At 43.6% G+C, this 57,671-nt stretch carries 46 protein-coding genes (1 of these 46 only partly in view); 26 read left to right on the forward strand and 20 right to left on the reverse strand.

From position 1 onward, the window contains the following. Positions 1 to 292 precede the first annotated feature (292 nt). Positions 293 to 1,000 carry a methyltransferase domain-containing protein gene (locus L1D15_RS02085; RefSeq protein WP_239874508.1) on the forward strand — a complete coding sequence of 236 codons (708 nt, stop codon included), beginning with the start codon at positions 293 to 295 and terminating at the stop codon, positions 998 to 1,000. 318 nt (positions 1,001 to 1,318) lie between these two features. Then, positions 1,319 to 2,020: a response regulator transcription factor gene (locus tag L1D15_RS02090; protein WP_239874509.1), complete on the forward strand. Its 702-nt coding sequence runs from the start codon at positions 1,319 to 1,321 to the stop codon at positions 2,018 to 2,020. Positions 2,021 to 2,107: 87 nt separating this feature from the next. Here L1D15_RS02090 and L1D15_RS02095 read toward each other — a convergent pair whose 3' ends face one another. The 3 genes from L1D15_RS02095 to L1D15_RS02105 form a co-directional block, all read right to left on the reverse strand. Beyond that, positions 2,108 to 2,680, reverse strand: a complete 573-nt coding sequence (locus tag L1D15_RS02095) for a helix-turn-helix transcriptional regulator (protein ID WP_239874510.1) — start codon at positions 2,678 to 2,680, stop codon at positions 2,108 to 2,110. A 59-nt stretch (positions 2,681 to 2,739) separates the two neighbouring features. Next, entirely contained in the window at positions 2,740 to 3,606 is an 867-nt protein-coding gene (bla, locus tag L1D15_RS02100) for a class A beta-lactamase (protein WP_239874511.1), read from the reverse strand. A gap of 65 nt (positions 3,607 to 3,671) precedes the next feature. Continuing rightward, entirely contained in the window at positions 3,672 to 4,649 is a 978-nt protein-coding gene (locus L1D15_RS02105) for a hypothetical protein (protein WP_239874512.1), read from the reverse strand. A gap of 111 nt (positions 4,650 to 4,760) precedes the next feature. Between L1D15_RS02105 and L1D15_RS02110 the strand changes: the two genes are divergently transcribed. The 3 genes from L1D15_RS02110 to L1D15_RS02120 all read left to right on the forward strand — a co-directional run bounded on the left by L1D15_RS02110 (position 4,761) and on the right by L1D15_RS02120 (position 8,507). Next, positions 4,761 to 6,164 (forward strand): PLP-dependent aminotransferase family protein, encoded by a 1,404-nt coding sequence (locus L1D15_RS02110; RefSeq protein ID WP_239874513.1) that lies wholly within the window; start codon positions 4,761 to 4,763, stop codon positions 6,162 to 6,164. A gap of 352 nt (positions 6,165 to 6,516) precedes the next feature. Next, positions 6,517 to 7,668: a class C beta-lactamase gene (ampC, locus tag L1D15_RS02115; RefSeq protein ID WP_239874514.1), complete on the forward strand. Its 1,152-nt coding sequence runs from the start codon at positions 6,517 to 6,519 to the stop codon at positions 7,666 to 7,668. A gap of 200 nt (positions 7,669 to 7,868) precedes the next feature. Further along, positions 7,869 to 8,507 carry a CatB-related O-acetyltransferase gene (locus L1D15_RS02120; RefSeq protein WP_239863869.1) on the forward strand — a complete coding sequence of 213 codons (639 nt, stop codon included), beginning with the start codon at positions 7,869 to 7,871 and terminating at the stop codon, positions 8,505 to 8,507. Between the two features lie 131 nt (positions 8,508 to 8,638). Here the strand turns inward: L1D15_RS02120 and L1D15_RS02125 are convergent, their stop codons facing one another. After that, a complete protein-coding gene (locus L1D15_RS02125; protein ID WP_239874515.1) occupies positions 8,639 to 9,637 on the reverse strand; it encodes a 2-oxoacid:ferredoxin oxidoreductase subunit beta in 999 nt (332 codons plus the stop codon). Next, on the reverse strand, positions 9,627 to 11,468 hold the full coding sequence (locus L1D15_RS02130; protein ID WP_239874516.1) for a 2-oxoacid:acceptor oxidoreductase subunit alpha: 1,842 nt from the start codon (positions 11,466 to 11,468) through the stop codon (positions 9,627 to 9,629). The genes L1D15_RS02125 and L1D15_RS02130 overlap by 11 nt, the downstream gene beginning before the upstream one ends. A gap of 262 nt (positions 11,469 to 11,730) precedes the next feature. On the opposite strand from L1D15_RS02130, the gene L1D15_RS02135 reads away from it, so the two are divergent. Beyond that, complete coding sequence (locus L1D15_RS02135; RefSeq protein ID WP_239874517.1) at positions 11,731 to 12,663, forward strand: LysR family transcriptional regulator; 933 nt, start codon at positions 11,731 to 11,733, stop codon at positions 12,661 to 12,663. A 154-nt stretch (positions 12,664 to 12,817) separates the two neighbouring features. On the opposite strand, the gene L1D15_RS02140 is transcribed toward L1D15_RS02135, so the two are convergent. Next, entirely contained in the window at positions 12,818 to 13,870 is a 1,053-nt protein-coding gene (locus L1D15_RS02140; protein WP_239874518.1) for an alpha/beta hydrolase, read from the reverse strand. Between the two features lie 284 nt (positions 13,871 to 14,154). Between L1D15_RS02140 and L1D15_RS02145 the strand changes: the two genes are divergently transcribed. Both L1D15_RS02145 and L1D15_RS02150 read left to right on the forward strand, forming a co-directional pair. Further along, positions 14,155 to 14,574 carry a hypothetical protein gene (locus tag L1D15_RS02145; RefSeq protein ID WP_239874519.1) on the forward strand — a complete coding sequence of 140 codons (420 nt, stop codon included), beginning with the start codon at positions 14,155 to 14,157 and terminating at the stop codon, positions 14,572 to 14,574. Between the two features lie 159 nt (positions 14,575 to 14,733). Beyond that, positions 14,734 to 17,088, forward strand: coding sequence for an ATP-binding protein (locus L1D15_RS02150; protein ID WP_239874520.1), 2,355 nt, complete (start codon positions 14,734 to 14,736; stop codon positions 17,086 to 17,088). Positions 17,089 to 17,092: 4 nt separating this feature from the next. Here the strand turns inward: L1D15_RS02150 and L1D15_RS02155 are convergent, their stop codons facing one another. Beyond that, complete coding sequence (locus tag L1D15_RS02155; RefSeq protein ID WP_239874521.1) at positions 17,093 to 18,946, reverse strand: hybrid-cluster NAD(P)-dependent oxidoreductase; 1,854 nt, start codon at positions 18,944 to 18,946, stop codon at positions 17,093 to 17,095. Between the two features lie 149 nt (positions 18,947 to 19,095). After that, on the reverse strand, positions 19,096 to 19,866 hold the full coding sequence (locus L1D15_RS02160; RefSeq protein ID WP_239874522.1) for a carbohydrate deacetylase: 771 nt from the start codon (positions 19,864 to 19,866) through the stop codon (positions 19,096 to 19,098). A 202-nt stretch (positions 19,867 to 20,068) separates the two neighbouring features. On the opposite strand from L1D15_RS02160, the gene L1D15_RS02165 reads away from it, so the two are divergent. Then, on the forward strand, positions 20,069 to 20,977 hold the full coding sequence (locus L1D15_RS02165) for a LysR substrate-binding domain-containing protein (protein WP_239874523.1): 909 nt from the start codon (positions 20,069 to 20,071) through the stop codon (positions 20,975 to 20,977). 83 nt (positions 20,978 to 21,060) lie between these two features. On the opposite strand, the gene L1D15_RS02170 is transcribed toward L1D15_RS02165, so the two are convergent. Further along, entirely contained in the window at positions 21,061 to 22,194 is a 1,134-nt protein-coding gene (locus L1D15_RS02170) for a multidrug effflux MFS transporter (protein WP_239875103.1), read from the reverse strand. 97 nt (positions 22,195 to 22,291) lie between these two features. Between L1D15_RS02170 and L1D15_RS02175 the strand changes: the two genes are divergently transcribed. After that, complete coding sequence (locus tag L1D15_RS02175; RefSeq protein WP_239874524.1) at positions 22,292 to 23,065, forward strand: helix-turn-helix transcriptional regulator; 774 nt, start codon at positions 22,292 to 22,294, stop codon at positions 23,063 to 23,065. A gap of 42 nt (positions 23,066 to 23,107) precedes the next feature. Here L1D15_RS02175 and L1D15_RS02180 read toward each other — a convergent pair whose 3' ends face one another. The 3 genes from L1D15_RS02180 to L1D15_RS02190 all read right to left on the reverse strand — a co-directional run bounded on the left by L1D15_RS02180 (position 23,108) and on the right by L1D15_RS02190 (position 27,914). After that, the gene (locus tag L1D15_RS02180) at positions 23,108 to 24,631 is read right to left on the reverse strand and encodes an EAL domain-containing protein (RefSeq protein WP_239874525.1); all 1,524 of its coding nucleotides are present in this window, start codon (positions 24,629 to 24,631) and stop codon (positions 23,108 to 23,110) included. 243 nt (positions 24,632 to 24,874) lie between these two features. Beyond that, positions 24,875 to 26,335, reverse strand: a complete 1,461-nt coding sequence (locus L1D15_RS02185; RefSeq protein ID WP_239874526.1) for a PhoPQ-activated protein PqaA family protein — start codon at positions 26,333 to 26,335, stop codon at positions 24,875 to 24,877. A 214-nt stretch (positions 26,336 to 26,549) separates the two neighbouring features. Beyond that, a complete protein-coding gene (locus L1D15_RS02190) occupies positions 26,550 to 27,914 on the reverse strand; it encodes a PLP-dependent aminotransferase family protein (protein ID WP_239874527.1) in 1,365 nt (454 codons plus the stop codon). Between the two features lie 111 nt (positions 27,915 to 28,025). Between L1D15_RS02190 and L1D15_RS02195 the strand changes: the two genes are divergently transcribed. Next, complete coding sequence (locus tag L1D15_RS02195; RefSeq protein ID WP_239874528.1) at positions 28,026 to 28,658, forward strand: NAD(P)H-dependent oxidoreductase; 633 nt, start codon at positions 28,026 to 28,028, stop codon at positions 28,656 to 28,658. 330 nt (positions 28,659 to 28,988) lie between these two features. Continuing rightward, complete coding sequence (locus L1D15_RS02200) at positions 28,989 to 29,441, forward strand: carboxymuconolactone decarboxylase family protein (RefSeq protein ID WP_239874529.1); 453 nt, start codon at positions 28,989 to 28,991, stop codon at positions 29,439 to 29,441. Between the two features lie 165 nt (positions 29,442 to 29,606). On the opposite strand, the gene L1D15_RS02205 is transcribed toward L1D15_RS02200, so the two are convergent. Next, on the reverse strand, positions 29,607 to 30,338 hold the full coding sequence (locus L1D15_RS02205; RefSeq protein ID WP_239874530.1) for an SDR family NAD(P)-dependent oxidoreductase: 732 nt from the start codon (positions 30,336 to 30,338) through the stop codon (positions 29,607 to 29,609). Between the two features lie 663 nt (positions 30,339 to 31,001). On the opposite strand from L1D15_RS02205, the gene betI reads away from it, so the two are divergent. The 6 genes from betI to choV are packed head-to-tail and all read left to right on the forward strand — an operon-like array spanning position 31,002 to position 37,847. After that, complete coding sequence (gene betI, locus L1D15_RS02210; protein WP_239874531.1) at positions 31,002 to 31,598, forward strand: transcriptional regulator BetI; 597 nt, start codon at positions 31,002 to 31,004, stop codon at positions 31,596 to 31,598. Between the two features lie 20 nt (positions 31,599 to 31,618). Then, positions 31,619 to 33,079, forward strand: a complete 1,461-nt coding sequence (gene betB, locus L1D15_RS02215) for a betaine-aldehyde dehydrogenase (protein WP_239874532.1) — start codon at positions 31,619 to 31,621, stop codon at positions 33,077 to 33,079. A 19-nt stretch (positions 33,080 to 33,098) separates the two neighbouring features. Continuing rightward, positions 33,099 to 34,799: a choline dehydrogenase gene (betA, locus tag L1D15_RS02220; protein ID WP_239874533.1), complete on the forward strand. Its 1,701-nt coding sequence runs from the start codon at positions 33,099 to 33,101 to the stop codon at positions 34,797 to 34,799. A gap of 28 nt (positions 34,800 to 34,827) precedes the next feature. Next, entirely contained in the window at positions 34,828 to 35,766 is a 939-nt protein-coding gene (locus L1D15_RS02225) for a choline ABC transporter substrate-binding protein (RefSeq protein ID WP_239835283.1), read from the forward strand. A gap of 48 nt (positions 35,767 to 35,814) precedes the next feature. Next, positions 35,815 to 36,657, forward strand: coding sequence for a choline ABC transporter permease subunit (gene choW / locus L1D15_RS02230; RefSeq protein WP_239835282.1), 843 nt, complete (start codon positions 35,815 to 35,817; stop codon positions 36,655 to 36,657). Between the two features lie 2 nt (positions 36,658 to 36,659). Then, positions 36,660 to 37,847 (forward strand): choline ABC transporter ATP-binding protein, encoded by a 1,188-nt coding sequence (gene choV / locus L1D15_RS02235; protein WP_239835281.1) that lies wholly within the window; start codon positions 36,660 to 36,662, stop codon positions 37,845 to 37,847. 117 nt (positions 37,848 to 37,964) lie between these two features. Here choV and L1D15_RS02240 read toward each other — a convergent pair whose 3' ends face one another. From L1D15_RS02240 to L1D15_RS02255, 4 genes are all read right to left on the reverse strand, one after another. Next, positions 37,965 to 38,582: an alpha/beta fold hydrolase gene (locus L1D15_RS02240; RefSeq protein ID WP_239874534.1), complete on the reverse strand. Its 618-nt coding sequence runs from the start codon at positions 38,580 to 38,582 to the stop codon at positions 37,965 to 37,967. 200 nt (positions 38,583 to 38,782) lie between these two features. Then, complete coding sequence (locus tag L1D15_RS02245; RefSeq protein ID WP_239874535.1) at positions 38,783 to 39,571, reverse strand: PhzF family phenazine biosynthesis protein; 789 nt, start codon at positions 39,569 to 39,571, stop codon at positions 38,783 to 38,785. Positions 39,572 to 39,777: 206 nt separating this feature from the next. Further along, the gene (gene lldD / locus L1D15_RS02250; protein WP_239874536.1) at positions 39,778 to 40,917 is read right to left on the reverse strand and encodes an FMN-dependent L-lactate dehydrogenase LldD; all 1,140 of its coding nucleotides are present in this window, start codon (positions 40,915 to 40,917) and stop codon (positions 39,778 to 39,780) included. Positions 40,918 to 41,058: 141 nt separating this feature from the next. After that, entirely contained in the window at positions 41,059 to 42,750 is a 1,692-nt protein-coding gene (locus L1D15_RS02255) for an L-lactate permease (protein ID WP_239874537.1), read from the reverse strand. 167 nt (positions 42,751 to 42,917) lie between these two features. On the opposite strand from L1D15_RS02255, the gene L1D15_RS02260 reads away from it, so the two are divergent. Continuing rightward, complete coding sequence (locus L1D15_RS02260; RefSeq protein WP_038161629.1) at positions 42,918 to 43,817, forward strand: LysR family transcriptional regulator; 900 nt, start codon at positions 42,918 to 42,920, stop codon at positions 43,815 to 43,817. A gap of 57 nt (positions 43,818 to 43,874) precedes the next feature. Here the strand turns inward: L1D15_RS02260 and L1D15_RS02265 are convergent, their stop codons facing one another. Both L1D15_RS02265 and L1D15_RS02270 read right to left on the reverse strand, forming a co-directional pair. Beyond that, entirely contained in the window at positions 43,875 to 45,500 is a 1,626-nt protein-coding gene (locus L1D15_RS02265; RefSeq protein WP_239874538.1) for an ABC transporter ATP-binding protein, read from the reverse strand. Positions 45,501 to 45,514: 14 nt separating this feature from the next. Continuing rightward, on the reverse strand, positions 45,515 to 46,009 hold the full coding sequence (locus tag L1D15_RS02270) for a hypothetical protein (protein ID WP_239863909.1): 495 nt from the start codon (positions 46,007 to 46,009) through the stop codon (positions 45,515 to 45,517). A 215-nt stretch (positions 46,010 to 46,224) separates the two neighbouring features. Here L1D15_RS02270 and L1D15_RS02275 point away from each other — a divergent pair, with 215 nt between their 5' ends. Continuing rightward, positions 46,225 to 48,585, forward strand: a complete 2,361-nt coding sequence (locus tag L1D15_RS02275; protein ID WP_239874539.1) for an ATP-binding protein — start codon at positions 46,225 to 46,227, stop codon at positions 48,583 to 48,585. Between the two features lie 38 nt (positions 48,586 to 48,623). On the opposite strand, the gene L1D15_RS02280 is transcribed toward L1D15_RS02275, so the two are convergent. Next, the gene (locus L1D15_RS02280; protein ID WP_239874540.1) at positions 48,624 to 49,622 is read right to left on the reverse strand and encodes a 2-hydroxyacid dehydrogenase; all 999 of its coding nucleotides are present in this window, start codon (positions 49,620 to 49,622) and stop codon (positions 48,624 to 48,626) included. A gap of 309 nt (positions 49,623 to 49,931) precedes the next feature. Here L1D15_RS02280 and L1D15_RS02285 point away from each other — a divergent pair, with 309 nt between their 5' ends. The 6 genes from L1D15_RS02285 to L1D15_RS02310 form a co-directional block, all read left to right on the forward strand. Continuing rightward, positions 49,932 to 51,569, forward strand: a complete 1,638-nt coding sequence (locus L1D15_RS02285; protein ID WP_239874541.1) for a methyl-accepting chemotaxis protein — start codon at positions 49,932 to 49,934, stop codon at positions 51,567 to 51,569. Between the two features lie 58 nt (positions 51,570 to 51,627). After that, positions 51,628 to 52,146: an NUDIX hydrolase gene (locus L1D15_RS02290; protein ID WP_239874542.1), complete on the forward strand. Its 519-nt coding sequence runs from the start codon at positions 51,628 to 51,630 to the stop codon at positions 52,144 to 52,146. Between the two features lie 206 nt (positions 52,147 to 52,352). Next, positions 52,353 to 54,170 (forward strand): extracellular solute-binding protein, encoded by a 1,818-nt coding sequence (locus L1D15_RS02295; protein WP_239874543.1) that lies wholly within the window; start codon positions 52,353 to 52,355, stop codon positions 54,168 to 54,170. Positions 54,171 to 54,180: 10 nt separating this feature from the next. Further along, positions 54,181 to 55,269 carry a microcin C ABC transporter permease YejB gene (locus L1D15_RS02300; protein ID WP_239835265.1) on the forward strand — a complete coding sequence of 363 codons (1,089 nt, stop codon included), beginning with the start codon at positions 54,181 to 54,183 and terminating at the stop codon, positions 55,267 to 55,269. Next, on the forward strand, positions 55,269 to 56,306 hold the full coding sequence (locus L1D15_RS02305) for an ABC transporter permease (protein ID WP_239835264.1): 1,038 nt from the start codon (positions 55,269 to 55,271) through the stop codon (positions 56,304 to 56,306). The genes L1D15_RS02300 and L1D15_RS02305 overlap by 1 nt, the downstream gene beginning before the upstream one ends. A 2-nt stretch (positions 56,307 to 56,308) precedes the next feature. Further along, positions 56,309 to 57,671, forward strand: the 5' portion of a protein-coding gene (locus L1D15_RS02310) for an ABC transporter ATP-binding protein (protein WP_239874544.1). Its footprint extends 230 nt past the window's final position; only the first 1,363 of its 1,593 coding nucleotides appear in the window; the start codon lies at positions 56,309 to 56,311; its stop codon lies off the right edge, out of view.

Here is a 57,671-nt window from a genome sequence, read left to right on the forward strand (position 1 = left end):
TAATTGAACTATAGTTATTAAAATATGAAACACTAACTGGTTAGGGCCGTTATTAGCGGCTCTTTTTATATATTGAAATTAATTTTTATATAACGGTTCTTTAATAAGAATTTTTTGTCAATTTATTACTGCAATTAAACTCATCTTCTATACAGAACAATCTAAAATTATGTTTATTTAAATGTTTTTCTAAAATGAATAAAAATAAGAATAATCTTATTTTAATCGTTTTCATGTTGGCTATTATCTTAAAGCTAGATTTTATGATGTTTCATATTGATAAGTGAGAATAATGAAAGAAAAAGAGCATATAGATGAAATTTTGAGTAAACACTCAGAGTTTGAATGCCAGAATCTATCTAGTAGCGTATCAAGTGAAGAGTTTATCAATACTCAAGCCTTATTTTTTGATAAAGAGTCTCACTGGTACGCATCAGAAGAATCTAGACCGGGGTTTACGGAACTAAGGCTGCAAGATATTGCTTTTAGCCCTCAAAAGTACTTGGAAGAAAAACACACTGAGGCTCTTAATATCTTAGATGTCGGGACAGGTTCAGGAGTGCTGATTAAATATATAGAAGATGCATTCCAAAATATCTGTCTGCATGCTTTGGACTTGTCCTACAATCAACTGAGAATCGTTCAGTCTCAATACCCACATGTCTATACTCATCAGGGAGATATATCTAGCTTTGTTAATCCAGTAGCATTTGATGTGATATATTGTAATGCTTGCTTTGGAAACTTTTTAAACCAAACGGCTGCGTTAAAGAACATGTCAAACATGTTGAGTAATCATGGCATTATTGTAATCAGTCATCCTCTTGGGTCCGACTTTGTTGAACACCTTCATCTGAGTAATAAGTTCATTGTGCCGAACACTTTACCCACTAGCATAACAGAAATTCAAGAGTTAATTTCAGACACCAAACTAATAGTATCTGACCTGATAGATACTAAAGATCTTTACATATGTGTTTTAAAAAAGACGGTTTGTTGAGAGTAATGCTATTAATTTATCCACAGTTGGCAGTTAATAAAGATAGCCCTTTGTGATTAAAAACATGAGGTGGTCACTACAATAGAAAGTGACACTTAAAACCAATATTTGATCAGCACTTCTTAATTATGACAAGTATGCAGTTGTAATCTTTTGTTAAGTACACTGACACTCACAGGGAAGGATAAACAACCTACTTGATTTTAAAGAAATTTCTTTGTCCTTGTTCAACTTAGATACTATTATTTCTTTAGTAAAGTGTTAAAATTGCTTATAATTTCAGATAATTAACCATTGCTTTTGTAGGGGAAGCTGAGCGTGGCAAGTGTCGCTTCAAAGATAAAAATAGCAATACTGGATGATCATGAACTCGTATTACAGGGTATCAAGTCCTACTTAACTAATGAAGAAAGCTTCACTATCCTTGGTACCTATACAAAAAGTAGTGAATTGCTTAAAAGCTTTATCCATAACTTACCAGATGTGCTTGTTGCTGATTATGAGCTGACACCCGATGAGAACGATGGTGCTAATTTAGTTCGTTCTATTCACGCGAAATTTCCAAGTGTCAAAATCATAGTCATGTCCAGTCATTTTAATACAGGTATCGTTTCGTTAGCGTTACGTGCTGGGGCAAAAGGATTTGTTGGGAAACATCAAAGCCAAGAAGAACTGATTAAAGCAGTCAAAATGGTGTGTAAGGGAAAGCTGTATTTAGAACGAAATATGGCAGAACAAATCTCTGAAAATAGGGGTGTTTCTCTAAGTCTCAATAATGGCTCTTCTCATACATCATTGCAGATGACCCCGCTGATTAAACAAGGTGAGCTCACCACCCGCGAGAGAGAAGTAGTTCGATGCTTAATTTCCGGTATGACTGTGTCTGAAATCGCTGCTAAGTTTTCTCGGAGCATTAAAACAATCAGCACACAAAAGGTAAATGCTATGAAAAAACTCGGTGTGAGTAGTGATAAAGAGCTTTACCAAATAGAATTTAAAGAGATAGATAGACAAGAATAAACCTACTATCCTGTACTAATTTAGCTCTGAACTAGCAGAGTAAAGCGGAAGTTTAGATCGAATCTGAATTAGCACACTTTAGGTAACTTACTCTTCTATCTCATTTTTGGTCGGTAAAGGATGGGCTAATAGGTCGCTATAAAATCTAGATTCCGAAAATTGGAAATTTATAATGGATTCATCGGATTGAAATGTAGAACTCTTAAATTCTAACTCAGTGTTTTTACCAGTCACCATATAATCATTATGGACAACTATGGAATCAGAGGAAATGGTGCTTAATTCACTGTTCTTAAAGCTTAATTCTACACCTCCAGACATAATATGGTTACCATAGTTGTCTAAGAATTGATTTTTCGTATAAATGATTTTTGGATACAGGTTATATGAGTCGCAATCTAAAGCTAGAGTGAAGAATAATATTGTTACTATTTTTAGAGCTCGATGGGTTTCAATATTATTTTTTGATTTCGGTAATAGTGTAAGAGTGTTAATGTCTAAAGTGGCTTGTAGAGATTGAATAGTTTCTTTTGATGCTATACCTGTTTTCTCTACTCTTTGGATAGTACGAATACTCAAGCCACTCATCATAGCAAGACTCTCTTGAGTCAATAATCGCTTTTCTCGAATCTCTTTAAGTTTATTACCATCAACTTTCATAACGATTACTGTATGTAAGTAAGCCCAGAGAGAATATTCGATTCCGGGCTATTTAAGAGTTATTGATACTTATTGAATATTACTTCTCCCAAATCCGCAACAACTTTGTCTCGCTCCTCAAGGGATGTTTCACCTTTTCTCACATACATCGAAATGAGCACCGGGGAGCGAGTATCAGACCACGCCATGGAAATGATTCCTCGGACACCATAACTGCTTGCACCGGAGCGATCCGCGATTTGCCATCCTTGAGGCAAAGAGGCTCTAAGTAGTCCATCTGCGACTTTGTTTCCTTCCATCCAAGTTAATAACTGCTGCTTTGATGTGTCAGAAAGCGTGTCACCAAGCAAGAGCTCTTGTAAGCTTTTTGTCATTGCATTGGTAGTGGTTGTGTCCCTGTCATCACCAGCCACATTGAGAGTCAAATCCGGTTCGTATCGATCGGAGCGGAATGTCTCGTCCCCTATTGAACGCATAAACTTTGTTAAGCTCAGTGGGCCACCAACGGCTGATATTGCATAGTTAGCCGCTGTGTTATCACTATATGCTGTTGTGGCATCACAGGCTTGTTTCAAAGAAAAGTCTTTCCCTACATAATCTTGAGTGATTGGAGAGTACTCTACGATATCTTCTTTACTCAACTTGATGCTATCATCAAGCGACAATTGCTGATGATCGACTTTATATAATACATTTGCGCACGCTAAGGCTTTGATAGTGCTGTTGAAATGAAATCGCGTGTCACCATTTATAGACTCCATTTCGTTTGAGCTTGTATCTAAAACCGTGACCCCGACTTCCCATCCTTTTTGCTCATAATATTGAACTCTCTCCTCCAAATCAGACGCTAGTGCGTTTGTTGACATCAAGAAACAAGTTGATAGAACGGCTAAGCGCGCCGATGTATAGCTGTAAGGTTTTTTCATAATTAGTTATTTCGAGTGTTAATCAATCTATTTTATCTAATTTTTCAGTGGCTTAGGAACGGTCTTCATGCAAGAAGAAGGGGACGCATTATCAGGAACATCGCTACAAATGGGATGATCAAGATACTCCAGAAAGCCTTATTTGCTATTGGAATGCCTTTATGGGCAGAAATTACGACTCTTAACCCCAAAAGCACATGCACTAATAAAGCTAAAACACCTAAGCTATAGTGCACGACCAATCTAACATTCCATGGATCTTTCATTAGACCCGGAGCATAAACCAACCAATCCCAATTGGTGTCAAGTGACAGCACTCCTCTGCCTAAACCAAGAACGGCGGTGACGTGTGAAGCTAAAAAGACCATGACTAATAAGCCAGTAGCGAGTTGAGTGGTTCGGTATCCGTCACTGAACTCTGCCGCATGCCTAGAAAGTAAAACGAATCCAGAAGCCATTTGAAAAATAAACACACCAATTAAGAAGATTTCCACGATTGGGTGTCGATAATAGTGTCTGAGATTTTCCATCAATTGGATATGAGTTTCACCGCCCCAGTTTGCAGAAAGGTGATTGATAAGGTGTGCAGTAATGAAAACAAGCAGTACGAGTGCACTTATGCCATGAGCTACTCGTAGGCCGGCAGGTATAGGCTTACTCGGTGAAATGGACGTGCTAGAAGGCTTGAGTAATACTAGCGCAGCAATGAGCCAGAACGTATAGTAAACCACTAGTTCTGCCGTCATTCCTAGGCCAATCATATATAGAACAACCCCAATCAGCGTAAACAAAGAGGGGATGATGACGCCAAGTAGAGCAAAGTTTCGCTGTGCTTTTTCGGTATCATCCAAAGCTGGTTTCTGTCTGATCGAAATCGAGAGGTAAAGGGAGTACAACGGAGTTGTAAACGCCAGAATCAATCCAATATAAGAAAAAATGGAGCTTATCTCGCCTACATTCCCCAAGTAAAACAATTTAAGGAACCAAGGGTAGAAAATAATGAGTAAAATTAATTTATAGAAGGGGATAGGTAATGGGCGCATTTAGTGATCTCCTTGCAAATTGATCTGCATATTAGTGTCACATTTCTCCCCCAAACAGATCCAAATCCTTGCAATCATTTAGAACCACTTTGTGTATTTTCAGGAAAACCTATGCCACTTTCGTTGCACTTCCAAATGGGAAAAATTACCAGTAAACGTTTGTACTCCGCTTTACATCAAGCCATTGTTGAACACAGGCTAAGGCAGGGGGAAAAGTTACCCTCAACGCGAGTTCTAGCAAGGAAGTTAGGCATTGCCAGAAATACGGTGATTTCAGTTTACGAGCGGCTTGAGTTTGAAGGTTTGGTGATACAAAAGATCGGATCCGGTACGTACGTCAGTGCTGCTTCTCACGGCAGGAAAGAACCCTTTGAAGGGAAGCCTCGCGACTACTCGTTAGGCATGTTTGGTTACAATTTAGATGATGAGCCAACAATAATGGCAGCCAAACATCTTACCTACGACTTTACGCTTGGCATTCCTGATCATCAAAGAATAGCGAAACATATCTGGCGGCATTCTCGCCTAAGCCGCTTAGATACATTGACGCCGGAGTTTGCCTATGGTGGAGATATCCAAGGGTTGGCATGTCTAAGAGAGTCTATTTGCGAATATGTCAGGCATTCGCGCGGCGTGATTTGTGAACCAGATGACATTATTATTACTCAAGGGGGACAGCAAGCTTTAATGACCACGTTAATGACGCTTTTGTCCCCGGGAGATCAGGTTGCAATGGAAGACCCTGGCTACCCCGTTTTTAGGAAGCAAGCTCAACTGCTTGGCGCTAAAGTTGGATTTGTGCCGATGGATGGAGAGGGCGTTGTCGTAAATGCACTCCCTTCCAATGCAAAGTTATTGTACACAACGCCAAGCCATCAGTTTCCGCTTGGTTTCGGTTATTCTATGGAGAGAAAGCAAGCGTTACTTAAATGGGCAGAAACGGCAAATAGCCTAATTGTTGAGGATGACTATGACGCAGAATATCATTACCTGAATACCAATAAGCAGGCACTCAAAGCACAAGACAGCAAGGGCAGTGTCATATTTATAGGTAGTTTCTCAAAAATACTGTTTACAGGTATACGTATAGGTTACTTAATTCCTCCGAAGCCTTTACTTGAACCAATCAAGAAAATGTTGTGGCACCTTGGTCGAAGCACGTCTGTTGTCTCTCAAATTCTTCTTGATGAATTTATGCGTGATGGTCACTTTAGTTATCACTTACGGAGTATGAATAAGTTGTATGAGGAAAAATATCATCAGCTGACACAGTTAATTGATGGTGTTGACGGCTTTAGCCGGATTCCAAGTCAAGGTGGATTGCACGTAGCGGCAAATGTTACGACGTGTGCTGTGGAGCTATCCCGCAAATTAGAATCCTTAGACGTGGCGGTATATCCAGCTGCTCATTTTTCAGTAGAAAACCAATCCAATGCTGTCTTGTTTGGATTCGGCAAGATAAGCCCACAGTCAATGGATAAAGCATTTTCAATCATTAGATCATTAGTAAACTAGCTTTGCTTGTATCAATAATCAGCACCCTGCGTAAATGATTGACAAGGCAAATCACGATCAATATGAAGTGAGAGCAAGAAAAGTACACCACTGACATCACATGCTCTGCCTGCGGTCTTAGTGAGGTGATTTTGTAAAATTAGGATTATTCCTATTTTTTTTATGTGAAGGGAGATCTAAGTTTAGCAAACTTTATTGAATAGATGGCTTGTCAGGCCGACCAAGGATGTAAATTAGTCGTGCATACTTGTCCTTCTGGTAACGACTTAAAATAATTTTTCCGAAGTAACCCTTAGTTGTCTGATCACGCTGCAGATAACATTTAAAAATTGAGAAGATGATGAAGAAAAGAATGAAATTGCACATCACGTTAGCCACTATTTGTTCGTTCAGTACTTTTATGGCTTTTGCGAGCTCTGAAGCGACCATAGATAGCAAATTAAAAAATATCGTAGATGAAAATGCGGCAGAGCTGATGAAGGAGTATGCTATCCCAGGCTTAGCTGTGGCAGTCACGGTAGATGGTGAACGTTACTATTACGATTATGGCGTTGCCGATAAAGAAACCAACAGCCCGATAACCAATGAAACCATCTTTGAGCTGGGTTCAGTGAGTAAGACTTTCGCGGCAACTTTGGCTGGCTATGCCGAGCAAAAGGGTAAGTTGAATATGGGGGATAAAGTTTCGGCTTACATACCGGAGCTGAATGGTAGCCCTCTAGGAGAGGCTAAGTTACTACACATCGCCACCTATACTGCGGGTGGGCTACCTCTTCAATTTCCTAGTGAAGTGACCGATCATCAGGGCATGATCAATTATTACCAATCTTGGCAGCCTGAGTTTGAAGCAGGTGAACAGCGGAGGTATTCAAACCCTAGCATCGGTTTGTATGGTTATATCGGTGCCTTGAGTATGAAGTCTGACTACGCTGAAATGATGGAAAAGGTTATTCTCCCTAAACTTGGAATGGCCAATACGTTCGTAAATGTTCCTAGCAATTTAACGCACAAATATGCCTTTGGATATAATGCAAAGAATGAAGCAGTGCGAGTAAGCCCAGGAGTGCTTGACGCTGAAGCTTATGGTATTAAATCGACTAGTGCGGATATGCTTCACTTTATCGAAGCGAATATGGGAAAAATATCTCTAAGTGATGATATCGAGAAGGCGATAGAAAGCACACATAAAGGGTATTTTGATGTTGGCCCATTCACCCAAGCCGTTGGTTGGGAGAGTTATGACTACCCGGTTTCACTTCAAGATTTATTAAAGGGGAACTCAAGAGAGATTATGTTCGCTTCTAATCCAGTTACTGAAAGCCAATCTAGTAAACTAGGAGGTGCTGCTTGGGTCAATAAGACAGGCTCAACAGGTGGTTTTGGCGCGTATGTGGCGTATGTACCCTCTGAAAAAATTGGAGTAGTGATTCTAGCCAATAAAAGCTATCCAATTAATGAAAGAGTGGAAGCGGCTTACGACATTATTAGTGCTATCACTCAATAGATAGAAAGCGCTCAACGTTAACAGCTCAAATTAACGTTGAGCTTGCTCACACACTCCCCGATATTGAACCGATAAAAGATCCATGAGGTGTTGAGTAACATATAAATTCACTGACAAGTCGATATACGCTTTGGTAGGATTGATGCTATATCTACGGTGATTAGAAAAGTTCAAAATCTCTATTTTTATCTGGAGTTAAAATGAAAAACAAGCACTGGTCGAAGACCACTTTGCTGCATGAAGTCGTGACGAACCCTAATATCACTATTAAGGGTAAACATAGCTATTACAGCGACTGCTGGGACGCAGGGTTTGAAGAGTCTGTCGTCAGATATTTACAAGGTGATGAGGGCAGCCGAGATTGGGAATTAAAATGGAAGGTTGATAAGTTACATATCGGTGACTTCGTGTGTATTGCGCCTGAGGTTGTGATCGTGATGGGTGGTAATAGTACCCACAGAGCAGACTGGCTATGTTTATATCCGTTTATGGACTTTATCGAAGAGGCGTATGTCGGAAAAGGCGATACACATATTGGTGATGGAGTATGGATCGGCATGAGAGCCATGATCATGCCTGGTGTCAATATTGGAGAAGGGGCGGTTATTGCTGCAAATAGTGTAGTTACTAAGGATGTAGAACCTTATAGTATGGTGGCAGGTTCACCTGCTCAGCATGTAAGATATCGTTTCACCAAAGAAACCATTGATGATTTAATGGCGTTGAAAGTATATGACTGGCCGGCAGATAAAATTGAAAGCCTAAAAAGGTTACTATGTTCAGATGACATTGAAGGTTTGAAAAAAGCCAGCGCAGAATATGATAGCAGAGCAAGCTGAACACAAGACCACCATTATTTTTTGATCAAACAAAGGAGGCTGAATATATTCGCCTCCTTTGTTTATTTTTGAGCTTTAAATATGATTATCAAACAAGCCAGTTAGGACTGGCTTGCCGATTTTCAATAGGGTCAACACACACGTTGGTAACTGTTGTGTTTGAGCAGAGTGAGCAGATCACCTTGGCCATGTTTCTCAACGGCTGCTCGTTGTTGATGACGAATCACTTGGTCATAGGTTGGGCGGTTAACTGACCGCAAAACACCGACTGGAACAGGAAATTCAGGATAACTCAAGTTAGCCAGAGCATAAGCATAGTTTGGGTTATCACTATTGGGTAAGTGCATCAGAAGATTAGTAGTATCGGATTCCACAACCTCAAACCCAAACCCTTTGTTGGCCAGTGCTTTGGAGTGGTGTCTGCCATACAATAAGGGTTCATTTTCCTTGAGGTAAAGCAAATGTTCATTCCTATTTGCTGGCCCGTTATAGGGCTCATGGACTTTGTCATTGAAAATAACGCAGTTCTGTAATATTTCAACAACCGCTGTTCCAGTATGGGCGGCAGCGGCTTCTAGAACCATGGTCATATGGGTAGGATCATTGTCAGAGGTTCGTGCAAGGAAAGTGGCACCTGCAGACGCTGCTACGGCCAATGGTTTTAGTGTTTGGTCAGGCGAGCCCTCTGGGCTTGATTTGGAAACAAACCCTTGCTCACTGGTTGGAGAGTATTGACCTTTCGTTAACCCATAAACCGCGTTATTAAATAGCAAGATCTTAATATCTTGGTTGCGTCTAATTGCGTGGATAAAGTGATTACCTCCAATACTTAACGCATCACCGTCACCGGTCACGACCCACACATCCAGCTCTGGATTGGTCGCCTTAACACCTGTCGCTATCGCTGGCGCTCTGCCGTGAATAGTGTGAAACCCATAAGTTTCCAAATAGTAAGGAAAGCGAGAAGAACACCCGATACCAGAAATGAAGACGGTATTCTCTCTGGACCGTCCCGATTTTGCGAGTACTGACTGCATGGTTTTTAGAACATTGAAGTCGCCGCACCCACGACACCACTTCACTTCAACATCAGACACGAAATCTTTGCGGTTGAGTTCATTAGTCTTCATGTTTGATTTCCTCTTGGTAATGCTGAATCGAATCTATGACATCTTGAACCTTAAATGGCAGCCCCTTAACTTGAGTGATGCTGTGTGCGTCAGTGGAAAATTGAGCTCGAATGACATTAACTAACTGCTGATTATTAAGTTCGAAGACGATTATGTGCTCATACTGACTGATGATGTCCGCGAGGTTTGCAGGAAAAGGGTTGAGGTATTGGATATGGGCATGAGCCACTGAGGCGCCTTGCTTTCTTAGTTGTGATATTGCGGTTGCTATTGTGCCCTGAGTGCCTCCCCAACTAATGACTAAAACAGAATCTTGAAGATGCCCGACTAATGACTGCTCTGGTATGAAATGTTGGATATTACTAATTTTGTGGGCTCTTTCCTCGGTCATACGTTGATGATTTTCGGGATCGTGAGAAGGCTCACCTGTGATTGATTGTTTTTCTAACCCTCCAATGCGGTGCATTTTATTTTGGGTTCCTGGAGTCACCCATTCGCGGCTGAGGTAGACCTCATCACGCATATAGGGCTGAAATGGTGTTGAGTCTGAATGTGACGGTTTCGGACTTAAAGTGATGTCGTCATGGTTAGGGATGAGCCATGACTCTGAACCATTAGCTAGATAACCATCACTTAATAAAATTACAGGTGTCATAAAGGTTGTAGCAATACGACTTGCTTCTAAGGCCATTTCAAAACAATCCGCAGGTGACGCGGCAGACAGAACGGGCAGTGGAGAATCTCCGTTCCTGCCATATAAAGAAAGTAATAAATCGGATTGCTCGGTTTTGGTTGGCAACCCTGTTGAAGGGCCACCGCGCTGAACATTAACAACCACAAGCGGTAATTCAGCCATGACAGCAAGGTTAATGGTTTCTGCTTTTAAGCATAACCCGGGGCCAGATGTTGATGTCACGCCAAGACCTCCGGCATAAGATGCGCCTAAAGCTGAGCAAGCGGCAGCAATTTCATCTTCGGCTTGGAAAGTTGTAACACCAAAATGCGCGTAGCGAGACAAGGTATGGAGAATATCTGATGCTGGTGTTATGGGGTATGAACCCAAGAACAATGGACGTTTTAGCTTTTCGGCGGCGCATATCAAGCCTAATGATAAAGCCTCATTGCCAGATACAGTGCGGTAGAGACCATGCTTTTCAGCCACGGGGGCAACCTGATAGCATTCACTGAATATTTCTGTGGTATCGGCGTAATTGAATCCGGATTTTAGTGCCAGGATGTTCGCATCACGAGCTTGTGGTTTATCAGAGAACTTATCATTCAACCACTGGATGGTTGGCGCCATTGGGCGATTATAAATCCAGCACACAATACCAAGCATAAAGAAATTCTTACTGCGCTTAACTATTTTTGGCGCAATATTCAGCTCAGCAAGCGATTGCACTGTCAAGCGGGTAAAGCTGTCGGCAATGACCCGGTAGTTTGCCAAACTGTCATCGGTTAATGGATCAGATTGGTATCCGGCAAGTTCAAGGTTCTTGTTATTAAAGCCATCCACATCAATAAGGACGAGTCCGCCACAGGCTAACTGTGAAATCTTGCTTTTCAGTGCCGCTGCGTTTAAAGCAATCAAGACGGAAAATTCATCGCCCGGTGTAAATATCTCGGAAGAAGCGAACTGCATTTGGAAAGCTGACACACCCGATGTGGTACCGGCCGGAGCGCGTATTTCTGCTGGGTAGTCAGGTAATGTCATTACATCATTACCTTGCTTTGATGAGTTATCTGAAAAGCGCTCTCCTAGCAACTGGATACCATCCCCTGAGTCTCCGGCAAAACAAATGACTTCGCGTTCGAGTTGAATTATCGTCATAAAACCTCTGACTTTCATTGTTCAATATAGGTATAGGTGTTGCGATTTTTTGACCAGAAAATCAATAAGCGGCAAGGACGAATACAACTCTGAATTTTCAAGGTGTAGTGCAGTGCTGACTTATGAGATATCTAGCCTAAAAGCAAAAATGTTAAGGTGTGGAATTGAGCCTTGTCACGGTATACTAGGAAAGATTACGGGGCACAGAAATACATTTTTCATCACATTAGATGTGAACTTATTTCACTAATTATTGGTCGGTATGGATAAATTAAATTTATTAAAACTGTTTATATCAGTCGTTGATTTAGGCAACTTCACCTCGGCTGCGAATCAGCTCGGGCAGTCACCTTCGACCATCAGTAAAGCCATTGCCAGGTTAGAGCAAAACTTGGGTGTTCGCTTGATTCACCGCACAACGCGTCAGGTTAAGCTCACTGAAGCTGGTTTTAATTACCTAAACACGGCAAGAGAAGTGGTCGATATTCTTAAAAACAGTGAGGAACAATTAGCTCAGAGTACGAGTTCACCTTCGGGGACACTTCGAGTGAATCTCCCTCTTTCATTCGGTCAGCACTATATTGCTCCTCTGATGCCCGAGTTTTGTCGCCTCTATCCAGAGGTGAAGCTGGATCTTAGCTTTTCGGATGAATATACCGACATACTGGAAAGTGGCATGGACATCGCCGTACGAAGCGGAAAGCTGAATGACAGCAACCTCATTGCTAGACGTTTATGTCCTATTGATTTAGGCATGTTTGCCAGCCCAGAGTACTTACGGGAAAAAGGGCGGCCTGATAGCGTTGAACAGCTAAATGAACACAAATGGATCATGTATCGCTTTAAACAATCTGGGCGTTTACTGACCATGGTGATGACGTTCAACGGGCAACAGATAGAAATCAATCCAGAATACCAAATCACTGTAGATAACGGATATGCGATGGCCACATTGGCTAGCCTTGGAGCGGGTATCGCTTATATGCCTCATTACCTTGCGCGAGATTTAGTCCAAGAAGGAAAGCTGGTATTAGTGTCGCAACCACAAAGAAACCCAGAACAGGCTGTATACCTATACTATCCGTGTCGTGACTTTGTGCCCGCTAAAGTGAAAGTGTTTATTGACTATGTGGTTGAAAAGCTAGAAGAGCAGGGAGAGTCTATGAACAGTAGTTGGATGTATCGAAGTGGTTAAGCGCAATAAGTGAATATCCCAGCTTTCAATTCGTTGTCATGCGCTCAATGCATGACTGTACTTAATTTCAAACTCTGACGATTTCAAAATACCCGTTATGCTTGTGAAAACATAACGGGTATGGGTTTCACTCTACGTTCTTGAAGTCAGGGGGTCACTTAAGATTCGATTTTAAGAACTTGGCGAGGCCTTGATACACTTGCTGCCCTTCAGGGGAGTTGGGAATCATTGTGTATTCAACATGTGAAAGCCCTTCTAAGATGTGTAGCTCCACCGGGATTTCTTTTTCCAGCAGTTTTCGGTGTGTTCTTAGTGTGTCACTTAACAGTAGGTCTCGTGTGCCACTGACTAAGTAAGTGGGCGGGTAGTTTTCAAAGCTACCATATATTGGTGACAGGTATGGTGTCTTTAGATCTGTGCCATTTGCATACAACAAAGCGGAAGCTTCTAGCCACCCATCGTAAGTGTTTAATACGCGGTCAATCCCATCTAAAGTATGGAGCGTGTCGCTGCTGTCAGAGAGATCTGACCAAGGTGAACCTGCATATAAGGCTCCAGGCATTGGCAGCCCCATTACTTGGAATTTTTGTAGTGCCGCCATACTTAGCCCGGCACCGGCAGAGGAGCCGCCAATTGCGATTTTGTTAGCCGGGTATTGGTTCAACAGGCTTTTATATACCTGAATAGCGTCATTGAGTGCAGCAGGGTAAGGGTGGCTTGGTGGCATTCTGTAATCCACAGCAATAACCTTTATATTGGCTGATGCAGCAATGAGTGCGCCTTCATACGCGCCAAGAGGGCCTGAATTAAACACATAAGCACCGCCATGCAGATATAAGAAAACAGATTGCGGTTCTGTCTTGTCTGCTTGTGGTGGGGAGAGCTCATAGGTCAGTACGCCTCCCACATTACGCTCTGTTGCTTCAATTCCGAACCAGTCTTCTAAATTTTCTAACGTGATCCCTGCTCCATCAATAGTTTCAATTAGCTCCTGCCATTCTTGCTCATTGGTTGGTTTGCTCGCCGTAACTTCTTCAGGGTAAACGTAACCTTGCTTTATGGCGTTTTGTAGCTCTTCGCTAGCAGCACTTGGGATAGGGAATTTGTCTAAGCCTGTTGTGTCTGCAGCACAACCAGAAGCGTATAACAGTGCGGTTGTAGAAAGAAGTATGTTTCTCACTAATGAATACGAGATTAAACTTTGCATATAAATGGTTTCCAGATGGTTGAGTTAATATGCGGTGAATGAGGTTAGCATTACACGTAAATAGTAAAGGGTTGAAAATAAGAAGATTCTTAATTTTATGGCTTTTTAAGTTAAATGCTTTAAAAAACAAATGCATATATATAAATAAATATAAAAATAACGACTGTCATATAAAAGTCATAGGGTAATTCTAGATGTGAATAGATCGGGGGAATTAATATCGTAAAGCGACACAATATTTCATTTGTGTCCTTTAAAAACACAGAGTTCACCTTGGAGGAATCATGAAAAGAAATGTGATGATGAAAAGTATGCTAGTGTGCTTTTTGTTCTCGGCACCGTCATTCGCAGTGGAAATAAGCGCAAATAAAAACTATCAAGTGCGAAAGTATATTGGAAATGCCGAGATTTTATTTGGACCCGAAGAAAAGTTTGAAATAGAAGCAGACTCTATTTCTGAAATAGCGGGAAAAACCATTTATTCAGGTAGTGTATCCATCAAGATATTGCGTAGCGGTGAGGCTCTAGGAAAGATGGCTGAAGTGGCTTCGAGTCAAAATAATGAAGGTGCTGAGTACCTAGAAACCATCACAGTAGAGGATAAGTATCTGATCGCTGAATCGGATCGTGTCACACTATATCGATTGGCAAATGGGGGAAACTTGTTAAAATCAGATGAGTTTACTTTGGTTCGTCGTCATTGAATTGTATGACGTACTGATAGGATATTTTTAGGCCAAAACTGCAGTGAATGTAGTTTTGGCCTCGTTAATTTTAAGGTGATGACGCGGCAATAAGCTCAGTTGTTCCTGTTTACTATTGATTGCTCTTCCACTCGCTATGACTGGTACTGGCTCACTTCTATGATTGCACTTTTATTCAAAATCGCTCGACTCCGTCGTAACTTTGTTACGCTGTTAATAATGATACTTTGGGTGATGCCGACCCAGGCTCATGAGTTGTTCAGTCAAGAAGAAAAACAGTGGATAAGGGCTAACCCTGTTGTTTGGTACGCTTATCCTGATAGTTGGCCAGTCGACTTTGAGCAAGAAGGGCATCATGTTGGGTTGTCAAAAGATTATCTGGATATTATCTCTGAAATTTCTGGTTTAACGTTCCGCGCAGTGTCAGATGATACGGCCAATGGTAACAGCCAAACCGTTGATTTGATTTCGCTAGTTTCACAGCGTTTTGCAATGGAAGATAAACATTGGCTACTGACTATCCCCTATCTAAATGTTGGGGCCTTAGTGGTTTCGAAATCAGACAAAGCTACCGTTTATTCCCTTAAGCAACTCTATGGTAAAAAACTTGGTGTACTGAAAAATAATCGTTTCTTTAGTGATTGGTTAACTAAGCATCATCCCCAAATCATATTGGTTGAATTCGAGGATGCTCTTCATGCCATCGAAGCTATTGAAGAGGGCGATGTTTATGCCGTTCTAGATACAGAACTCACGATGCGTCCAATTGTGCAGCGATATGCTCCGATGAGCCTATCCATTACGGGTAGCCTACCTGAAGCTTCTATTAGTCTGAGTATGGCTGTAGGTAGTTCAAAGCCTGTGTTGCTCTCTATTTTGAACAAATCGCTTCAAGCATTGACCGCTGAGCAAACGGAGAAGATTTTTAATCAGTGGGGTAACACTCTCCAATTGGGAGTTCCTCCAGTAAAAACGGTGCTGTATTACTATCGCTATGAGGCTGTTACATACAGCATTTTAATCTGTGTGCTTTTGGTTGCCATGCGTCAGGTTTGGATAAGCCGACGACGAGCGCAAGCCAGTGAAAAGAGTAAAGCCCGTTTTCTTGCTGTCATGAGTCATGAGATTCGAACGCCATTGAATGCGGTAATGGCTTCCTTGGACTTACTTAAGCAATGTGATACACCACAACAAGAGCAAAAGTACCTAAGCTTAGCGCGGCAATCTGCGAACAACCTAATGGAACTGTTAAACGACATTCTGGATTATTCGCGTTTAGAATCTGAAAGTATGACGATTCGCAAAGAGGCTATTGATGTTGGGGAACTATTAAAGTCGGTTTGTGATAGTCATCAGCCCTCAGCAATCAACAAAGGTTTAGTGCTGAGGTTGAAAGAAAGGACTGACGCCGAAAAACTTTTCATTAAAAGTGATGCTCAACGATTAAGGCAAATCCTGCATAATCTAGTATCAAATGCGATTAAATTTTCTTCTAGTGGAGAAATTCTTATGTCGTGGGAGGTTGTAAGAAATAACGGTGAACCCTCTGTAGTCATCGATGTCTGTGATGAAGGGCAAGGTATTGAAAAAGAAGCGCAAGCCAAAGTGTTTAAAGCTTGGGAGCAATCAAATAGTGGAGTGAGCCGGGGTGGAAGTGGGTTAGGGCTATACATCTCAAACCAGTTTGCGCAGTTAATGGGAGGAAAGTTAACTTTACATAGTGAGCTGGGCAAAGGAACGCGAGTATCGCTTTCATTGCCTTTAGAACTGGCGTCCGAACAAGAAATGCACGCTTGTTCTGTTGAACAAAGCGGTGTTCAATTTAATGATGAAACCTCTGTCTTAGTCGTTGAAGATCATCCGGTAAACCGACAACTTATTTGTGAGCAGTTGCGCTCTTTAGGATGTCATGTGGAGAGCGCTGACACTGGGGAAGCCGCACTGGCACTGCTTGAAGATGAAAACTATTACAGTATGATTTTACTGGATTGTCATCTTCCTGGTTATAGTGGTTATCAGGTGGCTGAAAAGATACGCGATAGGGAAGCACAACTTGAATTAGATCATACTCCCATTGTGGCCATCTCTGCGCTAAACGAGCAAAAGCATGTTGAAAAGTGTTATGCCAGTGGTATGGATGACGTACTTCATAAGCCGATAAGTTTTGAAAACTTAGTTCCGGTTTTAAATAAGTGGTGTGAGCAAGCGGCCACGATGGCTACGGCCTTGTCTTCTACACAGTTATTTACCCAAGAACAATGCACACTTGTCGAAGCCGATTTGAGATCGTTGGAACTGGCATTTAACAATGGAGACATTAAGCATCAGTTGTATTACGCGCACCGCCTTCATGGGGTTGCTCTGATGTCTAAAAACGCGGCGTTTATAAAGAGCGCCGCGCGCTTAGAGAGTTTGCTGCGAGAGAAAAAGCCCATATCGGCGCAAGAAGGCGCAGCATGGTGCAGCAAGTTAGCATGGCAAATTTTAGCCTTATCTCAAGATAAGACTGAATAATACGCTATTTAAAGCAAACGAGGTTTATGTCGGTGTTAGGTACCGCACAGCACGCCAACACCTGACCTTGTGCTTTTTCACTGTCTTGAATTGCGGGGGCATCGGCTTGGTGCACGGAACCTGATTTGACGGTGCATTTACACGCTCCGCAGAATCCGGCTCTACAGCTGTTGGAGATGGAAAGACCAGCAGCTTCGGCTTGCTCAAGGATAGTGCTCTGGTTGTCACCTTCAAATACCACTCCATCTAGGCAAACTTTGACCTTTTTATAGGGCGGCAAGGGGGCTCTTGAAATACCAAAGGTTTCTTGGTGATATTGTTCTTCTCTTAGTCCGTTGGTTAGCATTAATTTTTTAATATTTTCCATGAAGCCACTAGGCCCACAAACAAAGACTTGTCGTGAGCTCAAGTCTGGAATTTGCTTCAAATGGGAAAGATTAAACCGCCCTGCTTGTCCTGGCCAATGTTCTGATGGCTTGCTGAGTAGGTAGGTAATCGTCACATTCGGGTGGTGCTTGCTGATGAGTCTCAGCTCTTGTTTGAAAGGCATATCATCTTCGGCCACGCATTGGTGATAGAACACGATGTCACGAGTATCATTTCTATCTGTTAAGTCACGCAGTATCGACATCATAGGAGTTACCCCGCTACCCGCTGACAGTAATAATAGAGGGGCATTTGACGCTTCTGAAAGGTGAAAACTCCCTTTTGGCTGGTCCGCGATAATTGTTCCCCCGGTTTGAAGATGATCAAGCAGCCAATTGGACACTTTACCTCCATGGACTCGCTTCACCGAAATTGCCAAGCGTTCTGGCCGAGTTGGACTAGAGGAGAGGGTATAGGTTCGTTTTACGCGCTGATTATCGATCAACACTTCAATTGGAAGGTGCTGACCAGCTTTGTAGCTTGGCGTGTGATCTGTCTTGGGCTTGAGCCAGAAGGTCTCAAAATCTTTTGCGACGGTTTCTCTGGCCACACAAATAAACTCTTGTTGCTTCGCATCGAGATCTTCGTAGCGTTCTTTGGCTTTATATTCAAGCACCTCAACGATGTCATTGGTTGAGATCATCCCTTCGTTTTTTGCGATAAGATTCTGGCCAAAAAATATTTTTCCATCCTCGTTGGCTCTAAAACGAGAGAAGGTCGTGAGTGGCTCCTTGTTTGCTCTGAATGCGCCTTGATCAACATTGAGTGTGGTTAATATACAGCGCTCACAAGGCTCTACGGTTTCAAACTCCACGTCACCGATTTTAATCCGCTTCCATGAATCTTCGATAAAAGGCTCATCGGATTGAACGACCAGATTGGTACGAAACTGCGCCATGTTATGTACCTCACTACTTCGCCTATTGAGCTCATCCAACGAGGCGGAACTAATGAGCAATAGTGGGAAACCATCAGCAAAACTGACGGGCTGGGCCGTGTCTTCTCTTATCCGGTTGGACTGTTCCCCTGTGAAGATGAGTGTCACTCGTTTGCCTATTACCTTACTGAACCAATCATCCGCTTCATCGGTCGTCGTATAAGCAGAAAAGTGATCTCTCCATACGATTGCGTTGGTGTTGTGCATATTGAAATTAGCATAATGCAATTCAAGTGGAGGCATGCCGGGATAGGTAAAGACGATTCCCGTAGGTCGTAAGCTTGATGCCACCTTAACCATGTTCGGGTATTGACGTGCAGTGACCATCGTCGGGTACTTAGCACTCATTGCTCGGGAGTCACCCACTAGCATTAGCATAAAGCGGCGATCAAAACAGAGGCCTTGCTTTTCGACCCATGATGAAGACAGGGAAATTCCACCAGTGGACTTAACTGGGTAAACATTTATTTGAGAAAGTACAGTAGGATTGACCACAATGTGCCCTTTTAAAATGATGTTTTTGAGGAATGAAATAAAAAGTAGGCTGACGCTAAGAAAATGCTTATCTCAGCCTACAGAGCATAATCAATAGAAAGTATGATCGTTAGCTGCGACAGAATATGGCTTCATAACCGAAGACACACTTACTTAGGATGAATGTCGTTGAACCCAATACACTCGATATCGTTCTCTTTCAACCAGTTGGAAAACGCGTCACTGGTTAAGATCTCCCATTCTTGGCGTCGATGATACGTATAACTAGACAGTTGCTCCAACTCTTCGCTGACTGAATTAGCAGGGTGGCACATTAACTCAATGGTGCCATTCGGCATGGCTTGCTTGTAGGCAGTCAGTATGGCTTTTAGGTGTTCGATAGTGGCGCCTTCTGCAAAAAATCCAGTGTCAAATGCATCTGGTGTAGGTACAGAAAGTCGATTTTGACCAAGAATAAAGGTATCAATCCGTCTTACTGGAAGGCCGATTTCATTCGCTGCTTGGACAAACCCCGCTTTTAGAGGCCGGTATGCGCTAGCAAAATGATGGCTGTCGATGTGGCTGATTTTTAACCCTGCGTCTAGCGCGGCTTGATATTGTGCCAGTAACTCTCTTTTTATATCGTCAGCGGACACCTCTGACTTACTAAATAGCGCTGTCCTCGAGAAAAAATTACCATTTTTGTCTACGAGAGTCGGTATGGCTTCAGGCTTGGAAATAGGCTTGCCTGATGTCACTGTAAAATGGAGCCCAACATGACGAATTAATCCACTTTTGTAGAGTTGTATTGCGTGGTTTACCCCTGGCTGGTTCATCATGATGGTTGTGGATTTTACCGTTCCCGCGCGAAAACAGTCGGCAATACCTAAATTTACTGACTCTGTAAGACCAAAGTCATCTGCATTCAATATAAGTTTCATACGGCATAACCTGAATGATTAAAATGAATAATACTGGCATTAAGCATGATCACAGCAACTCTTTTCTGTAGTGACAGCTTCGAGTTTCTCTCTTACGCCAAACTAAGTATTTTTATGGTGGGTATTAGATTGATTAATTTATAATGTAATTTTTCGTCTAACAAACTAATATAATCCCAATATAAATTAACTGAGGTAATGCATGGGTGTGCCAGCTAACCAACAGCAACTCCTTTCGCTACTGTATACATTCAGTGTGGCTGCTCGTCATTTGAGCTTTACCGATGCCGCTGAAGAGCTTTTCTTAACGCAAGGAGCGATCAGTCAGCGAATAAAAAAGCTTGAGGGGTTACTTAAATTCAACTTGTTTATCCGAAAAACAAGAAGGCTAGAACTTACACCAGAGGGGAGGAGGGTGTTAACTACACTCAATAGTTCGTTCGAATCTATCTTTTCTGTATTATCCGATATCCAAACGGGGGAACTTACTGGCGATTTATACATAGCCACCTCACCTTATTTTGCTTCGGCATGGTTGATCCCTCGCTTACCCTCACTTCGGCGGCAATACCCAAGTTTAAGTATTAAGTTGCAGACGAAGCAGAACCAATCTGATTTTCAGTTTGAACCATACGATGTAGCTATTTTTTATAGCGAAGGGCGTTACCCCAATCACTATAGTGAACGACTTTTTTCTGGCATCAGGACTCCAGTATGCAGCGCCTCTTATGCTCAAGAACTTAACCTTCATAGTGGAATTGAATCACTTTCTCGGGTGAATTTTATTCATAGGGGGGATACGAGTGCATGGCAGTATTGGCTAGATGAAATGGGGGTCAATATTGACTGTAAGAAAAAATGTGACTTTTACAGTGATAACCGCCTAGCAATGGAGGCAGCAGAGTTATCTCTTGGGGTCTTTCTAGCACGGCTAGAGTTTGCTCTTCCCTTAATTAATGCAGGAAAGCTGGTGGCACTTTTTCCAAGGATTGAATCAGGGAAAGGCTACGACCTGGTATGTCCTAAGGGGATGGAAACAAGAGCAAAATTTCAAGCCTTCTCGCGTTGGATTCACGCTGAGGTGAATAGTAAGAATAATCATATGGGCTAATGGGATGGAGCAGTAGAGCCTCGTTCGTTATAAACTAAAGAAGCCTAGCATCGCTGCTAGGCTTTGAGTTGGGAATAATGAAATCAACGATTTCTTGTATGTAACAAAAAAGCACAAATCGTTGCGGCGACACCGCACAGCGTCAAGACTAATCCCAGCGACTGCATGGCTCCAGCCAGACCTAGCCCTATACTTAGCAACAAGTAATAAGCTAGGCCAAATAATGCGCCAGCGCTCCCCGCAACCTCTTTGTAATCGACTAAAGCTTGGCTCAAGATATTTGGTATTGCGATACCAAATGAGATCACAACGCCCATCATAGGTAACAAGAACCACAGTGATGATTGAGTCAGCCATACCGCTGTTCCACCAATGAGCGCGATACCAACGGCGAGTTTGGTCAGTGCCATGGGTGACCATCCCTTATTGAGAAGGTGCTTATTCATCATGCTACCAATAAATGTCGCCATAGCAAGCACTACACCGGAGTAGCCAAAGTCTTTTGCTGTCATACCAATATCTGAAAACAAAAATGGTGCGAGGCTGTAATACCCAAACAACATTGAGTTGAAAATAGCAACCAGTAAGGCGTTTAGCCAAAGTGTTGAGTCTTTTGACATTCGCTTTATCAAGGGCCACATCTGTACCTTAGAGGTTGTCATGGGCCTAGTTTCAGGTAACCCCCATACTGCTATGAGCAATAGAACCATTGCGAGTAGCATCAAACCACTGAAAACACCGACATAGCCATAGTATTCAGCAAGCAACCCACCGCTCAATAGGCCTATGACAGGGCTAATTGAGAGAGCAACCCCCATGACGGAGAATACTTTTGCTAATTCAGAGCCATCATAGCAATCACGCAGCATCGTCTGAGTAATGACCGAACCCACTGCGGCACCAAATGCAGAAATGACACGCGCCAACAACAATATTTCAAACTTGTTTGTGACTAAAGCGAGTAGTGCACCAAGTCCATACGTCAGTAAACCTGCAAGCATAGCTGGGCGTCTTCCGATTAAGTCACTTAGTCTTCCCCAAAACACCACTCCGATAGCAAATGCTAAAAAGTAGACGGAAAGTGTTTGAGATGCTTTAGCATCGCTAACATTAAACTGATGAGCGATATCAGTAAGAGCTGGACTGTAGATTGTCTCCACGATTTGTGGAAACATCATTAATACCACCGCTAGCCATAGAGGCGGAACTTTAGAAATCATAATAACCTCCATTAATTAAGTGGCGGCCATTGTAAAGTTTCGCTTAAAGCTCTGTTATAATAATTAAGACTAAATACATCAAAAATAGGACATTATGGCAATCATTCATCCGCAGCAAGATTTTAATCCTGATTTAATCGATGTCATGGTTGTAGGTGTGGCCTCAAAGCTCGCTGTGCATGACTCTGGCCCACATACGCATCGATCTCACCAACTGCTGTTTGCTCAAGCAGGGTGTATGAGTATTGAATTGGATCAGCGGATATGTCTGCTTCCTCCTAGCCGCGCTGTTTGGATTCCAGCAGGGATGGTACACAGAGTGTTAATGACTGGTGTCGTTGAGTACCGTTCACTTTACTTCTCGCTTGACACTGTGTTGCCTGACTTTGACAAGGTCCAGATAATGGAGGTCAATCCTTTACTGAGAGAGCTGATTGAAAGGATGGCTCATTGGCAATGGGATATGTCCGTGGGTGACCAAAAAACGGTACTTGCTCTTTTTTTGGAAGAAATAAAGAGCGCACCACGCGAATATTGGCAGTTAAAAATGCCGAAACATCCGAGGTTACAAACTTGGTTATCAGACCTTAAACAAGATCGTTTGTTACCTGAACAACTCAACATATTCTCTAAACAAATTGGAATGAGTACGAAGACGGTCAGCCGTATTTTCAAAGCTGAGACGGGCATGAGTTACCAAGCTTGGCGTCAGCAATGGCGGTTACTTAAAGCAATGAATTTATTAGCCGATCACTTACAAGTTAACCAAGTCGCTGATAAATTAGCCTTTTCAAGCGATAGTGCTTTTATCAGTTTTTTCAAAAAACACACAGGGCATACGCCACTCCATTATCAAAATAATGAGTAAGCGGGCGCGAGAAAGAAAATCCTACATGACTGCTCGCCCCGTTTAGAGTGAGCGCTTGCCCAATATGGATTCAAGTTCATCTTTTGGCATTGCTCGATAAAATAACCAACCCTGTGCTTTGGGGTTGTCACAAAGCTGTTTGATATGTGCCAGCTCCGATGGGTGCTCAATGCCCTCAAAAATGAGCGGTTTATTCAATTGGTTTATCATTACAATAATATGTGTAACCAACTCTCGCTTGAGATCATTGGATAGAGATTGTGTAAAAATACGGTCTATTTTTATCTCGCTAAAATCTATTTCCGTCAGCCACACCAAGTTTGCTAACCCTGTCCCAAAATCGTCCAGAGCCACAATAAAACCGAGTCCTTTCGCTTTTTGTGAAAATGCCCTCAGGTAAGGAATATCCAGTTCCACTCTTTCAGTAATCTCAAGTTTAATTTGGCTAGGGTTAATCCCCTTTGAGGCCACTTTATCGATCAGGGAATCAAGGTAGTCCAAGTGAAGTATCTCGTAAGATGAAACATTCAACGCGAGGAAAAACGAGGAGTCCGAACGTAGCAGGGCTTCCATCTCTGATAATGCGGTATCGACGATGAATTCAGACAATTGAGCATAAAGTGATAGCTCCTCAGCCATCTGAATGACAAATTCTGGCGATACATGGCCTAGTCGTTCATCGTGCCATCTAAGTAGCGACTCAACTCCGACAATATGTTCAGATCGGGCATCAACAATAGGTTGGTAGGCTAAATGTAACCGCTTATGCTTGAGAGCTTCTTGAAATCGATGCTCCATGGAGGCACGTCGCTTTTGAACGGAAGCCCACCAATAAGTGAGTAAGGCACTGAGCAAAGCGCATATCAGAACCACGACAATGAGCGCGGGAGCTGATAAATACAAGATACCAGAACGCTTGTTATTTGTGTCTATACAAATAGGCAGTGTGTCACTGCATTGCTGAATCTGTTGATATAGGAAAGGTAGCTCAAAGGCTTCTGAGTCGAGGGCTTCATACGAAGCAAGAGTCTGAGACGGGCCTTGGGATAAAATGCGATAAGAAAAATCAGGAGCCAATCGCGAATACTGAGCATAAAAATCCAGTGATGCAAATGCAGCAATGGAGCCTACTCTAAAGGCAACCAAAGGTAAATCTGCCGGAAAAAGGTTGTTAGTATCTGTATAAATTTGCAGCGCTGAAGTCTCTTGGCTTTGCTTATCAATCAAAGGAGGAGGTGAATCTAAGAGACCCCAGTTGGCGGTGCATACGAGTGTGTCTTTATCGATCAAACCAATGTCATAGACAAAATAATGGTAATTCGCGAGAAGTTGAAACTCATCAATGCTAGCAGAAGAGCATTGCTTAAGTGGCTTTTCTTGAGCTTCATCGATAGCCGTCATCACATTCTGCACAACACGTTCAGTATGGGCGAGTAACCTTTCAGTAAATGCTGACTGCTTGGACAGTTGAAATTGCATAATAGAAAAATTAGCCAGTGCAAGCAGCACCAAAAATGTCACCGTCGCAATGCCTAGTATTAAAGTGCGCATCGTGTTTAGTGACATAGTTTACCTCGTTTCTTCGTGTTAATGATTGAGTGTATCGCTTGTAAGCCAATGCTATTTAAGCTGGGCAGCCCCCCACTATGTTGGGAAGCTTTGAATGTCTCAATAACGGTGACACGAAACTGGTGTCCTGAATACGTCATTGATGCGCATAACTTGAGTCCTGATGATTTTAGGCCTGCAAGCCGTTGATCTCAATATGTAGTCGGAAATGTTTTATCATAGGTAAACCGAGATTTTATGTTACTGACTGGGTTGTGGGTAGGTATTAGGCGAGACAAACGCAGGAGAGGTAACGGTTATCTCATGTTTTCCTTCTTTATAGTTGAATTCAATAAACCTAGACGTCCAACCGGCGGTATTTGTCACTTTGGGTAGAGTAAACGTACATTTTTTCTCATCACAGCGGCCTTTTATCGTATTGGCGCTGTACCTAATGTTGGTAGGGAATATGCGAAAATCACGCCCATTGGGGTTGTATGCAGACCAAAGTGTCGCTTGCTTTTCTGGAACAAAATCTGTCGTGATTACGATATGTTTTTTGTCGTATCTCCATGTCACTGAGGGATAAGAGTGATTATCAAGGAACATAGCGTAGTACTCATTAAGAGCCGTGCTGATGATTTTGGAATCAATCGAATGTGATTGATTGGGTAATATTCGAACCATGTTTTCACCTGGCAGTTTATCAATGTATTGAAGCAGAGAGTCTGGAGTAAAAAAGTCATCTGATGAGGCATTGATAATATATTTTGGAATAGAAAGTCGATCTGCGTATTCAGGTAAATTTGAGTAAGCAAGGGGGTCCTCAATACGCATCAATTTAGTGAAGTTTGGCGTATCAATTCTATCGACTACGCCTTGAGATACGTAATCATGAAACGCAATTGGCCAGTCCCCAATGCTGTCATGAATGTGGCGAATGTTATCGTCGGTATTTAAAATATCAGCGGCAATTGGAACCAGCCCGCTGACGCGAGTGTCAACCAGTGACGTTAACCATGCTACCCACCCTCGTTTGCTTGCTCCTGCTAATACGAAGTGTTCAGGTTTCGTAAAACCTTGATTCCTTGATGCTTCTTGCACAGCGTTCATTGCTTGAACAACCGACTTAACCATGGGTAAGTGTGCAGACCAATAGGCATTGTTTGCTGGATCATCCATATAACGATTCCAGCTATAAGCCACAATGCTATCTTCCTTTCTCGGTATTCCATCGTTAAAAAACAAATACTGGTTCGGCACATCATGTAGATCCACAACTATCGAAGCGTTGTTCAAGGCAATCTCTTGTAAAGCTAAGGACTCTGGCTGAGGGTTCCCGTGAGCGTCTTGAGGAACATTAGTGCCGCCATTGATATACAGTAAAGCCTGATGGTGCTTAATGGTGTGAGGGACATAAATGATAAGAGTATGTTCCCATTCTTTACCAATGTTCTCTAAAGGCGTATTTGGCCAGTATTGGCTAATTAGCTTGAAGTGATGGATATCGATAGAATCTTTTGCTTCCGACTTGATTAGCTCAATGCTAGCCATGTTCTGTGATGGCTCTGAAAGAAAGCATTGCAATACATTTTCTGGTTTGTCGTTGAGCGAATGTGGGGCACATATGTCCTGCGCTGTTGCGGGGAGGACGACAATACTGAGTAGTGTACAGATGAAGTGATGAGCACTTAAAGTGCTCAATCTTTGAATCTTGAACATGCATGTATTCCTATAAGTTGCGACACAATGGGTAGTTCACGGCAGAGAGTCGACTAGATAGTAAAAGGAACTCTTGCATTATAACTATCAGATAAATCTTATATTTTTCGTCCTAAGGTTTAAGTCTTGGCCTTCTGTCGTGCCCCGAATGAAGAGATACGTGAGCAGATTTGACACAGCAGATTGTGCTCAAGAGTGAATTATGATTGTTGGCTTATAGGAATTGACCTAACCTGCCAATTAAACCGTGGCACTCTTCAGCTGTTCGAATGTTGGTAAAACCAAGAATTAAGCTTGGGTGCGTTGGCTTTGAAGAGCACTGTGACAGCGCTTGAGCAAATAACCCGGCTTTCATCATCTGGCGAGAGAGCGCTAGATCATCACACTTAGGGTCCTTTAACCTTGCTATCATATGCATTCCCCCCGGTTGGGGCTCAATAGATAGCTTGTGGCCTAGGATTTTGGTGAACAGCTCAGATGTTAATTCTCGCCGTTCGCGATATAGCTTTCTCATCCGTTGAATATGGCGAGGAAAGTGACCTTCTTGCATGAAGGTAAGAATACAGTTTTGTGTAAAAGTGGGGACGTTTCCAGCGAATAACTCTGCACATTGTTCAAATTGAGAGACCTGACTTGGTGGAACTACTATGTATGCCACTCTCAAGCTTGGGAAGAGAACTTTACTGAAAGTACCCGAATAAATCACTCTGTCATGAGTATCTAAACTTTTTAAAGCGGGTAGGGGCTGCCCTGTATGGCGGTACTCTCCGTCATAGTCATCCTCTATAATCCAGCTTTGATTGCTCACCGCCCAGTTTAATAGCATCTGTCGTCTTTGTAGTGAAAGTGATACACAGGTTGGGCTTTGATGCGCTGGTGTGACAATGAGTGCTTTCACTTTACTGTTGTCTGGAAGAGCTAGTCCTTCCTCGTCAACAGGAATCGGTTCAGGGTGAAATCCACTGCTTGCCAGTACCTGACGAGTTAGCGGGTAACCGGGGTCTTCAATGCCAATATAAGAGTGTGTTTTGAGCAGTACGTTAGTGATCCAGCGAATTGAATTGACATAACCTGATGTAATAAAAACCTGTGCCGGGTGGCACTGAACACCTCGGTATAACTGCAGATATTGGCTTATTGCGCCTCTTAAATCCGGCAGCCCGCAGGTTGGAGGATAGGCAAGGCTGCTTTTGTGTGTGTTCCTCGCACATCGCGCCGAAATTCTTGACCAAGTGTTGATAGGAAAGGCATCTAAAGCGGGAATGCCTAGGTGAAACGGCAAAATATCAGAGTGATCGTTCTCTAAATTGAGCGGAGAAGATGGAGCTGATGGATTCCCTTTAGCTGGGGTCAATAGTTGATGACTGACGACAGTGCCAGACTGCCCTTTCGCCTCGAGGTAACCTTCCGCTTTAAGTAATGCATAGCCTTCTTCGACTGTCCCTCGTGAAACTCCCATTTCTTTCGCAAGTGCGCGAGCCGAAGGTACTTTCTCACCCGGTTTTAGTATCTGTTGTAAAATCGCGTCGAGAATACGCCGATACACACGCTTATATGCAAATTGTTTTGGGTTTTTCATTATTATATGGACCATAAAAAAAGATAACTTATGGTTCTTAAACTGAACCATTGCCTCTTATAACATACTAAGTAAAGCAGCAGCAATTACCCTGTTTTTTGGGAGAAATATATGAATATCCTGCTAGTTAACAGTAGTCCTAGAAAGCTTCAAGCATGTACGTATCAATTGGCGCAACTTATTATTCAGCAGATGTCTGAGAAGGTAGACGTTGAAGTGGTTGAAGTCGATACAGCAACCTTGCCTCATCTTGATGCTGATTATGCTAAGGCACTGAGTACGCCTGACCTCATGTACGATGAATCAAGCGGTAGTTTATCATTGTCGAATCAATTAATTGCCCAGCTAAATAAAGCTGATCTCATTATTATTGCATCACCAATGCACAACTTTACTTTACCTTCCAGTCTTAAATGCTGGGTGGACCATGTGGTGAGGGCTGGAAGGACATTTGAGATTACAGACAGTGGAAAGCGTGGTTTGCTAATCGATAAACCTATTTATGTTCTTGTGTTTGCGGGCGGAAGGTTTTCTGGGAAAAACGCTTATCAGCCAGATTTCTTTACTCCGTACCTGACAGAAATTATGGCTACAATAGGGTTAAAAGATATTAAGTTCTTCACCATTGAAGGGACTGCTACAAATCGCGAAACCGTACAAGAACAAATTGATTCGCTGCAAAAACAATTAAAAGACCATTTAGAAAGGACTGAGATATCAAGAGAGATGTTTGTCGCGACTTAATGGTAGTCGCTGACTAAGACATTGATACTTTCTTGTAGTATCGTCGTATATCTTTGAGTCATGTTTTTTTAAGAGTCGTCTGATTATTGTAAGTGAGACATATCGATAAATTAGCTCTGCATTCTGGGTCTTTCCTGTAACCCTTAATGTGATTAACTAAGGTTAGTTTGAGCCTCATTCATTGTTTTGTGTGAGGCTTTTTTTTATTGTTTCTCTTCAAAGATTATTGATGGTTGGTTGTCATTTATTAACTCGATGCCATGTAGGGTGTGAACCTAAAACACACAACGGCAATGTACTCAGTTTTGATTTTAGAGGAAATATAAGAGTATGAAATCACGTATGAATTATTACACCACAGCTCCGGAAGCGATGAAAATTCTGATTGGACAAGAAGAGTATTTGCGTGAGCAATTTAAAACATCTGAAACTCTTACGGTTCATTTATGGGAGTTGGTTAAGCTTAGAGTGTCTCAGATGAATCAATGTGCGTACTGTGTGAATTTGCACAGTAAAGATGCGCTTGAGCAAGGAGAAAGTGTGGAACGATTGATCGGCCTTAGTGCATGGCGTGAAATGCCTTTTTACGATCAGGTCGAATCGATAGCACTTGATATGGCAGAAGTTCTGACCCTAGGGCAATCATTGGAAGACGACAAATACAGCCAAGCAGTGGAAGTTTTGGGTGATAAAGCGGTAGTCGATTTAGTTGTAGCGATCAACGCCATTAATAGCTGGAACCGGATAGCGAAAACGTTCAAACCGCAAATAGCAAAGAAATAAACAAGATAGGCTGAATGCAATGAATAGACGCGGATGAATCCGCGTCTTTCACTTTTTGAGCCCGAAATCTACATCTTGGACGGACTAAATAGCAGGGCTGAAAAGTGAACTTTGTGTGAGTACCCTGACGAGCTTATTAATTGATTGAAAGCTCATGGTCGACGGCTATTCACGATAGGTTGTCAGTGAGTTTTCCAAGTCAATAATTGTGCATCGAATAGAAAGCATTTGCATTGCCGCGCCCGGAGAGAGCTTTCTGATAAAGCTAACGGCTTGATGTAGATCCTCGGGTGATATTTTTAAATCGTTTTTGATACGTCCATCATTGGTCATATCAGTGTCCACGACGCTTGGACACAGACAACAGACCTTGATACAAAATGGTAGGCACTCATCATATAGGGAGCGGCTGTAACTCACTATGGCGGCTTTAGTCGCGGAGTAAATAGCAATTTTAGATACTGGTTCTAAACCTGCAATAGAACCAAGGTTATACACCTCACCAAATCCTTGAACCTTCATCTTTTCAACCACCATATTACAGATCAAAATATTAGAGATAATGTTGGTATTTATGAGTTCAGTGAGATCATTTAATGAAACTTGAGTATTTCCTGGTTTCAATATTCCAGCACAATTGACCATCACATCAATTTTTTCGTAGCGAGATAATAGTGACTTTATGGATTGCTGAAGGTCCGATGGATTACGAAAATCAACCGAGACAGTTTCAATCTCACAGTGAGGATACCGTGACAGAATGTCGCTTTTCGCTTTACTTAGATTATCTGGATTGTTCGCGACAAGAATAAGAGAGAAATGTTGCTTTGCGAAGTATTCCGCTATGCTTTTCCCAATGCCTCTACTTCCTCCAGTTATAAGTGCATATTGATGCATCCTTTCTCCAGTCATTACTTGAGTATCTAGGCCAAAGGATACAAGTTCGAGATGTGTTTTTTCTTAGGAATTATCTGACTTTTCAATGAACTTAGGCAATCGAGCGTTCATATTTTCCTTCTCATTAAAGTTGGAGTTGATTGAACGGCTCTCTTATGTACCAGAATGGTTGTTGATGAGAAGCGTATGTAGCCAGTAAGAGCAACCTCATGCTTCCCGATTTCCTTAGGTACATCGCCTTGTTATGAAAAGGGATAATGAGATTTTTGTTCTCGCTCATTAATTGAGCGTTTTGATTTTTATAGATCTAATGAATTTACTTGATTAGAACTCTAATGAAAGATTTTCCTCAAATACATCGATATCGAGTTAAGTGTCTAAGCTTGTGAGGGTGTAAATTCATTTCTGTATTTTGCTTTATTTGTTAAATTTACATTAAGTTATTGATTTAAATTGTTTTTATTTTGTGTTTTTGTTTCCATTTACCTGGCGATAACAACGAAAATAACTTCGACTTGGGGGAATAGACTGAAGAAATTATCATCACTATTTCTGTGAAAGCTAAGTGGTATTTGTTGGATAATTAAAAAAATAGTTTGAGTGCTAACTAATTTTCTGGCATTTTATATTTAATTGAACGTTCAATTAAAAAAGGAAAGAGTCATGCCTAAGGTAGGGATGCCAGAAGTCAGAAGGCCTCAGCTCGTTCAAGCCACAATGGCGGTGATTGATAGAGTTGGGTTGCACGCAGCGAGTATTTCGTTGATCAGTAAGGAAGCGGGAGTCTCGACTGGAATCATCAATCACTACTTTGGCGGCAAACAAGGTTTGCTGGAAGAAACAATGCGAGAAGTGCTTCGGCAGCTTTCGCTTACCGTGACGGAGCGCCTTAAGAAACTGCCTACCAGCGCACATCAGCAACGTATTAACGCCATTATTGATGGAAACTTTGTTGGTTATCAGGCTGAGAACAAAGTGGCCAAAACTTGGCTCGCGTTTTGGGCTTACTCAGTACATGAACCTCAGCTCAAGCGCTTACAGCGTGTCAATGAGAAGCGCCTTTTATCGCACCTTCGGATAGAGTTGAAAGCGCTATTTGACAAAGAGCAAGCGGAAATTATCGCGCATGGCATCGCAGCATTGATTGATGGCATCTGGCTGCGAGGCACGATGAACCCTCATGGCATTGATGCTGATAAAGCCCGGTTAATCATCAATGATTACCTGGATAAGCAGCTCACTTTTTATTCACAAAAATAACGAAAAGTCAGAACTATCAAATGGATATGAAATCACTATACATCGATGGTAACGCCTGTAAGGCGACATCGGGTGAACACTTTACTACTTACAACCCCGCTAATGGAGAACCATTGGCTGAAATTGGGCAAGCTAGCCAACAGGATCTTGATCGGGCCATCGAGTCGGCAAAGCGAGGCTTCAGAGTTTGGTCTTCGATGTCACCCATTGAGCGTAGCCGCATACTGCTTAAAGCAGTGGCTATATTACGCGAGCGAAATGATGAATTAGCCGCTCTAGAAGTAGCAGACACTGGCAAACCTATTCAGGAAGCGATTGAAGTCGATATCACAACGGGCGCAGATGTGATCGAATATTACGCAGGTCTTGCTCCTAGCATGCAAGGTGAGCAGCAACCTTTGAGCGAGAGCCAGTTTTTCTATACGCGCCGTGAACCTTTGGGGATTTGTGCCGGCATCGGTGCTTGGAACTATCCCATTCAGATTGCGATGTGGAAATCAGCTCCTGCACTTGCTGCAGGTAACGCTATGATCTTCAAACCTTCAGAAGAAACACCACTGACTGCTTTAAAGTTGGCGGAGATATTCACTGAAGCAGGGCTACCCGATGGTGTATTTAACGTTGTTCAAGGCGATCACCGTGTAGGACAAATGCTTACGGCACACCCCGACATTGCAAAAGTATCATTCACGGGTGAATCAGGTACTGGCAAACTGGTTATGGCGGACAGCGCTAAAACGCTGAAGCAGGTCACCATGGAGTTAGGTGGCAAGTCACCAATGATTATTTTTGACGATGCCAAGTTAGACCATGCGGTATCAGCGGCAATGGTAGCGAACTTCTATACCCAAGGCGAAGTGTGTACACATGGTACACGAGTCTACGTTCATGAAGATATTTATGATGCTTTTGTTAGCCAATTAAAACAAAGAACAGAAAAACTGGTGGTGGGTGATCCAATGGATATGGACACTCAAATCGGTGCGCTGATCTCCAAAGAGCACCTAGGTAAAGTTTTGAATGCCATCGAAGAAGCAAAGCACAGTGGTGCCACTCTTCTAACTGGCGGTGAACAGTTAACGCATAACGGTCTTGAAAAAGGCAATTTTGTTGTGCCGACTGTTTTTATTGATTGCTCTGATGATATGCCACACGTCCAGAACGAAATCTTTGGGCCAGTGATGTCTGTACTCAAGTTCTCAGATGAACAAAATGTTATCGAACGAGCCAATGATACAACCTACGGCTTAGCTGCTGGCGTGTTTACACAAGACCTTTCCCGTGCCCATCGAGTGATTCACCAACTACAAGCGGGAATTTGCTGGGTAAACACATGGGGTGACTCACCTGCTGAAATGCCTGTGGGCGGCTATAAGCACTCAGGTATTGGCCGCGAAAACGGTCCTGAAACGCTTCGTCACTACACCCAGACAAAGAGTGTCCTAATCGAGCTGGGCGATTACGTCAGCCCTTACGCTTAAGCAGCAACGGAGAAAAAAAATGGAGCAAAGCTACGATTATATCATCGTTGGCGCGGGTTCGGCTGGCTGTGTTCTGGCGGATCGGCTTTCTGAAAGTGGTGAACATCAGGTGCTTCTATTAGAAGCCGGTGGCACAGATAAGAGTATTTTTATTCAAATGCCGACCGCACTTTCTTATCCGATGAACACCGAAAAGTATGCTTGGCAATTTGAGACGGTTGCTGAAGATGGCCTAGATGGACGTAAGCTACATTGCCCTCGCGGCAAAGTGCTTGGCGGAAGCTCTTCAATCAATGGCATGGTTTATGTTCGAGGACATGCTTGTGATTTCGATGAGTGGGAAGAGAACGGAGCCAAAGGCTGGAATTATCAATCCTGCTTGCCGTACTTCCGTCGCGCAGAGTCTTGGAAAGGCGGAGAGGATAAATACCGTGGAGGTGAAGGGCCAGTCGGTACCTGTAACGGTAATGACATGACGCTTAACCCATTGTATCAAGCTTTTATTCAAGCTGGCAAAGAAGCGGGTTACCCGGAAACTGCCGATTACAACGGTTATCAGCAGGAAGGTTTTGGCGCGATGCATATGACAGTGGATAAAGGTGTACGAGCATCCACTTCTTATGCCTACTTAAGGCGCGCTCTAAAACGCAAGAATTTGACGCTGCTTAAAGGTGTAGTTGTTCATAAAGTTTTGTTGGAAAACAAAAAAGCCATAGGTGTCGAGTTTGAGCGTTCGGGTAAAGTAACGAAAACCTTTGCGAAAAAAGAAGTCATTTCTAGCGCAGGATCCATTGGCTCAGTGCAATTACTTCAATTGTCTGGAATTGGACCAAAGGCCGTACTCGAGCAAGCGGGAGTAGATGTAAAGCACAACCTACCGGGAGTCGGTGAGAACCTGCAAGATCATCTTGAAGTTTACTTCCAATATCATTGCCAGCAACCCATCACTTTGAACAGCAAGCTCGGCTTGGTGAGTAAAGGTATGATTGGGGCGGAGTGGATCCTGACACGCAAAGGTTTAGGGGCGACTAATCACTTCGAATCTTGTGCGTTCATTCGCTCACGCAAAGGGCTTAAATGGCCCAATATTCAATACCACTTTTTGCCTGCAGCAATGCGTTATGACGGGAAAGCTGCATTTGATGGACATGGCTTCCAAGTCCATGTCGGCCCAAATAAACCAGAAAGTCGTGGCCGGGTGGCAATCAAGTCTGCAGACCCGCAAGACAAACCCATGATTGAGTTTAACTACATTTCGACAGAGCAAGATCGACAAGACTGGCGAGATTGTATTCGCCTGACGCGTGAGATCCTCTCTCAACCAGCCATGGATATGTACCGTGGGAGTGAAATTCAACCGGGAGAGAGTGTCACCACTGACGCTGCCATTGATGAATGGGTTAAACAAAATGTGGAGAGCGCATATCACCCATCTTGTAGCTGTAAAATGGGTTCAGATGAAGACCCGATGGCAGTGTTGGATGAATATTGCCGAGTACGCGGTGTTGAAGGGCTGAGGGTGGTGGACTCATCGATCTTTCCTACCATCCCTAACGGTAACCTGAATGCCCCCACCATCATGGTTGCGGAGCGAGCCGCAGATTTGATTTTAGGGAAGCCTTTGCTCAAAGAGGCTAAGTTACCGGTCTGGATTGCGCCAGATTGGCAAGAAAAACAGAGAACCGAGACACCAAAAAGAGACGTATCTTCTGTCTCGTAAAGTCAGTAAATATTACAAGGAAAACATTATGTCTATGATGACAAAAACATTATCAACGGTCGCGCTGAGCGTGATGACAACGACGGCTTATGCTAATCAGTGTGAAACCGTTCGATTTGCAGATGTGGGCTGGACTGATATTACCGCTACAACGGCAGTAACCAGCGAATTACTCAAGGGGCTAGGTTATAAAACGAAAACCGACTTGCTCTCTGTTCCGGTCACCTATTCTTCTATGGCGAACGGTGATATCGATATCTTCCTTGGCAACTGGATGCCAACCATGGAGGGAGATATCGCTAAGTATCGTGAAGCTGGAACGGTTGAAACTGTACGAGCAAACCTTGAGGGCGCAAAATACACGCTAGCTGTACCCAAATATGTTTATGATGCGGGTGTGAAAAGCTTTGCAGACTTAGCTAAAAATGCCGACAAATTCAGAGAGCGTATTTACGGTATCGAGCCGGGTAATGATGGCAACCGTTTGATTCAGTCGATGATAGACAGTGATGCATTTGGCCTAAAAGGTTTCAACTTGGTCGAATCGAGTGAAGCGGGCATGGTCTCTCAAGTCTCCCGAGCGGTCCGTCGTAATCAGTGGATTGTTTATCTTGGTTGGGCGCCGCACCCAATGAACAATAACGTGGATATGGAATACCTTGACGGCGGTGATGACTTCTTTGGACCGAACTACGGCGGCGCCAACGTTTATACCAACGTACGATCTAACTACCTAAATGAGTGCCAAAATGTTGGCCAGCTCCTGAAGAACCTGAAGTTTAGCCTAGAGATGGAAAACGCTTTGATGGAAGAGATTCTGAATCAAAATGTTAAGCCTTCAAAAGCAGCATTGCAGTGGCTGAAAGACAATCCAGAACAAGTGAAAACTTGGCTTGATGGAGTCAAAACGCTTTCAGGTAGTGATGCAGCAGAAGCGGTATCAAACTACGTTAAATCTAACGCATAACGTTATCTGGCGGGCAATCTTGCCCGCCAAGCAATCTAAGGTTTTATTGTGAATTTTATTACCAACAACAAAATCCCTTTCGGTGAATGGATGGAAACGGGTGTCGACTGGCTAACCATGAATGCAGCGGGCTTTTTTGACTCCATCTCATATTTTCTCGAAACTATTATCCTTTTTGTTGTCGACATCTTTAAATGGATGCCACCAGCACTACCGATTTTACTTACCGCTGCTATCGCTTGGTATTTACATCGTAGCATTCCATTGGTTTTGTTTATTATTGGTGCATTGCTAACCATTCTTAACCTCGGCTACTGGCAAGAAATGCTGGAAACCTTTGTCCTGGTGTTTGCTGCGACAACGATTTCCGTATTAATTGGCGTTCCATTAGGGGTAATGGCAGCGCATCGCGCTTGGCTGTATACCTTACTGCGTCCTATTTTGGACTTGATGCAAACTGTCCCCACTTTCGTTTATTTGATTCCAACCCTGGTTCTGTTTGGTTTGGGGATTGTTCCTGGGTTAATTTCGACCATTATTTTTGCTATCGCAGCTCCGATTCGTCTTACGTATCTTGGGATCATTAAGGTTCCAGAGGAGCTGATTGAAGCGGGTCAGGCATTTGGCGCGAGTAAGATGAAATTACTCTATAAAGTCGAGCTACCAGCGGCGTTGCCAAGCATTATGGCCGGTGTCACTCAGTGCATTATGTTGTCACTTTCAATGGTGGTAATTGCTGCACTAGTCGGCGCTGATGGCCTAGGTAAACCAGTGGTTCGGGCACTAAACACTGTGAATATCTCTCAGGGCTTTGAAGCCGGACTGGCCATTGTGCTGGTTGCGATCATTCTTGACCGCCTTTGTAAATCACCTAATCAGAAGGAAGTGTAATCATGGATGCGATTAAGATTCAGAACCTTGATGTTGTATTTGGTGATCAGCCGCAGAAGGCTTTGTCGCTGCTGGATGAAGGAAAAGTACGTCAGGAAATTATCGATCAAACAGGGCAAGTCGTGGGCGTTGATAACGTCACTATGAGTGTCAAAGAAGGCGAGATTTGCGTGTTAATGGGCTTATCTGGTTCAGGTAAATCAAGCCTACTTAGGGCGGTGAATGGTTTGAACTCTATCAGCCGTGGTTCATTGCAAATCAAGGATGGCGATAATCAGGTCGAGCTCTCTTCTTGTAATGAAGAAACGTTAAGACACCTTCGCACTCATAGAGTATCCATGGTATTTCAAAAGTTTGCTTTAATGCCATGGCTGACTGTGCTCGATAACGTTGCATTTGGTCTTGAAATGCAAGGAATGCCGAAAGCTGAACGAAGAGCAAAAGCACGTGAGCAGCTGGAAATGGTCGAGCTGTCAGACTGGGAGCAAAAATATCCGCATGAGTTATCTGGCGGGATGCAGCAGCGTGTAGGGCTGGCCAGAGCGTTTGCAATGAATACTGATATCCTGTTGATGGATGAGCCCTTTTCGGCGCTTGATCCTCTGATTCGTGCTCAATTGCAGGATGAGTTGATCCAGCTTCAGAAAAAGCTTAATAAAACCATATTGTTCGTCAGTCACGACTTGGATGAAGCACTTAAAATTGGTAATAACATTGCCATCATGGAGTCTGGTAAGCTGATTCAACATGGTAAGCCAGAGCAGATCGTACTCTCACCAGAAAACGATTACGTGAAAGACTTTGTATCGCATACGAATCCGCTTAACGTGTTAAAGGGCCGCTCACTAATGCAACCGGCGAGCGAACTAGAACAAGAAAACGCAAGATGGCAAATTTGCCCAACCCAAAAAGTGTGGGTCGAAGGGCGTGATAATCAGTTGCATCTTGATAGTGGCATCAATCTAAAGCTGGTGGATTGGCGAGATGATTCGATTGAGTTGAATGATATAAATAAAGAGTCCGTCGTGATTGCAAACCCAGACATAAGCATGAGAGAAGCGATTAAACTCAAGCAGAGAAGTGGCCAGCCCATTTTATTGGTTGAAAATGGTGAGCTGATTGGCGTTTTGGATGACAGCGACTTTTACGCTGGTTTGCTGGGAAAGCATACTAAACCTCAAGCTGCTTAAGTAGGCGTTAAAGTTTTGTTATGAAGCCGCAGCACTTTATGCGAGACATAAGTGCTGCTTTTTTTGATAAGAGTCTACGTGGTTTCTCTGGTTGCTTTACGCCATGCTGAGATCGCGTTAGCGATAAAAGTGGTTAGTACGAATGAAATGGTCAATTTGTTTTGGGACGAAGGCGGTATAAATCATACTGGTATGTGCACTTCTCATCTCTATATGATCGGTCATGCCTTCAATTTTTGTCTCATCAACCGTAACCGTACCATCTGATAGGGTTTGATTTCCCATCATCAAGAGTGCTCTCGCTCCGACAGCTAAAGTGCCAGCAATGCTGCCAAGCTTCTGGGGAAAGCCCCAAACGTCATCATGCTCCTGTAAACCAAACTCTGCTGCATTGCCGAGCATCGCACCCATACCAAGATCTTGGATACGGCTAACAATCGAGGCGCCTTTTAAAGGCGAGCCGACAGTCACAACATGCGAGATTTTCTGCTTAGATGGTTGTCTGGATGAGAGATAGTGCTTGATGATCAACCCTCCAAGGCTATGGCCAACTAGTACGTTACTTTGTTGTGGTGACAACGCTTGGTCTATGGCTCGGAACACTTTGTGCTCATCAATGGCAACACTGTTATAGCTAATAGTTTGAGTATCGTAGCCGTAAGAGCGTAACTTTTGGCTGAGTGGTTGCATTGCCAGCCCATGCATGTACAGCCCATGGAGAATGATTATTTTCATCGGACTTCTCATTACAAAATCTTAGCCTTATTCTGCCAATGCTGGGGTGGTTTAACCAGCAGTGGAAGCAAGATTTGATAATCCGTCGGCAGTATTTGTATTGCTCAACTGAACAAAAGCAATTGGCGGGGACAAGAAACCAGAGCAAGACAGTTGTTGTTCAATAGGTAGAAGCAAAAAACGGATGACACCCTAGCTACTTATACATAGATTTTGCTGCGTGAATATAGAACCGCATCACCCGAAACAATCACCTTGTCCTCTTCCACGTGACAATATAGAGTTCCACCACGTTTAGACGCTTGATAGGCTTTGAGGTTGGACTTACCTAGTTGTTTCGACCAATAAGGAGCCAGTCCAGCATGAATAGAACCCGTGACGGGATCTTCACAGTCACCGACATCGGGCCAAAAGTAGCGAGAGACAAAATCATACTGTTGGCTTTTGGCTGAAATCACTAAGTCATAAGGTGCCAACTTTTCTAAATATTCACGACGAACCTGAACCTCAATGATATCTTGCTCATTCTCATAGAAAGCGAAATAGGCCTGTGGGCTTTTTAGTACTTGGCTTGGTTGAATGGAAAGTGCTTCCATTACTTCCGGCGGTACTTCAGATTCGATTGGCTTTCGATTTGGGAATGTCATTAATATTCGCCCAGACAGGTCTTTTTCAACTTCTAATGAGCCTACATGTCTTGTTTCAAACTCGATCTTTCCATTCAGAGCGAAAAATTGGTAAAGCACATACGAGGTGGCGAGTGTCGCGTGGCCACAAAAGTCGACCTCTGCGACGGGAGAAAACCAGCGAATCTCATATCGGTTAGCGCCTGTGGGTTTAACAAAAGCGGTTTCAGAAAGATTATTTTCTGCTGCAATGTTTTGCATTATTTCATCGCTGAGCCAATCAGCTAAAGGAACTACTGCCGCGGAATTCCCTTTAAAGCGTTGAGTTGTAAATGCATCGCAGGTGAACATCTCCAGTTCCACACTTCTCTCCAATTCTTTTTGTGTATTTATTGTTGAGAATATATTCTCATAAGTAATTATTTGTAATGCTTTACACACCGTGAGTGGGAGTGTCTTCGCAAAGGATAATACTTTTGTTACATGTTGTTAATAAGAACTGGGATGGGTGTAAGAATTAGGAAGGGGAAGTTAGGCAGCACAGCATGCTGAATGTACTGCCCAAGTTGTTATTTGAAGCTAACTAGAGACTCCCTAGTCAGTTCTTGAGTGTTTTTCGCGCCAGTAAGTGTCATGGCAACGCGCATTTCTTTTTCGTACAGGTCGAGAAGGTTTTCCACGCCTGCCTGTCCCTGTGCTGCAAGTGCATAGATGTAAGAACGGCCTAGCATGGCACAATCTGCACCCAAGGCGAGCATTCGGACTACATCAAGACCAGTGCGAATACCAGAATCAACAAAGATCTTCAGATCACCTTTTACGGCATCAGCAATACTTGGTAATGCTTTAGCAGATGACATAACTCCATCTAACTGGCGACCGCCATGGTTGGAAACGACAATGCCATCAGCGCCAAATTTAACGGCATCTTTTGCGTCCTGCTCATCTAGAATTCCTTTGATGACCATGGGGCCATCCCAGAAGTCACGAATCCACTCTAGGTCTTTCCACGAGATGGAAGGATCAAAGTTTTCACCTAACCAGCCAATGTAGTCTTCGAGCTTCGTTGGCTCACCGCGGTAGGTTGAAATGTTGCCTAGATCGTGCGGTTTACCAAACAGGCCGACATCAAATGCCCAAGAAGGATGACGCATCGCTTGAAAGACCCGGCGCATTGCGGCATTTGGTCCGCTCATACCAGAATGCATGTCACGATAGCGAGCCCCGGGGACTGGCATATCAACCGTAAAGACGAGCGTTGTGACTCCGGCTGCTTTCGCGCGTTCAAGTACGTTTTTCATGAACCCGCGGTCTTTCAAAACGTAGAGCTGAAACCACATGGGTCTTGCGAGCTCGGGTGTGACTTCTTCAATAGGGCAGACGGACACTGTCGACATCGTAAATGGGATGCCTTTGTTTTCCGCAGCAATAGCGGCCTGTACTTCACCGCGTCTCGCGTACATGCCAGTTAGACCAACTGGAGACAGAGCAATAGGTAGAGCGAATTTTTCACCAAAGATTTCGGTTTCCAGATTCAGATCAGACATGTTTTTGAGAACACGTTGTTTTAGAGCAATATCCGCGAGATCTTCGGTATTGCGCCTTAACGTGTGCTCTCCATAAGAGCCACCATCAATATAGTGGAATAAGAACGGCGGAAGTTTAGATTTAGCCGCTTTGCGGTAGTCTGTTGAAGCTGAGATGATCATAAATTCAGTCCTACATTTACATATTGGGGGCCTAGATAAGGCTGGAACGACATCTTTATTAGATTAAAAAGGCGTTAATACCCGCAATTATTCGACACTAGTGTCCAGTCTTGTCAGGGGCAGATATTAACGCGAAAAGGTTTACTTCATTAGCGCATCGGTAATTTGGATACCATAAATGGCTACCAAGCCAATAACGCCGGTCACTACAAGATAGTAGAATGTTGGGATAATGGTCTTGCGCAGCGTCGCACCTTCACGACCCAGAAGGCCTACGGTTGCTGAAGCCGCTACAACGTTATGAATCGCAATCATGTTACCCGCTGCCGCACCGACGGCTTGAAGAGCGACGACGACTGCGCTTGAAATAGACAACGTCTGAGCAACTTCAAACTGGAACTGGCTAAACATCATGTTAGAGACGGTGTTTGAGCCTGCGATGAATGCACCCAAAGCGCCAACTGTGGCACTGAGTGCTGGGAAGGCTTCACCCACCAAACCCGCAGCGAAGTTTGCGGTAGTAACAGGCATACTTGCTAAATCAGCACCGTTGATCCCAGAGTTGATAAAGATACGTACCATTGGGATGGTGAACACAAGTACAAAGCCCGCACCAATCAGTGTCTTACTCGATTCACCAAACGCTTTCGTCAATGGGGTAGCACTGCGTGCTTGAAGAAGTACTGCAATCAAAGCGACAAACACTAAGATGCCACCAGGCAGATATAAAGGTTGGATAGCAGTACTGATACCAGCTTCACCAAGAATGTTGCCAAACGACAAACTCACGCTACGCAGCATGGCTTTGAACTCAGGGCTGACGCGACTTGCTACTAGGACGACAGCAAGAAGCACGTATGGCAGCCAAGCCATAACCATGCTCATTGGCTTGTCTTTAGAATCCGCCAGATCAATCTTAAGAGAGCCTAACCATTCTGCAGGCCATTTCTTTTCGTCTTCAAAATCCCACGTTGATTTAGGGACAAGGAAACCACGCTTAGCAGCAGAAACCACGATCGCTAAGCTAACCAGACCACCGATAAGTGATGGGAATTCTGCGCCCAAGAACACACCTGTTAACGCGTACGGAATAGTAAAAGCAAGGCCTGCAAAAATGGCAAATGGAACAATGTCTAGGCCTTCTGTCCAGCTTCTGTTCTTGCCAAAGAAGCGTGTTAGCATCATCGCCATCAGCACAGGAATGAGAGTACCCACAGAAGCGTGGATCAGCGCAACGCTGGACGTTATCTGCTGAAGGTATGCGTCCCAGTTTGAACCGTTAGCCACAAGCGCTTCAGTAATGTTATGTGTATCTAGGCCTTTGTTCACGCCGACAATGATCGGGGTTCCTACGGCACCGAAAGACACGGGTGTAGACTGAATCATCATGCCCATTAAAACGGCGGCAAGAGCAGGGAAACCAATCGCGACCAGAAGCGGAGCAGCAATGGCAGCTGGGGTACCAAAACCAGAGGCGCCTTCAATGAATGAGCCAAAACACCAAGCGATGATGATCGCCTGAACTCGACGGTCTGGCGAGATATTGGTAAATCCATTGCGGATGGTTGATATCGCACCAGTATGCTTCAGCGTGTTGAGCAGGAAAATGGCGCCGAAAACAATCCATAGAACAGAGACAGTGATGCCTAATCCTTGGAAAATAGAGGCAAGAACTCGGGTAGTAGACATATCCCAGAAGAATAGGGCAATAACAACCGTCAATCCGAAAGCGACAGGCATTGCGCGTTTAGCTGGCCAGTTGAGACCGACTAATAATATAGCCGCAACAACTATCGGCGAAAAGGCCACTAAGGCCAGTAAAGTTTCACTCATTGGTACATCCTCGTACAGGCTTTTACTTTTACAAATCAGGATTCTCTAGAATCTCTTAGATTTTATAATTGTGATATTTGTGTTAATTCGAGGTGAATTTACCCCTTTATTTTTTATTGATATAGGGAAATAATGAAAATAATTAATTCCAAAAATGACATAATGGTATGCGTGCGGACGATATAATCTTGTTTTCTCAGGTTGTAGAACTGGGTAGTTTTAGTAAGGTTGCAGAGATAAATAACCTTACAAATTCGGTAGTTAGCAAAAGAATTGCTCGATTAGAAGAAGAAATTGGCGTTCAACTATTATATCGAACTACGCGTAAATTGACGTTAACTGAGGCTGGCAAGGCGCTGACCCACGGCGCGAAAAATGTGAAGCAAGCCGCTCAGGAAGCAATGGATGCGGTATCCGGGTTCGGTGAGAATATCAGCGGCCATATCAAAATGTCGGTTCCTTCGATCTCTGGTGACCTAATTTTGGCTGATGCAGTGGCGGAGTTTTGCAACTTACATCCAGGCTTAACGGTTGACATGTCCCTCGATAATCGCTTTGTCGACTTAGTAGAGGGCGGTTATGACTTAGTGATTCGCACGGGGTATCTTGAAGATTCAAGCCTGATTGCTCGTCATATTCTTGATTCTCAATGGGTGGTTTGTGCATCACCTTCTTACATCGCACGCAACGGAAAACCGATTAAACCTGAAGACCTTGTCACCCACAACTGCCTGCAGTACGCCTATCAAACCACAGGTGCCTCAGAGTGGGAGTTTAAGTCAAAATCGGGGAACTATATTGTGAAGGTCTCTGGTTCTTTCTCGACCGACAATGCGACGGCATTAAGGAAAGCAGCGTTGGGTGGGCACGGGATTGCGTATGTACCGCGATGCTTGGTTTACCACGATATTCGTAATGGTCAGCTGGTGGATCTGTTTCCTGAATTGGTCGGCAAGCGGTTAGGGATTTACGCGGTGTACCCGTTTACTCGTCAGCCACCCAATAAGGTTAAGCTGCTGATTGAGCACATTCGGGCGCGCTATCTGGCCATTTCACACTATTTCTAAATAGAAAAGCCGATGCATCCTTGCATCGGCTTGTGTTGGCGGCCAAACCAATGTTAATTACGCGGCTACAACCTCTTCTTCGTCGAGATCAAACGACGCTTCAATGAGTTTCTTTGTATAGTCATTTTTCGGTGAGTGGAATATTTCATCCGCCGTGCCTTCTTCCATTACTTCGCCTTTCTGCATCACCAATACGCGGTCAGAAAGTGCTTTCACTACACTCAGATCGTGGCTGATAAATAGGAAGCCGATGTTGTGCTTTTTCTGAATATCTTTAAGCAGGTCGATAACGGTCAGCTGTACTGAGCGATCCAGTGCAGAAGTCGGCTCATCCAGCAGAATAAAAGAAGGTTCTAGGATCAAAGCCCGTGCAATTGCGATACGTTGACGTTGACCACCAGAGAACTCATGTGGGTAACGGTTGATTGAATGAGGATCAAGTCTTACCTCTTCTAGCGCCTTACGAGCACGCTTCATACGCTCAGAGCGACCCATCTGAGGCTGATGTACTGTTAGACCTTCGGTAATGATATCACCGACAGTCATACGTGGGGATAGAGAACCATAAGGATCTTGAAAAACCATCTGAATGTCTTTTTTAAGCCCAAAGCGCTCTTTCTCACTCAGTGCCTTCACATCCTGACCTTTAAATTCAATGCCTCCCGTACAGGGCAGTAGCCCGATAAGTGCACGTCCTAGTGTCGATTTTCCTGAGCCAGACTCGCCGACAATACCTAAGGTCTCACCTTGCTTAAGCTCAAGAGAAATACCTTTAACCGCTTCAAAGTACTGGTTTTTCCTTTGAATGAAATGGGACTTTATCAGGAATTTAACGCGAATATCTTCTGCTTTTAGCAGAGGTGCAGCACTCTCTTCTATAGGGGCTTTACTTCCCTTAGGTATCGAGTTGATGAGCATTCTTGTGTAATCATGCTGAGGATCGTTAAACAGTGCCTGACATTGCCCCTCTTCAACCACATCTCCTTTACACATGACGATGACACGATCCGCTAGGTGCTTTACAACACCAAGATCGTGAGTAATAAAGAGAATCGCCATGCCCATTTTTTCTTGGATCTCTTTAATTAGGTTAAGCACTTCTGCCTGTACAGTAACGTCGAGTGCAGTGGTTGGCTCGTCAGCAATAAGAATGTCTGGTTCGTTGATCAATGCCATCGCAATCATGATGCGCTGTAGCTGACCGCCTGAGAACTCATGAGGATACTTTGTGTAAGCTTGATCTGGGTTTGGGAGGTGAACAAGGTTAAACAACTCTAATACTTTCTGTTTTGCTTGAGAACGAGAAACAGGGCGGTGGCACATGATGGCTTCCGCCACCTGAATACCTACGCGCATAAATGGATTAAGTGAAGTCATGGGCTCTTGGAAAATCATTCCAATGCGGTCACCACGAATAGACTGCATTCCCTTCTCAGCTTTATCAACGAGTTGTTCACCTTCGAAAATGATGCTTGATTGAGCGTGAACAATGGCATTATTTGGTAGTAATTGCATCAAAGCGTTGGTTGAAACGGATTTTCCGCTTCCCGATTCACCTACGATGGCGAGCGTTTCTCCTGGAAACAGCTCAAAATTAACATCCTTTACCGCGTCAACAATTCCGTCATTAGTAGTAAAGCTGACAGAGAGGTTTTTTACCTCAAGAATTGGCTTCTGTGACATTTGCATTCCTTGTATTAATTTATTGAGTGAGAGCTTTCCATTGCACTGCCATAGCTCTTTAATGTCGCAAAGTGGTGGTGGGCTTTCTGAACTTGCTCAAACTCCAACATCCACTGTGCATTACGCTGAGCACTACAAAATGCGCCCATATGGCGTAAAAGATCCTCACAGTTTTTATCTAGAATCTGGTGGGTGGCTTGAACCAATTCAGTAGGCTCAATCGACAGAAACTGAAGCAAAGCATAACTTTGGTTGAGCAAATCGAAGGCATTATGATACTGGCCCATTTTATTTAGGATCTCAGACTGAGAGATGGCTGCATCACGTAAGCCGGTCAACAAACAACTGAATTGGCATGGTTTGATTTGGTCATCACTGAGCGCACTTTGAATGTGCGTAGGTAAATGATGCAGAACCTGATCGTACAAGTAGTGTGCTTCTGGCCAATGACCTTGTTCTAATAACTGCTCAGCTTTGAGGTAATGTGTCCAGCACTGTTGTAGATCCATGTTCAAATACTCCACCAAAATCGTAACAATGCACATTTAAATGCAATTTATTATCTATTGCAAATGGTTATCATTTAAAAAGGTGTTTGACGTCATAATTGATGGATATTTAATCAGTTGAACTCTAATAGTACCTAAGTCACTAAAATATATAAAAAACTGGCCTACACTAGGTCGTTATAGAGTGGATGAAAAATAACAATAAGGAAAGAAAGATGGCAATTCAACGGCTTGAATCGAGCCAGCTGTACCATGCTGCGGAGCTGGAAATGCTACCGAGTAAGTCTACAAAAGAGCTGGCACCCATTGACGAAATCGTCGGTCAAGAACGCGCCCAGAAGGCGGTAGAATTCGCAATGTCCATTAAGGAAAAGGGCTACAACATCTACGCCATTGGCCAGAACGGCCTTGGTAAGCGAACCATGATTTTACGTTACCTTAATCGCCACCAGCATGACGCAAAAGCACTCTATGATTGGTGTTATGTGGCAAATTTTGATGATATTAGAACGCCAAAAGTACTTGCACTGCCTTGTGGTATTGGTAGCCAGTTAAAGCAAGACATTGAAAAGTTAATGTCAAAACTGGTGAATGCTATCCCATTAGCGTTTGATAATGAGCTGTATTACAGCCGTGCTGACAAACTCAAAAATCAGTTGGCCCAAAAGCAGGAAGCTGAACTGGCCGTGATCACCAAAGAAGCGAAAGCGAAAGGCATTAGTCTGACCATCACTAACCAAGGTGATTATCAGTTTGTGGCCATGAATGGCGAAGAGATGCACACCGAAGAATCTTTTGAAGAGCTGACAAAGAAAGAGCAAGAGTATTTTGGCTCAACCATTGACGAGCTTGAAATCAAGCTAAGAGATATGGTTCGTCAGTTGACCGAGTGGGAAGAAGCATACAGTGAAAAAATCAAGAAGTTGAATGATGAGGTGACTTTAGAAGTCATCACACACTTTATCAAGCAATTGAAAAAGGATTATTCTGGTTACGCGGAAATTAAAGCGTATTTGACGGAACTCCAGAAAGACATTGTTGAAAACGCAGATATTTTTCTTGAACAAAGTGGAGAGCAAGGTGAAGTTGCCACGGCATCATTGGATAAGAAACTCCCTCGTCGCTACAAGGTTAATGTCCTTGTAAGCCGTAAAGGTGACGAATTCCCAATCGTTGTTGAAGAGAACCCCAACTACCACAGCTTGTTTGGTTACATTGAAACGGCAACGTTTAAAGGAACTGTATTTACAGATTTCTCTTTAATACGCCCTGGTAGCCTGCACAAAGCGAATGGCGGCGTGTTACTCATGGATGCTCAAAAGGTATTAGAGCAACCCTATGTCTGGGATGGGATCAAGCGAGCATTGAGAGCACGCAAGCTGAGCTTTACCTCGCTAGAAAAAGAAGTGACACTCACTGGCGCGGTTTCCTTGGATCCGGAGCCGATTCCATTGGACGTGAAAATTATCTTATTTGGTGACTATCGCACATACCAATTACTGCAACATTATGACCCAGAATTCAGCGAGCTATTCCGTGTGACGGCAGATTTCGAAGACGAAATGAGTCGTAGCCCAGAGTCTGAGCTTCATTATGCTCGCTTTATCTCCAGTGTCGTTAATGATAACAACATGCTGCACTGTGATAAAAAAGCCATAGCTCGAATTATAGAGCACAGCTCTCGGTTATCCGGTGATCAAACTAAATTGTCACTTCACTCTGCTAACATCGCGAATCTTATTCGTGAGTCCAACTACGTAGCGCGTCAGGCTAACTCAAACATGATTCGCGCAAGCCATGTTGAAGAGGCTCTGGCTAACCAAGAACTGAGAGTTAGCCGACTCAAAGATAGTGTGATGGAAGGCTTCATTAACGGTACCACCTTACTTCAGACTGCAGGCCAAGCTGTAGGGCAAGTTAACGCGCTTTCAGTGTTAAGTACCAGTGAGTATATGTTTGGTGCACCAAACCGGATTACCGCGACCACTTGCTATGGTGATGGTGAAGTCATTGATATTGAGCGAAGTGTAGATTTAGGCGGTAGCATTCACTCCAAAGGTGTCATGATCCTGACCGCCTATCTTTCATCGGTATTCGGTAAAACCGCAAAAGTCCCTCTCAAGACGACCATTACTTTTGAACAATCATACGGTGGAGTGGATGGCGACAGTGCCAGCATGGCAGAGTTCTGCGCTGTGGTATCGGCATTTTCTAAGCAGGCAAATCGACAAGACATCGCCATTACTGGCTCGATGAACCAGTTTGGGGAAGCTCAGCCTATTGGTGGGGTTAATGAGAAAATTGAAGGCTTCTTTGACGTGTGTAGCATTAAAGGACGAAGTGAGACACAAGGCGTCATCATACCAAGAGCCAACATGCACAATCTGATGTTACGTTCAGATGTTGTTAAGGCGGTAGAGCGAGGGGAGTTTCAGATCTGGGCTATTGATCATGTTACAGAAGCGATAGAACTGTTCATGGGCAAGCCTGCAGGCGAAGCCAGTGATGAGGGAAGTTACCCGATAGATACGGTTTTTGGCATAGCACAAGCCAAACTGAATGCATTAAGGAAATAAAAAAGTAAGGGCTTTCATATGAAAGCCCTTTTTAATCGTTACAACTCTAGCAGCTCATTACCTGAGTGCTTTGCTTCACTGAATGCAGCAATATTACCCAGCGTTGTATCTGCAATGTTGCCTAACGCTTCGTCCGTCAGGAACGCCTGATGACCAGTAAACAGTACATTGTGACACGCCGATAAACGGCGGAAAACGTCATCGACAATCACATCGTTGGATTTATCACGGAAAAACAGTTCTTTCTCGTTTTCGTATACATCCAGGCCCAGAGCACCGATTCGACCTGTTTTAAGAGATTCAATAGCCGCGGCGGCATCAAGTAATCCGCCACGGCTGGTATTGATGATCATGACGCCATCTTTCATTTGTTCAAAAGCTTTTTCATCAAGCAGATGATAGTTTTCTTCTGACATTGGACAATGGAGTGTGATGATGTCACTTTTCTGGAAAAGCGCTTCTTTTGAGCAGTAGCTTGCCCCAAGTTCAATGGCGAGTGGGTTTTCAAACGGGTCCAAGCAGAGGATATTCATACCGAGTCCCTTCAGGATGCGCATCGTAGCAATCCCTATTTTACCGGTACCAATTACACCGACAGTTTTACCGTGAAAGTTAAAGCCAACTAAGCCGTCTAAGGAGAAGTTGGCATCACGGGTACGTTGATAAGCCTTATGGAAACGGCGATTCAGGCTCATCATTAGGCCAACCGTATGTTCGGCCACCGATTCTGGAGAATAGGCTGGAACACGAACCACTTGGATGCCAAGACGTTTTGCAGTGTTGAGATCAACGCGATCAAAACCAGCGCAGCGCATCGCAATTAACTTTACGCCTTGTTCTGCAAGTGATTCGAGCACTGGGGTGGATAAATCATCGTTTACGAAAGCGCAGACTACTGCACAACCGTACGCCATTTTGGCGGTCTTCTTAGTTAGCTGAAATTCATGGAAGTGGAGAGCAAATCCATATTGTTTATTAACTTTAGTGAAAGATGCTTCGTCGTAAGACTTAGCACTAAATACAGCGACATCTAACATGATGGGCCTCTCTCAAAATATTACGGGAGGAAATAAAACTGACTCTATTGAACCGTGATTTAAGAAAAAATTAAACCACAAATATTTTATGGCAAATGAAACACTTATATTCGTCAGGTGCTTGTAGTGACTTTTTTGTTATTAATAAAAATGTTTGCAATGTTCGGCCTATTTTCATCTCAAGGTCACTTTTTTACTGCTAAAGTGGTATTTATAAATTAAATGACTCTTAGCTTATTAATCATCGTGTTAAACGAGGGTTAGGCTAGGAGTTGATGAGGTTTTGTTCTCCGGTTAGGAAATATGGATATGATTAAACAAAGGCTTTCTGAAGTGTCCATAGCAGCACGAGCGTGGTCTATATTAGGCTTGTTTGCTATTGGTTTATTTGCGAATACTCTCCTCAACATTGCCCAGTCTCGGGAGCACATGCGTGAAAATTATGAACGTGGTGTCTCAACTTTGGTGGAATCAGCTTCCGGTGTCGCCAAACATTATTATCAACTTTATCAGGCGGGTCAGCTTTCGGAAAGTGAAGCTCAAGGTCGAGCTCTGCAAACTATCTCTTCAATGCGCTTTGATGGTGACAATTATATTTTCGTCGGTGACTCTAATGGAGTGCAACTTGCCAGTGGAGTACTCTCCTTGCTGGGTAAAAATATTCTTGGCTTAAAAGACAGTGAAGGTAAGTTTTTCGTTCAGGATCTTTATCAGGTTGCTCAAAACGGCGGCGGGTTTGTTGACTACAGCTGGAAAAATCCAGACAGTGAAAAAACGGATCCGAAAACCAGTTACGCTCTGATGTTTCAACCATGGGGGTGGATGATCGGTTCTGGTATGAATATGGTTGCCTTGCAGGAAGATATGCATCGTTCTGAGGTCGCATCGGCAGGCTACGCCATCGGTATCCTCTCGATTCTTTCTATCGCAATTGGCTTTTTCATCAAAACCATCACATCTCCAATCAAACGCACGGTTCGGGCGATGAAAACTCTTTCTAAAGGGGAGGGCGATCTGACTCAGCGACTTCCTGAAGAGGGCAGCAAGGAGTTGGTGCTTCTGGCTCGTTACTTCAACCAGTTTGTCGCGTCTGTACAAGGGATCATGCTCAGTATTAGCGACTCGGGTAGCCAGGTTTCTAGTGCTGCCAATCAGCTCGCTAATTCCGTTCACCATATTGACGACAGCCTGAATCAACAACAAACCGATGTCGACATGTTAGCAACGGCTATGACCGAAATGTTAGCAACCGTAGAGGAAGTTGCGGCTCGCACAGTAGAAGCGAACGATGCCAGTCGCTTAGCCGCGCAAGAAGCCAATCATAGCCACACAATCATTGATAAAAATGTCCAAGAAGCTAACGAACTTGCCGAGCAGATACAGTCTGCCAGCCAAGTTGTCCAAAAACTGGCCTCAGATGCTCGCAATGTTGATACGGTTCTTGAAGTGATTCGAGGCGTTGCTGAGCAGACCAATCTACTGGCGCTGAATGCTGCCATTGAAGCGGCGAGGGCGGGTGAACAAGGACGTGGATTTGCTGTGGTGGCGGATGAAGTAAGAAGTTTATCTTTACGTACACATGAGTCTACCTTGGAGATTCAAAACATTGTTGAGAAGCTGCAGGTGGGCGCGGAGAATGTGGTTAAAGTGATGGACCAAGGTACAGCGAAAGCTACCAATGCTTCTGAGCTTTCAAGTCAAGCAGGTGAAGCGCTAAATAAGATCAATAAAGAAGTTCATACCATAGAAGAGATGAATCAACATATTGCTACGGCCGCAGAAGAGCAGACAGTAACGGTCAATGACATAAATCGCAATGTTGTGAGTCTGAGTGATATGGCCTCGACCGTTTCGAGTGAGTCTGCGCAAATGGCCAGTTCTAGTAAAGAGCTCGGGCGTGTGTCAGACGGCTTAATGGCAATGATCAATCGGTTTCAACTCGCCTAGCTTGAGGCATCAGGGTGATGTGGTAGAATCGCGGCAAATTTTTCAATGCAAAGACTTCATGCGACACCTTAAAACAGCCATTCACCCTGATATTGATCATCTTGATGATAAAACCGTTTTCCAGCGTAAAGCTGCAAGAGCGATTGTCGTCGATGGTGAAGATATCCTCCTGTTATACACTGAGCGCTATCATGACTACACTATCCCTGGTGGCGGTATTGATGATGGTGAAGACATTATTGCAGGTCTGGTGCGTGAACTTCAGGAAGAGACAGGCGCGCAAAACATTCATAACATAAAGCCATATGGTATCTATGAAGAGTTTCGTCCTTGGTACAAAGACGACGCTGATGTAATGCACATGCACTCTTATTGCTACACCTGTAAAGTCGATCGTGAGTTAGGTCAAACCGCGTACGAAGACTACGAGATAAAGAATGGTATGAAAGCGGTTTGGTTGAACATTCATCAAGCGATCGCCCACAATGAAAAAACGATCGCTGAAAGCCCGAAAAAAGGCATGAGCATTGAACGTGAGACATTCTTGTTACACATGATCGCCAAGGAAATACTTTAAAAAATCACTAACCCCAAAGCCTGCTTGATTCAGCAGGCTTTCATTTCTCTCTATCGAATAACTTTCCCTCTGTTATTAGCATATCCTTCGTGAACTCTGCGATAGGTTTCAACTGAACGCCTATACTTATTCAAGTAATTGAATTATTAATATTAATTAATAGTATAGTGTGAAAAGAATTGCGAATTCAGCCGAGGGAACAGGGAATGACAAGAATGCGCCACGCCCTATTAGGGGCAATGATTGCGAGTTTAAGCTCAATCGGATATGCAAAAGTAATTGAGACAACCAGTTTGGTTGGGTTTGGCGAAGCTAAGTATCCACAAGACTTCACTCATTTTGATTATGTGAACCCAGAAGCGCCAAAATACGGCAAAATCACTTATGGTCAAGTCGGCACATACGACAATTTCAACCGTTTTGCTTCAAGAGGGGTTGCTGCTGCAGCGACAGCAGAGCTTTATGACACCTTGATGTTTAAACCTAGTGATGAAATCGATACTTACTACCCACTGATCGCTGAGCGAGTCAGGTATTCGGACGACTACACTTGGCTTGAATTGGATATCAATCCTAAGGCGCGATTCCACGATGGTGAGCCGATCACCGCGCATGATGTCGCATTTACATTTGATAAATTTATGACAGAAGGCGTGCCGCAGTATCGGGTGTATTACAAAGATATTAAATCTGTTACCGCCAAAAACGATATGACGGTTCGTATAGAAATGGCCACGCCGAATCGCGAAAAAATGTTCAGTTTTGCCCAATCAACCCGTGTGTTACCAGAACATTTTTGGAAGGATAAGACCTTCTCCGAACCTTTATCAACCCCACCAGTCGCCAGTTCCGCGTATAAAATCATCGATTACAAGTCTGGTCAGAGTGTGACTTATTCGTTAGTGGATGACTATTGGGCGAAAGATCTCCCAGTGAATGTTGGGAGAAATAACTTTAAGCAAGTTCAATACGATTACTATCGGGATGATACGGTTATGCTAGAAGCTTTTAAAGCCGGAGAGTTTGACTTCCGCTTAGAAAGTTCAGCGAAGTTTTGGGCCAACTCTTATATCGGTGTGAATTTCGATAAGGGCTACATCATTAAAGAGGAAATTCCTCATCAGAAGCCTGAAAATACGCAAGCATTTGTGTTCAACATTCAAAGTGAAGTCTTCAAAGATGCTCGAGTTCGCGAGGCATTGACTTATGCGATGGATTTCGAATGGATGAACAAGAACATGTTCTATGGCCAATATACCCGTACACGTAGTTACTTCCAGAATACTGATTATGAAGCGAAAGGTCTGCCAAGTGCAGAGGAGTTAACCGTTCTAGAGCCTTTTAAAGATCAAATTCCACCGCGAGTGTTTACCGAAGAGTATCAACCACCAGTCACGGATGGCTCAGGACGGATTCGTTCGCAAATGAGAACTGCGTTCAAACTGTTAAAAGATGCGGGTTGGGAGTTAAAGAATAAGGTTTTAACCAATACTAAAACAGGTCAGCCTTTTTCCTTTGAACTATTGATCTATAGCCCTACCGCTGAACGTATTGCGATCCCGGTACAGAAAAATATGAAGCGTCTGGGTATTGATATGAAAATACGTTCTGTTGATACCACTCAATATATCAAACGACTGCGTGACCGTGACTTTGATATGGTCTCTTCGTCGTATTCTGCAAACCCTTATCCGAGTCCGAACCTGATGATTGTCTGGAACTCTAACTACATAGATTCGACTTACAACACGGCAGGTGTTATTGACCCAGTGGTCGATAGTTTGACGATGCAGATATCGAAAAAGCAGCAAGACCCAGACGCATTACTTGCGTTAGGACGAGCACTGGATCGTGTGTTGCAGTGGAATTTTTATATTATTCCTCAATGGCACGTAAGTGAATATCGTGTGGCGATGTGGGATAAGTTTGAGCGGCCGACCACAATGCCAAGATACGATTTAGGCGTCGATACTTGGTGGATCTCCAAAGAGAAAGCCGAAAAACTTCCTGAAAAACGACGCTAGTGAGGGATAGATGGCTGCCTATATATTTCGTCGCTTACTTTTGGTGATCCCCACACTGTGGGCGATCATCACCATCAATTTCTTTATCATCCAAATTGCACCAGGTGGCCCTGTTGAGCAGGCAATTGCACAGCTTGAAGGTCATAGCTCTGGGATAATGGAGCGCTTTGCTGGTGGCGGGAGCGAAGTCGAATTGGACGTAGGAAGTGATGCAACAGCAAGTGGTTATAAAGGTTCGCGTGGCTTAGATCCAGAAGTCGTGGAGGAAATCAAAAAGCAGTTTGGATTCGATAAGCCGATCCATGAACGCTACTTTGATATGCTCAAAAACTACGCCACTTTTAACTTTGGAGATAGCTTGTTCAAAGGTGGAAATGTGATCGACTTGATTGTTGAACGGCTACCTGTGTCAGTTTCTCTTGGCTTATGGAGTACCTTGATTATTTATTTAATCTCCATCCCATTGGGGATAATGAAAGCCATCCATCACGGTTCCAGGTTTGATATTTGGTCGAGTGCCGTGGTCATTGTCGGCTATGCGATTCCGGGCTTTTTGTTTGCCATCATCTTAATTATCTTGTTTGCCAGTGGGAATTACTTTAGCTGGTTCCCGCTAAGAGGTCTCGTCTCCAGCAACTTTGACCAGTTGGCTTGGTATGATCAAATTATTGATTACTTTTGGCATCTTACCTTGCCAATTCTGGCGATGGTGATTGGTGGTTTTGCCACGTTAAGTATGCTGACCAAAAACTCTTTCCTTGATGAAATCAATAAGCAATACGTTGTCACAGCTCGGGCCAAAGGTCTTGATGAGAGAAGTATTCTTTATAAACATGTGTTTCGTAACGCCATGCTGATCATTATTGCAGGCTTCCCAGCCGCATTTATCAGCATTTTCTTCACAGGCTCAATGCTGATTGAAGTGATGTTCTCCTTAGAAGGGATCGGCCTGCTGGGTTTTGAGTCGACAATCCAACGCGACTATCCCGTGGTGTTTAGCTCGTTATACATCATGACGCTGCTTGGCCTTATTTTGAGTATTATTTCCGATTTAACCTACACCTGGGTTGACCCAAGAATTGATTTTGAGGCGCGTTAATGCTGACAAAGAAAAGACGTAACCCGTTAAATGAAGCGCGCTGGCAGAGGTTTCGGGCCAATAAACGTGGCTATTGGTCTTTGTGGATCTTTATGGTCTTGTTTGTGATCAGCTTGTTTGCGGAACTGATCGCGAATGACAAACCGCTGCTAGTCGAATATGAAGGCACATGGTATTACCCTATCGCCACGCAGTACGCCGAGACAGAGTTTGGTGGAGAGTTTGAGACAGAAGCTGATTACACTGACCCATACGTGATTGAGTTGATTGAGGAAAAAGGCTACATCATTTGGCCTCTGATTCGGTTTAGCTACGATACCATCAATTACAACATATCAGGTTCGGTTCCTTCTGCTCCAGATCACGTTAACTGGCTTGGCACGGATGATAAAGGTCGAGATGTCTTGGCGAGAATTATTTATGGTTTCAGGATTTCTGTCTTGTTTGGTTTCGTCCTTACCATTATTTCCAGTGTTATTGGTGTCATTGTTGGGGCAACTCAAGGCTATTATGGCGGTTGGCTAGATTTGTTAGGGCAGCGGTTTATCGAGGTTTGGTCGGGGATGCCGACACTCTTTCTTCTCATTATCCTTTCCAGCTTTGTTGAACCCAATTTCTGGTGGTTACTCGGGATCATGGTACTGTTTAGTTGGATGAGCCTAGTAGGAGTTGTGAGAGCTGAGTTTTTGCGCTGTAGAAACTTTGATTACGTGAGGGCTGCCCAGGCATTGGGTGTTAATGATAGCCGCATAATGAGCCGCCATATGTTACCTAATGCCATGGTTGCTTCACTGACGATGATGCCTTTTATCTTGTCGGGCTCTGTAACGACACTCACGTCACTCGACTTTCTTGGCTTTGGCCTTCCTGCTGGTTCTCCATCTTTGGGAGAATTGTTAGCGCAGGGGAAAGCGAACTTGCAAGCGCCTTGGCTCGGCTTTTCTGCTTTCTTTGTCTTGTCAGTCATGTTGACTCTACTTGTTTTTGTCGGTGAAGCAGTTCGCGACGCCTTTGACCCGCACCATCAGGGAAGCTAACCATGATTAGAAAAGTATTAACTATTGATGGGTTGTCAGTCGGATTTGGCCGTGGGAAAGAGGTCGAACAAGTTACTCATCGGGTCTCTTTTTCGATTAATCAGGGTGAAACCCTAGCGTTAGTTGGCGAAAGTGGCTCTGGAAAGTCCGTTACAGCTAACTCGGTATTAAAGCTCTTACCCAAGGGCTCTTCTCACTATTTAGAAGGCAGTATTCACTTTGATGGTATAGACATTCTGAATTGTTCTGAGCGACAGCTAAGAGGCATTCGGGGTGGTAGAATCGGTATGATTTTCCAAGAGCCTATGGTATCGCTCAACCCACTGCATAAAGTCGGTAAGCAGCTGGTGGAAACTCTAGCGATTCACCGTGGTGTTCGGCAGAAGAAAGCTGAAGCTTTGGCTATTGAATGGCTTGGTAAAGTAGGAATTCGTAACCCAGATGTAAAAATTAATGCCTATCCACATGAGTTATCAGGGGGTGAGAGACAGCGTGTCATGATTGCAATGGCTCTCATCAACGAACCTGAGCTATTGATTGCTGATGAACCCACGACTGCCCTTGATGTATCAGTACAGGCACAAATTCTAGACCTCCTAAAAGAGCTGCAGCAAGAGCTAGGCATGGCCATGTTATTCATTACCCATGACTTAAGTATTGTGCGGCGTATTGCTGACCGTGTCGCTGTGATGCAAAATGGCAAACTGGTTGAAGAGGCTGACTGCAAGTCTCTATTTTCCACTCCCCAGCACCCCTATACACAAAAGCTGATCAACTCGGATCCAAGAGGTTTACCCGTCGAAGTTCCGGCTGATTCAAGTGGCCTTTTGTCTGTTGATAATCTCCGAGTTTGGTTCCCAATTAGCGGCGGCCTATTTAAACGTGTGGTATCGCATATCAAAGCGGTAACCGATATGAAGTTTGATCTTAAACGTGGACACTCCATTGGTTTAGTCGGAGAAAGCGGATCTGGTAAGTCGACAACAGGAATGGCTATTTTGCGTCTTGTTCACTCTGAAGGTTCAATTTCCTACCAACAACAAGAGTTACAAGGCTTAGATCGCAAAGGAATGCTGCCGTATCGCAGTAAAATGCAGGTAGTGTTTCAGGATCCGTTTTCAGCACTTAATCCGCGAATGTCTGTGGCTCAGGTCATTGGAGAAGGGCTACGTGTCCACCAAGACTATGACGATGAGACGGTCGATAGAATGATTTGTGATGTGATGGAAGAAGTGGACCTTGATCCGGAAACCCGCTTTCGCTATCCAAACGAGTTTTCAGGAGGCCAACGGCAGCGAATTGCAATTGCAAGAGCGTTGATTTTAAAGCCTGAGTTTATTTTATTGGATGAACCTACTTCCTCTC

This window comes from Vibrio sp. Isolate25 (assembly GCF_022398025.1).
Taxonomy (GTDB): domain Bacteria; phylum Pseudomonadota; class Gammaproteobacteria; order Enterobacterales; family Vibrionaceae; genus Vibrio; species Vibrio coralliilyticus_A.

Coding starts and splice junctions, on each gene's coding strand:
- L1D15_RS02085 (WP_239874508.1), top strand. CDS start 293: ATGAAAGAAAAAGAGCATATAGATGAAATTTTGAGTAAACACTCAGAG.
- L1D15_RS02095 (WP_239874510.1), bottom strand. CDS start 2,680: ATGAAAGTTGATGGTAATAAACTTAAAGAGATTCGAGAAAAGCGATTA.
- bla (WP_239874511.1), bottom strand. CDS start 3,606: ATGAAAAAACCTTACAGCTATACATCGGCGCGCTTAGCCGTTCTATCA.
- L1D15_RS02105 (WP_239874512.1), bottom strand. CDS start 4,649: ATGCGCCCATTACCTATCCCCTTCTATAAATTAATTTTACTCATTATT.
- L1D15_RS02110 (WP_239874513.1), top strand. CDS start 4,761: ATGCCACTTTCGTTGCACTTCCAAATGGGAAAAATTACCAGTAAACGT.
- ampC (WP_239874514.1), top strand. CDS start 6,517: ATGAAATTGCACATCACGTTAGCCACTATTTGTTCGTTCAGTACTTTT.
- L1D15_RS02120 (WP_239863869.1), top strand. CDS start 7,869: ATGAAAAACAAGCACTGGTCGAAGACCACTTTGCTGCATGAAGTCGTG.
- L1D15_RS02125 (WP_239874515.1), bottom strand. CDS start 9,637: ATGAAGACTAATGAACTCAACCGCAAAGATTTCGTGTCTGATGTTGAA.
- L1D15_RS02130 (WP_239874516.1), bottom strand. CDS start 11,468: ATGACGATAATTCAACTCGAACGCGAAGTCATTTGTTTTGCCGGAGAC.
- L1D15_RS02135 (WP_239874517.1), top strand. CDS start 11,731: ATGGATAAATTAAATTTATTAAAACTGTTTATATCAGTCGTTGATTTA.
- L1D15_RS02140 (WP_239874518.1), bottom strand. CDS start 13,870: ATGCAAAGTTTAATCTCGTATTCATTAGTGAGAAACATACTTCTTTCT.
- L1D15_RS02145 (WP_239874519.1), top strand. CDS start 14,155: ATGAAAAGAAATGTGATGATGAAAAGTATGCTAGTGTGCTTTTTGTTC.
- L1D15_RS02150 (WP_239874520.1), top strand. CDS start 14,734: ATGATTGCACTTTTATTCAAAATCGCTCGACTCCGTCGTAACTTTGTT.
- L1D15_RS02160 (WP_239874522.1), bottom strand. CDS start 19,866: ATGAAACTTATATTGAATGCAGATGACTTTGGTCTTACAGAGTCAGTA.
- L1D15_RS02165 (WP_239874523.1), top strand. CDS start 20,069: ATGGGTGTGCCAGCTAACCAACAGCAACTCCTTTCGCTACTGTATACA.
- L1D15_RS02175 (WP_239874524.1), top strand. CDS start 22,292: ATGGCAATCATTCATCCGCAGCAAGATTTTAATCCTGATTTAATCGAT.
- L1D15_RS02180 (WP_239874525.1), bottom strand. CDS start 24,631: ATGTCACTAAACACGATGCGCACTTTAATACTAGGCATTGCGACGGTG.
- L1D15_RS02185 (WP_239874526.1), bottom strand. CDS start 26,335: ATGTTCAAGATTCAAAGATTGAGCACTTTAAGTGCTCATCACTTCATC.
- L1D15_RS02190 (WP_239874527.1), bottom strand. CDS start 27,914: ATGAAAAACCCAAAACAATTTGCATATAAGCGTGTGTATCGGCGTATT.
- L1D15_RS02195 (WP_239874528.1), top strand. CDS start 28,026: ATGAATATCCTGCTAGTTAACAGTAGTCCTAGAAAGCTTCAAGCATGT.
- L1D15_RS02200 (WP_239874529.1), top strand. CDS start 28,989: ATGAAATCACGTATGAATTATTACACCACAGCTCCGGAAGCGATGAAA.
- L1D15_RS02205 (WP_239874530.1), bottom strand. CDS start 30,338: ATGCATCAATATGCACTTATAACTGGAGGAAGTAGAGGCATTGGGAAA.
- betI (WP_239874531.1), top strand. CDS start 31,002: ATGCCTAAGGTAGGGATGCCAGAAGTCAGAAGGCCTCAGCTCGTTCAA.
- betB (WP_239874532.1), top strand. CDS start 31,619: ATGGATATGAAATCACTATACATCGATGGTAACGCCTGTAAGGCGACA.
- betA (WP_239874533.1), top strand. CDS start 33,099: ATGGAGCAAAGCTACGATTATATCATCGTTGGCGCGGGTTCGGCTGGC.
- L1D15_RS02225 (WP_239835283.1), top strand. CDS start 34,828: ATGTCTATGATGACAAAAACATTATCAACGGTCGCGCTGAGCGTGATG.
- choV (WP_239835281.1), top strand. CDS start 36,660: ATGGATGCGATTAAGATTCAGAACCTTGATGTTGTATTTGGTGATCAG.
- L1D15_RS02240 (WP_239874534.1), bottom strand. CDS start 38,582: ATGAAAATAATCATTCTCCATGGGCTGTACATGCATGGGCTGGCAATG.
- lldD (WP_239874536.1), bottom strand. CDS start 40,917: ATGATCATCTCAGCTTCAACAGACTACCGCAAAGCGGCTAAATCTAAA.
- L1D15_RS02255 (WP_239874537.1), bottom strand. CDS start 42,750: ATGAGTGAAACTTTACTGGCCTTAGTGGCCTTTTCGCCGATAGTTGTT.
- L1D15_RS02260 (WP_038161629.1), top strand. CDS start 42,918: ATGCGTGCGGACGATATAATCTTGTTTTCTCAGGTTGTAGAACTGGGT.
- L1D15_RS02265 (WP_239874538.1), bottom strand. CDS start 45,500: ATGTCACAGAAGCCAATTCTTGAGGTAAAAAACCTCTCTGTCAGCTTT.
- L1D15_RS02270 (WP_239863909.1), bottom strand. CDS start 46,009: ATGGATCTACAACAGTGCTGGACACATTACCTCAAAGCTGAGCAGTTA.
- L1D15_RS02275 (WP_239874539.1), top strand. CDS start 46,225: ATGGCAATTCAACGGCTTGAATCGAGCCAGCTGTACCATGCTGCGGAG.
- L1D15_RS02280 (WP_239874540.1), bottom strand. CDS start 49,622: ATGTTAGATGTCGCTGTATTTAGTGCTAAGTCTTACGACGAAGCATCT.
- L1D15_RS02285 (WP_239874541.1), top strand. CDS start 49,932: ATGATTAAACAAAGGCTTTCTGAAGTGTCCATAGCAGCACGAGCGTGG.
- L1D15_RS02290 (WP_239874542.1), top strand. CDS start 51,628: ATGCGACACCTTAAAACAGCCATTCACCCTGATATTGATCATCTTGAT.
- L1D15_RS02295 (WP_239874543.1), top strand. CDS start 52,353: ATGACAAGAATGCGCCACGCCCTATTAGGGGCAATGATTGCGAGTTTA.
- L1D15_RS02300 (WP_239835265.1), top strand. CDS start 54,181: ATGGCTGCCTATATATTTCGTCGCTTACTTTTGGTGATCCCCACACTG.
- L1D15_RS02305 (WP_239835264.1), top strand. CDS start 55,269: ATGCTGACAAAGAAAAGACGTAACCCGTTAAATGAAGCGCGCTGGCAG.